This window comes from Pseudomonas sp. SDO52101_S400 (assembly GCF_054071635.1).
The window spans coordinates 1-55,634 of record NZ_JBSVWF010000025.1 but is presented as its reverse complement, the minus strand read 5'-3'; the positions used below and the strand labels follow the sequence as shown (position 1 = coordinate 55,634).

Sequence of the window (55,634 nt, the reverse complement as noted above, 5' to 3'; positions counted from 1 at the left end):
CTGATGGGCGGGGTGGCCGTGACCGCACCGACTTACGCAAGCGACGCCGGTACGTGCCATTTTCTGCCCATCGCCGGTGCCAGCAGCGGGCTGCAGCATTCGCAAACCGTGGGTGTGCTGTACAGCGAAAACACTCTGGAGAACCAGCAATACCTGGAGCGTTACCACGACGTGGCGGTGAATGGTGCCAAGGATGCGCTCGATGCGCGGATTCGCGAAGCCTTCGTTAACAGTTCCGATCCGGAACTGGCCATCGACTGGTTGATGAGCTCGCTGCAACAGCAGTTTCTCTCGGTGACCGTCTACGACAACCTGGATTCACTGGTACAAGCACATCCGGATGTGGTGGTGATGCTCGACACCCACAACCGTTTGCTGACGCAACGCAACAGCCAGGTCGAAGCACGGTTCGCCGCACGCTTCTACGACGCCAATCTGCAATACATCGGCAAGGCCGAGGGTGCGGTGCAAAAGCAGATGCCTTCGGTGTGGGTCCACAACAAGGCAGCGCCCGAGATTGCAGCGCAGATCGAACAGCAACGGGACCTGCAATTCAGCGCCCTGAAGCAGTTCGATGATTCGCTCAAAGCCTTGGTGACCGCCGGCTGAACACACTTATCAGAACCGCAACGGCAGCGCCCGTGACGCTGAACGTTGCTTGAGAACCGAACCTTTTATTTTCAGGATTTTATCCATGCGTGCCTTTTTTATCCCTGCCATGGCGTCTGCCACTTTGTTTCTGACTGGTTGCGCCTCCGCGCCGAACGACCCGACGCTGACCTTGCAGACCCACAAGACGCCCGCCCAGTACGCCGAATGCGTCGTGCCGAAGTTGCAGGGCAGCGCGATGAACCCGACGGTCTCCCAGACCCAGCGCAGCTACCGGATCGTGGTGCCAAGCAAGGTGTCGGCGGACAACGTGCTGGAAGCCTACAAGGCGCAGGACGGCGGCAAGGTGTTTTTGTATGAGCGCCATTTACTGGCTTCAAGTTTCACACCGTCGAGTTTTGAACGGGCTGCGCAGGATTGCCTGTAACGCCTGACAGTTAATGCTTTTATCGATGCTCCTTTGGTTGGCCGCAACCAACCAATTCCTTTGCCCCGCACTTTGCGGGGCTTTTTTTGCCCGGCGTTTGGCGCAGTCGGCACTATGCTGGATAGCGGAAAAGGTTTTTCGGGAGAAGAAGGATATGAAGAAGGACAGCAGTGGCGCGGCGACGGAAAATCCCTCTGCGCTCATCGACGCAAGAATCCAGGAACTGAACGACTGGCGTGGCCAGAAACTGGCCGAGATCCGCGCGATCATTCACGAGGCCGACCCGCAGGTCATCGAGGAGTGGAAGTGGCGGGGCGTTCCGGTCTGGTCCCACAACGGCATCATCTGCACCGGGGAAACCTACAAGGCCGTGGTGAAAATGACTTTTGCCAAAGGCGCGGCGCTGGAGGATCCGTCGGGACTGTTCAATGCCAGCCTGGAAGGCAATATCCGGCGGGCGATTGATGTTCACGAGGACGACAAAATAGATGCAAAGGCACTGAAAGCGCTGGTGCGTTCGGCGATTACGTTTAATGCAAGGAAATGATTTGCCGTTGAGGCAGAGGTGAAGCCGAGGAGGGTGAAACGAGGAAAAAATGGCAGGGGCGGCTGGATTCGAACCAACGCATGGCAGGATCAAAACCTGCTGCCTTACCGCTTGGCGACGCCCCTGTAGCTATTGGTTTCAGTCCCGAGAGGACCTCTGCAACAGTGGGCGGCACTTTACCAGCGCTCTTGCGTTCTGGGAACCCCCGAAGCAAATAAATTTCATGGAAAACAGCTACTTATTTCCCGGAGCGGCTGAAAGGGCCGGATTTTCAAGACGCCTTGGCGGTCCAGACGCCCGAATCCTGCGGGCGCCTGGACCCGATTTCACACCAAAGTACTCGGCGCCACCCCCAGCAACCCCGTCAATGTGTTCATGATCGCCTGCTGACGAGCCCGGTCCGTCTGGTGCCTGGCCTCGGCGGCCGCGACATCGGCGTGGCAGTGAGGGCAGATCGATTCGTGTGGGTGGATGTATTGCAGGCAGCTGCGGCACAGCGCCAGTTGCACGGGGATGCGTCCTTCCTCCGGGGATTTCTGGCCCTGATTGATCCAGGCGAGTTTGATCACCTGGCCGCTGTCGCTGACGCTGCTGACGTGCTCGCCGGTGTCGATGCGTTCGGTGATCAGGTCGAAGCGTCCGACGGCGAAGGAGCGTTGCGCCGCGTCTTCGATCTTGACGATGCGCTCGCGCAGTCCGCGTTTTTGCAATTCCAGGGTGCGGTAATGGCAGTACGGGTTGTTGCCGGGTTTGCCCAGCAATGAGTGAGAGGTCCAGGTGCAGCCGCCCCGACAGACATCGTTGTAATAGCAGCTGCGGCAGTAACCCCACAGGTCGTCGACCGAGCGCAGGCGGCCGAAGTGGATGCCTTCGCTGTAATGCCAGATATCGTGCAGGCTCATGTTGCGCACGTTGCCGCCGGAGAAACCGACGGTCGCCAGTGACGGGCAGCCTTTTACCGTGCCGTCGGCTTCGAGCGCCAGTACGGTCTGGCCGGCCGCGCAGCCACTCCAGTGCACGCGCTCGTCACCGAAACCGCGCCACAAATGTTCGTAAGGGCCGTAATAGCCGATGTTGTTGCCGACGTTCATCAGCAGGCCGCGATCCACGCCTTCGCGGTACAGGCGCGCGAGCAGCGGCATCACTTCCAGCAATTGATAGGGTTGCAGCAGCAGTTCCGGGTGATCCACGGCATTGCCCATGGCCACAGTGATCTGGATCTGCCAGTGGGTGGCGCCGAGTTCGATGATCGTGTCCATCAGTTCCGGCAAATCGGGCAGGGTCGCCGCGCCGATCTGGGTGTTGACGCTGACCGCGAGCCCGGACGCTTTGGCCCGGCGCAGAGTATCGACAGCCTTGTCGAACGAGCCGGGCACGTTGCGCACCTTGTCGTGCAACGGTGCGAGTCCATCCAGAGAAATCCCGACGCCGTTGAGGCCCGCATCGACTGCTGCCTGCATCTTCGCCGGTGTCAGGTTGCGTCCGCCGGTCTGGATCGCGCAGTACATGCCGTGGTCATGGATGGCCTGGATCAGTTGCGTCCAGTCCTTGCGCAAATAGGCTTCGCCACCAATCAAAGTGATCTCGCGGGTGCCGAGTGCGGCGAGGGAGTCGATCACATCAAGGCATTCACGGGTATTCAGTTCATCGGGGCGACGATGCCCCGCGCGTGAGCCGCAATGCAGGCATTTGAGGTCGCAGGCCAGGGTGATTTCCCAGACCACGTGCACTGGCACGTAGCGTTTGAGGTCGGTGTCACTGAGGTAGCGGGCAGGGCGGATGTCTGTCATGGGAGATCCTTGCGCACGGTCCTGTGCGCGGCACGATTGGACTGATCTCGGTTCGCCGCAAGACCGGGCGAGGCCAGCAGTGACCTCGCCCGGGGCGTGCGGTTTAGCGTGCTTCCAGACGCGCGATTTCAGCGTTCAGCTGCTCAAGGGCACTGCGCAATGCGCCCTGGTGAGCCAGTTGCTGCTCGCCCTGTTGCACCACGGTTTTCAGCTGCGCCAGATCACCGCTGGTCTGCGCTTGCTGCACGGCCACGGCATACAGAGGCTGGAAGTGACGCTCGTGCGGTTGCGGCTCGATGGTCGGCGCCTGATGCACAGCAACGTGCCTCACGTAATGCCACTGACCGCCTTCGTTGTAACGGTAATCGACAAAACCGCTGGTCCAGTCGTCGAGAATGCCCTTGAGGCTGAAGGTCTGCGCAATCTGGCTCAGCGGACCGCTCGGGCTGCCATCAAGGGTGAGAATGATGTAATTCTCGGTCGATGGGGTCAGTCTGGCTTCGGAATAATCGCCCCAGACCCGTGCATGGAAGTTGACCGGTGGCCAGGTGCTTTGAAAGACGCTGGCAGCGCCGCTGACTTTTTTACGGACGGTATCGACCACAAGATCGAGGGTCAGAACCGGTGCGCCGAGCAGTGAGTTACTGGCGATGAGGCGGGTATGAAACAGTCCAATCGACATGGTGCTTACTCCCTTAATTGAATGGCGGACTCAGTGGTCGAATCAGCGGGCCTGCAGCTTGCTGATTTCGCTCTTGGCGGCGTCCAGTGCCTTTTGCAGTTGGGGTTGCTGATCCAGTTGTTGCTGGGCGAGTTTCGCCAGGTTTTTCATCTGGGCCAGGTCGCCACTTGCGATGGCGCTCTGGATCGGCGCGGCGTACAGCGGCAGGATCGGCGGATGCGGAAGAATGACCGGGCCGGGATGGAAAGGCTGGAAGACATTCGAGGGCACCTCGACCAGATGCGCAGGCACGTTATTCAGCTCGTGCCAGCGCTGCCCGTCGAAATACTCGTAATTGGCCACGCCTTCACGCCAGTCGGTGCCGACCACCAGTTGAATCTTGAAGTTGACGATGGAGTTGGAGCCGGGGCCGCCTTCATTGCCCTCGGCGGTAATCAGAATTTTACTGACACCGGGCTTCATGACCGTCAGATAGGTGTATTCGCCCCAGACATCTGAATCGATGTCCAGTGGAGGGTTGGTTGCCTGAGTGATGGCGGAGGTGCCACTGACTTCATGCTGTGGCGTGGACACCAGCAGGTTCAACGCAAGACTTTGCGCCCCCGGCTGACCCGTACCGATCCGGTAGCTCACGGGGAACAAGCCGACATTTTGTTGCTGAACGGAACCAGACATGTGAATTGCCTCCATTGCAAAGTGAGTAATGGCCTTAGTGCTTTTCCAGACGGGAAACTTCTTTGGCCAGTTTTTCGTACGCGGTTTGCAGCTCCTTCGCTTCCGGCTTCGTTGAATCGCGCTGCTTCAACAAAGTCTTCATCTGTTGCAGATCGCCTCCCGTGATGGCGCTCTGAATGGCGACGCCGTAAGGCGGCATGTTGTGTTTTGAGCCAGTCATATCGAGACCTCCCTCGTGGGTATTTACCGCTCGACCCCTTGCGCAGAAGGGGCGCCTTACCTGACAGGCAGGCGAACGACATCCGCCAGAACAACCGGCAACCGGGATTCTCGGCGACGTGAAAGCCTGATCCGTCGGGATCTGATCAATCCGTAAATTCGGTTCGCGCAGGGGCGACGCCGCAGCGCCGGCTCACGCGCAAGCGTCGTCAGCCAAAACCGTTGGGTCTGGCCTCGTGAATCAATGAGGGTGATTGCCGAAAGGGCAAACGGGGGAATTTCGCCTGTACGTTGGTCATCTTTCTGTCCTTGATAGAAAGCAACGAAACACAGGGATAGGTTGTTCACTCTTCAAGAGTGCAAACCCGCGCAAGCACAAAAACCATCCCTGATTTTTCTTCCAGTGCCGCTGATGGCGTCCGTCGAGTGACGTTCGCCAAGTGGCCAGCATTTTGCCAGCCACGAAACCCTAGTCCTGTTTGTGCAGGGCTGCCAGAAAAAGCGCCGAACGGTCATTCTGGCCGTTGCGGCGTGCGCCACCGCAACGGCTATCACTTGGCATTCATCCAGTGTTCAGGCGAAGAAACCGAGCAACAGCGTGGCCAGAATCACCGTCGAGGCGCCGCCGATACGGGTGGAGATCTGCGCAAAGGGCATCAGTGACATGCGGTTCGAGGCCGACAGAATCGCGACATCGCCCGTGCCACCCAGACCACTGTGGCAGCAAGTCACGATGGCCGATTCGATGGGGTACATCTTCATCAGGTTGCCAATGAAAAAACCGGCGGCGGTCATCGATACCACCACGCTGATGCACACCAGCACATAGCCGATCGAAAACACCTTCACCACGCTGTCGAGCGGCACATACAGCATGCCCAGGCCAATCATCACCGGCCAGATGAAGGCGGTCGAAACGAGTTTGTAGAAAGACTGCGCGCCTTTCTCCAGTGATTGCGGCAACACACGCACGTATTTGAACAGCACCGCTGCGAGAATCATCATCACCGGCCCCGGAATGCCGACGACTTTTTCCAGCAGGCCGCCGAGGACAAAGAACGCACAGATGACCAGCACGCCAGCGCCCATGAGTCGCAGGTCGATGGCGATGGCGGACTCATCCTTGACCTTGAATTTATCGTTTTCGACTTTCGACCGGATCAGCGCGCCTTCACCGTTGATGGCCGGGCGTTTCAGCGCCAGCCGCGCGAGGTAACCGGCGCAGATGATCGCTGCAATGTTGCCGACCACGGCCGCCGGGACCAACTGCGCGACGTAGATGTCCGGCGTGCCGCCAAGGATCGCCGAATAGGCCAGGGACAGCGGCAGGATGCCTTCGCCGATCCCGCCGCCGATGATCGGCACGATGATGAAAAAGAACGTGTGGTAGACGCTGTAGCCGGCGAGCTTGCCGACGATCAGACCGCTGGCGACGGCAGCCAGGGTGCCGGCCAGCAAGGGGATGAACATGCGGATCATGCCCTGGACCAGAATGAACCGGCTCATGCCCAGAATGCTGCCGACCACCAGGCTGGCAATCACGAAGTACAGGAAGTTGGCTTCCTTCATCAGCATTTTGGTGGCGTCGATCGTCGGCGCGCCGAAGAAGCCGTAGAACACCAGCACCGACGGCAACATCAGGCACAGGATGGCGCCGCCACCGATGTCCCTGAGGATCGGCAGGCGCGAGCCCATCTGGCCGAAGAACACGCCCATGGTCATGATCACGGCCAGTCCACCGATCATGTTCTTCGGCAGAAAGCCGAGGTGGGCCGACAGAAACACGATCAAGGCGATGCCGAGGAAGATCGGCAGCGGGATCACGCCGATCTCGTAGGTGCGCAGGCGCTGGATGAACCCGCCGGCGCGTGGGCCGTCGACGTTCAGGGATTGCTCAAGTGAGTCGCTCATGACGCATGTCCTCATGTTTGTTTTTATCGAGGATTGACGGGAAACCACGGTGCACCGGGCTCGGGTGGCGAGGCGGTGATTCGATGGTATCCTTCGCAAAATGCGTGATAAACAGCGGAAGCATGCGGCCTATGAACACGAATCGTGACCAATTTCCCTTGCCCGAAGACCTCAAGGTGTTCCTCACCGTCATCCGCAAGAACAGCTTTGCCAGCGCGGCGGACGAGCTGGGCTATTCGCCGGCCTACGTCAGCAAACGCATCTCGGTGCTGGAGACCACGCTGGCAAGCAAGCTGCTGCACCGCACCACCCGGCGCATCGCGCTGACCGATGATGGCGAGCGGGTGCGGATCTGGGCGGAGAAACTGCTGGGGGATTTCGATCAGTTTCTCGGCGAGATTTCCCAGGCGCGACACCAGCCGGCGGGGTCGCTGCACATTTGCAGCAGCTTCGGTTTCGGCCGCAATCATGTGGCGCCGGCGATCAGCCAATTGTCCCGGGCTTGCCCGAAACTCGATATCCGGCTGGACGTGTTTGATCGCGTGGTCGATCTGGTGGGCGAGGGCTTCGACCTGGAGATCCTCGTCGGTGATGACCTGCCGGGCCAGCATCTGGCGCGCAAACTGGTGAGCAATCGGCGCGTACTGTGCGCCACGCCGGAATACCTCGAGCGCCGGGGCACGCCGCAATCTCTCGAAGACCTGAAAGACCACGATTGTCTGGTGCTCAAGGAACGTAACAACGCGTTCGGTATCTGGGCCCTGAGCAAGGACGGTCAGGAGGAAACGGTGCGAGTGAATGGCCCGTTGTCCTCCAACAGCGGCGAGATCGTGTTGGAGTGGGCCTTGAGCGGCGGCGGGATTCTGTTGCGCTCGATGTGGGACGTCAAACCGATGCTCGAGCAGGGCAGGCTGGTGCAGGTGCTGGACGGCTACACCCAGAGTGCCAACGTCTGGGCGGTCTATCCGACCCGGCTCAGCGAGTCGGCGAAATTGCGGGTGTGCGTGGAGTTTCTGGAAGAGTACTTCCGCGATTTGTCCGTGGAATGAAAACGGGCGGCTCAATGAACCGCCCGTTTTTTTTGCCCTCAACTTAGCCAGGGATTTTCCGCCAGATGCCGTGCTTCAAAGGCGCGGATCTGCTCGGTGCGTTGCAGCGTGGTGCCGATGGCATCCAGCCCCAGCAGCAGCGATTGTTTGCGCAACTGATCGATCTCGAAACCGATCAGCGTGCCGTCCGCCAGTTCTATGGTCTGCTGCGCCAGGTTCACGCTGATCCGCGCCATCGCCGGAACGCTGATCGCCTCGGCTACGCGCTTGATCTGCGCGTCGTCCAGTTGAATCGCCAGCACGCCATTACGCTGACAGTTGTCGTAGAAAATCCCGGCGAACGTGGTGCCGATCAGTGCGCGGATCCCCACTTGCTTCAGGCCCCACACCGCGTGTTCGCGGCTGGAACCGCAGCCGAAGTTGGGGCCGGTCACCAGAAATGCTGCGTCCTGCCAGGCCGGCTGGTTGAGCACGAATTCCGGGTTGGGCTCGCCGGAGGCGAGAAAGCGCAGATCGAAGAACAGACCCCGATCCAGCCCCTGACGATCGATGCCCTTGAGAAACTGCTTGGGCATGATCACGTCGGTGTCGATGTTGGACGCAAGAAACGGCGCGGCACTGCCGCTGACGGTGTCGAAAGGTTGCATGGTTCAAGCCTCCAGCGCGACGGTGCGCACGTCAGTCAAATGGCCGGTGATGGCGGCGGCAGCGACCATCGCCGGGCTCATCAGGTGGGTACGCGCACCGGCGCCCTGACGGCCTTCGAAGTTGCGATTAGTGCTGGATGCGCAGCGATCACCCGGCGCGAGCACGTCGTCGTTCATTGCCAGGCACATCGAGCAACCCGATTGCCGCCATTCGAAACCGGCGTCGAGAAAAATCTGCGCCAGGCCTTCGTCCTCGGCCTGATTGCGCACCAGGGTAGAACCGGGGACGATCATCGCCCGCACATGGGCGGCCACACGTTTGCCGCGCACCACGCGGGCAACGTCGCGCAGATCTTCGATCCGCGCATTGGTGCAGGAGCCGATGAAGGCATGGCTGATCGTCACTTCGCTCAGCGGCATGCCGGGTTTCAGGCCCATGTAATCGAGGGCGCGCTGCAGGCCCTGACGCAGGATCGGATCGGGCTGGGCGGCCGGGTCCGGCACGTGCCCTTTGATTGGCGCGGCCTGATCGGGGCTGGTGCCCCAGGTCACCATCGGCTCCAGCGCGGCGACGTCGAGGCTGACTTCACGATCAAACACCGCGCCCTCATCGCTGCGCAGGGTTTTCCAGCGCTCGACGGCCTGCTCCCAGATCTTGTCCTTTGGCGCGCGCGGTTTGCGTTGCAGGTAGGCGAACACTTTGTCGTCCGGCGCCATGAACGCACCCCGGGCGCCAGCCTCGACGGCCATGTTGCAAATGGTCATGCGCGCCTCGACGCTGAGGGCGCTGATGGCCGGGCCGGTGAATTCGATGGCGTAACCTGTGGCACCGGACGCACCGATCTTCTCGATCAGCGCCATGATGATGTCCTTGGACGTGACACCTGCGCCGAGTTCACCGTTGACCGTCACCCGCAGGGTTTTCAGGCGTTTGTAGACCAGGGTCTGCGTCGCCAGCAGGTGCTCGATTTCCGAGGTGCCGATGCCGAAACCGAACGCGCCCAGTGCGCCGTAGGTAGTGGTGTGGCTGTCACCGGCTGCGACCACCATGCCTGGCAGAATGAAACCCTGTTCCGGCGCCACGACGTGTTCGATGCCCTGGCGCTTGTCCAGTACATCGAACAGCTCGATGCCGAAGTCGCGGCAGTTTTCTTCGAAGTACGACACCTGACGCGCGCCCCCGGCGTCAGGCATGGTCGCGATGCGTTTCGGTGCGGTGGGGTTCACATGATCGACCACCGCCAGCGTCGCAGCGGGGCGCCAGACCTTGCGTCCGGCGTCGCGCAAACCGCTGAAAGCCTGCGGGCTGGTGTATTCGTTGGCGACCTGGCGGTCGATGTAAAGCAGCACGTGGCCTTGATCGTCGAGGGTGCAGACGGTGTGACTGTCGATGTGCTTCTGGTACAGCGTTCTCGGGCTGGGCATGGCTTGCGCTCTTTTCTGTCCGGGGCAAAAACAACATGACGCCAGCATATTGATCGCGGAAACGGCATCAAGAGCGCTTCAGTGAAGCCGTTGAACACGGATTGTGAGTAATTGCCTCAAGTTTTTGCTCGCATACCGCGTAGCGGGTCGTCGAGCAATTCGAACTGTTCGGCCATAAAGTCGATCAGCATGCGCAGGGACGGCAGCATGCCGTGGCGGGTGGCAAACACCGCGTAGATCATTTCCGTGCGCGGCGCCCAGTGCGGCAGTACCACGGCCAGTTGCCCGCGTTCGATGAAATCGTGCACGAGCGACATCGGCATCTGCGCCACACCGATGCTGTCGATGGCGGCACACCGGAGCATCGGCAACCCTTTGGTGATCAGTTGCGGGCGGTGTTGCAGGGTGAACTCGGCGCCATCCGGATGGAACAGCGTCCATTGGTAAGCCTGCTGCGGACTGCCGTGATGAACGCTGGGGAAGCGCGACAGGTCTTCCGGTTCACGGGGCTCGCCCAGCCGATTCAACAGCGCGGGGCTGGCGACCAGGCATTGCGGTCGCTGCGACAGCACCCGGCTGATCAGCTCCGAATCCTGAAGCAGCGGCGGTCGCACCCGCAGTGCCAGATCGACGCCTTCGGCCACCACATCGACCTGCCGGTCGCTGGCTTCCAGATGCACTTCGACGCGCGGGTGCATGGCCATGAAGCGCGTGATGATCCCGCCGATGCATTCTTCCAGCAGCGTGGTCGGACAGGTCACGCGCAATACACCGGCCGGTTCGGCGCGGGTCATGGCAATCGCCGCCTCGGCCGCTTCGGCCTGCTTGAGCATCGAGCGGCAGTGGGCGTAGTAGGTCTGGCCCAGTTCGGTCACCGAGAAGTTGCGAGTATTGCGAATGATCAACCGCACGCCCAGTCGCTCTTCGAGCAAGGCGATACGCCGGCTCAGGTTCGACTTGGGAATCCCCAGCGCCCGCGCCGTCGGCGCAAAGCCACCGTGGTCCACCACCATCACGAAATACTGCAGGTCATTGAGATCTAGCACGGGTGACTTTCACTCGGGAAAAGGACGCCAACTATACAAGCCCGATTGTCCATTGTGTGGGAAGCAGCGGACCGTTTTCGGGGACTGGTGGGCGGTGTGTCACTCGATGAGTCTGTGGGCGCGGCCGCACGGTGCGGCATGCCTTCACATCACGTGACAAGAATAGGGAAGTGACATGACGGTCCATTACAAGGTGTTCGACTTTGTGATTCTGGGTGGCGGTTCTGCGGGGGCCGTGCTGGCGGCGCGACTGTCCGAAGCGCGGCAGCTCGATGTGCTGCTGGTCGAGGCGGGGCGGGCCTTTGATCCGGACGAATACCCTGAAGAAAGCTACAACGCCAACATCATCGCCGCCAATGGCGATGCCCGTTATGAATGGGGCTATTTCGCCAACCCCGTCGAGCAACCACAAGCGGTCTACGCGCCACGGGGCAAGGTGCTGGGCGGCAGCTCCGCGATCAATGGTGCGGTGGCGTGTCGGGCCTTGCCGTTCGACTTTGCCAGGTTCAGCGCCAAAGGCTTGAAAGGCTGGAGCTTCGAAGACGTCCTGCCGTACTACAGGAAAATGGAGAGCGCTCCCCACGGCGACGAGCAGTGGCATGGCCGTAACGGGCCGCTGCCGATTCACCAGATGTCGCTCGATTACATCACTCCGGTGCAGCGAGCAATGCTCGAAGCCGCCTGGGCCTGCGGCGCCAACAAGGTCGATGATTTCAATAATCCCGAAGCCAACAACGGCGCCGGCCCGAACCCGATGAACGTGATCAACGGCGTGCGCGTGAATACCGCGATGGCCTATCTCACCCGCGAGGTGCGATCGCGGCCCAATCTGACGATTCTGGAGCAGAGTCTTGTCGATAAAGTGCTGATCGAGCAGGGCGGGGTTCAGTCGGTGTGTCTGGCGGACGGGCGAGCATTGCACGGCAAAGAAGTGATCCTCAGCGCCGGTGCCTATGGCTCGGCCGCGATCCTGCTGCGCTCGGGCATCGGCCCGAAAGCCGATCTGCAGGCCCTGGACATCCCGCTGGTCAAGGATGCACCGGTCGGCACCCGGTTGCTTGATCATGCGTTCTTCTGGATGAACTTCAGTGGCCAGGAAGTCCTGAAAGGCCAGGAGCATCCGGTAGTGGGCGCACAACTCTGGACCCACTCGTCCCATGCCGGCTCGGACAGGGAACTGGACATCGGCATTTCGCCCTCGCACCTGCTCGACCCGGCCATCAGTCCCACCGGCGTGGCGTTCTCGCTCGGCCTGGAGTTGATGCACTGTACATCCACCGGCCGAATCCGCCTGAGCAGCCGCGACCCCGCCGCTGCACCGGTCATCGAACTCAATCATTTGACCAGCGCGGACGACATGAACCGGATGGTCGAGTGCTTCCGCCTGGCACGCAAACTGGCCAACACCGAACCCTTGAAAAGCCTGATCGTGGAAGAGCTGTTTCCCGGCCCGTCCGTGGATGACAGCGACGAACAGATCCGCGCGGCATTGGCCCAAGGCGTGGGCACCTTGCAGCACCCGTGCTCGACTGCACCGATGGGGTTACCGAACGATCCTGTCGCCGTGGTGGATGAACAGGGCAGGGTGTATGGCGTACAAGGGCTGCGTGTGATTGATGCGTCGATTTTCCCCGAGATCCCGCTGATCAACCTGAACCCGACCGTCATCATGATGGCGGAAAAGTTGTCGGACGCCCTCAAGCAATCCTCTCTCTCAGAATAAAAACAATCACGGGCACACGGCCGCCAACGGCCGTGCGCCTGGCCCGTACTGGATGTAGAACTTGAACAAGCTTTGCGAGATGCAATCGTTCGTCATGGTGGTCGACACCGGCAGTATCACCGAGGCGGCCCGGCAATTGGGCACCGCCAAATCCATGGTCAGCCAGCGGATTGCGCAACTGGAAAAACGCCTGGGCAGCATTGTTCTCGAACGCGGACGACAGGCTCGACTGACCGAGGCGGGTGAAGTCTTTTATCGTTATTGCATACGTATTCTGGCGGAGGTCGAAGAGGCGGAAGACGCGGTCCTGGCCTTTCAGTCGAGCCTGCGCGGCAGTCTCCGGCTGGCGGCGCCGATGGCGTTCAGCATTCGTTACCTGACGCCGATCCTGTCGGCGTTCGCGGTGCGCTATCCCGAGTTACGCCTCGACGTCGAGTTCGACGACCGGCACGTCAATCTGCACGAAGAGCGCTACGACGCGGCGATCCGCATCGGCGAATTGCCAGACTCTTCGCTGGTGGCGAAAACCATCACTGCCAACCGCCACATCATCTGCGCGAGCCCGGACTATCTGGCCGCTCACGGTACACCACAAACCCCACAGGAGCTGTCCGGACACTTCGCCATGCTCTACGTCAATCGCGAGCCTCACGGGATGTGGACGCTGCCGGTGAATAATGCGCTGGAATCTTTTCGCGTGCGCTGCCGGATGCGCACCAACAACGGCCATCAACTGATGGAGGCGGCGAAGGCCGGCATGGGGCTGGCGATCCTGCCGACGTTTCTGGCCGCGCAAGCGATTGTCGATGGCACGCTTCAGGAAGTGCTGGCGCCTTATGCGCCCCGTGGCGGCAACATTTCCGCCGTGTACCGGCGCTCCCAACGGGCCTCGCCCAAGCTGCAGGCGTTGACCGATTTTCTTTGCGAGCAGATTGGCAACCCGCCGGTGTGGGAGCAATTGCTCGCGACCCATTCGGCGTGTTGAACCGTTCGGGAAAAGCGAAACCGCGATTCGTTTTTCCCCGGCTTATGAGCCCTCGAACCCTTCAATAAGCTCTCCCTCAACAGGCGCGTTTTGACGCCTGACAGGGAAGAAACGCATGAACGATACCCTTGATAATCCTGCTCGCCGCGCCGTACTGGCCGGCGGCGTTGTGGCGGCCGCGACGTTGGCGGCAGGCAGCGGCCTGGCCCAGGCCCTGGAGTCAGATGACAACCCCGAAAAGAACCTGCATCGCCGTGGCCCGGTCGACGTGATCATTGTCGGCGGTGGTTCGGCCGGCGCGGTGTTGGCCCGTCGCTTGAGTGAAAACAACCAGCGTCAGGTGCTGTTGCTTGAGGCCGGTCACAGTTATGCGCCAGACAAATACCCACGGACTGTCGCGGACAGCGACGTGGTCGGGGCCAATGGCAATCGCGAGTTCGAATGGGGTTACACCTCTCGGCCGGGCTACGTCGAACACCCGATCGGCGCGTTGCGCGGCAAAGTGTTGGGCGGTAGTTCGGCGATCAACGGCGCGGTGGCGATCCGCGCCCGTGCCACCGATTTCAAACGCTGGGATCTGCCGGGCTGGAGCTACGAAGAGCTGCTGCCCTGGTTCAAGAAACTCGAAAGCCACAGCGGTGGTGCAAGCGCGCTTCACGGCCACGAAGGGCCGCTGCCGGTGCGCCAACTCGGCAGCACTGATGTCACGCCGATGCAGAAGTCCTTCATTTACGCGACCGTCGCCAACGGCTACCGGATGATCGACGATTTCGACGGCGCGGATGCCAACGGTGTGGGCCCGTATCCGATGAACATCGTCGATGGCGTGCGGATCAACACCGGCATGGCCTACCTCACGGACGAGGTTCGGGCTCGCGACAACTTGCAGATCCGCGCCGACAGCCTGGTCGACAAAGTATTGTTTGACGGCCAGCGTGCGGTGGGCGTGCAACTGGCCAATGGTGAGCAATGGCGGGCCGCTGAAGTGATCCTGTCGGCCGGCAGCTATGGCAGCGCGGCGATTCTGCTGCGCTCCGGCATCGGCCCCGGCGAAGACCTGCGCGCGCTGGAAATCGCGCAGGTCGCCGAGTTGCCGGTCGGGCAGAACCTGATGGATCACCCGTTTTACTACAACGCCTACGCCGCTAAACCGGACTTGATCGGCCGCCAGTCACCGGCCATTGGTGCCAAACTCTGGACCCACAGCCGCAGCGCCGAGCAGGGTGATCTGGATATTCACATCACCGCGACCCACTTGTTCCCGCACGACCAGAGCCCGACCCAGGTCGGCTTCGTGCTCGCGGTGGCGCTGACCCGACCACTGTCCCGAGGCAAGGTCACGCTCGCCAGTCGCGACCCGTTCGTGGCCCCTGGCATCGACCTTAATTTTCTCGCCGAGCCCAAGGACCGTCAGCGCTTGCTGGACGGTATTCGCCTGGCGCGCAGGATCGGTGCGACGGCACCGCTCAAGGGATTGATCCATTCCGAGCTGAACCCGGGGCAGGGCAACGATTCCGACGAAGCCTTGCTGGCCAGCGTCAAAGCCACGCTTGACACCTATCACCATCCGACGTCGACCGCCCCGATGGGGCGGCCGGGCGATGCCAAAGCGGTGGTCGACCTCGCAGCCCGAGTGATCGGCGTGCAAGGCCTGCGGGTGGTCGACGCCTCGATCTTCCCCGACGTGCCCTCCGTTGCAACCAACCTCACCGTGATCGCCACTGCCGAAAAAATCGCCGGCCTCTACGCCTGAATCCAAGGAAGACTTCATCATGAACAACACGCCTGTTTTGAACTGGATCGACGGCCTGTGGCTGGATTCCGGTGTTCACCACGACTCCATTAACCCGGCGACGTATGAGTTGATCGGTCGATACGCCGAAGGTGGCGAGGCCGAGGCTCGCCAAGGCATCGAAGCTGCGCAACGGGCATTCACCCAGACGCCGTGGAAAGACGATCGCCAGTTGCGTGCCCAGGTTCTGCTGGAACTGGCGGACGCCTTCGAGTTGAATGCCGCCGAGCTGATCGACACCTTGGCGCTGGAGAACGGCAAGATCCGCCCTGAAGCTGCGTTCGAGGTTGGCATGGTGCCGTCCAAGTTGCGCTACTACGCCGCGCTGGCCCGCACCGAATATGGCCGGGCAGCGGAGCCCCGGCCCGGCAGGATTTCCCTGGTCATCCGTCAGGCCGTGGGCGTGGCCGGCATCATCGTGCCGTGGAATTCGCCGGTGGTGCTGATGATCCGTTCGCTGGCGCCGGCACTGGCCGCCGGTTGCACCACAGTGATCAAGATGCCCGGGCAAACGGCCCAGACCAACGCGCTGGTCGCACGGATCATGAGTGAGGCGCCGTCGTTGCCACGTGGCGTGATCAACCTGTTCAACGAGCAAGGCGCCGCTGGTTCGATCCATCTGGTGGAGTCGCCGAAGGTGCCGGTCATCAGCTTCACCGGCAGCACCGGCACCGGTCGGGCGATCTCGGCGGCGGGTGCCCAACATCTCAAGCGCTTCGGGCTGGAACTGGGCGGCAAGACGCCGATGCTGGTGTTCAACGACGCTGATCTCGATGCGGTGGTGCCGGCGCTGGTCAAGGCGCTGACAGTGTTTGCCGGGCAGTTCTGCATGACCGGTTCGCGGCTGCTGGTGCAGCGTGATATCGCCACGGCGCTGACCGAGCGCCTGGCCGTACGCCTCGAAGCTGTGCAGGTCGGGCCGGCTGCCGATCCGGCCAGTGACATGGGGCCGCTGATCGACAAGGCGAACGTGCAGCGGGTCAATCAAGTGGTGGAAGAGGCGATAGCCGCCGGCGCGCAAGTCATCGTGCGCGGTGGGCCGGTCACTGACGGGCCGTTGGCCAGAGGCGCGTTCTATCGGCCGACGCTGCTGCGGATCAGCGATCCTGAAATGGCCATTGTCCAGCGCGAAACCTTCGGCCCGGTGCTGACCCTGCAAATTTTCGACAGCGAAGCCGAGGCCATCGAACTGGCCAATAACAGTGAGTTCGGCCTGGCGGCCAGCGTCTGGACCCGCGACATCGGCTGCTCGCTGCGGGTTGCCCGTGAGCTGGAGGCCGGTACGGTCTGGGTCAACGACTGGGCGGTGGTCTACGACGAGTTTGAGGAGGGAGGCTTCAAACAGTCGGGGCAGGGACGTTTGAACGGCGTGGCGGCGATGGATGATTTTGTCGAGTACAAACACATCGCCCTCAATCCCGGCCTGCGTCAGGAGTGAGCCCGATGCGATTATCCAGACCGTGGATCGTCGCGCTGCTGGCAGGGACGCTGACCGCGTCCCCTGTCCATGCCGCTGGCGAACAACCTCTGACTTCCACAAGGACTGATTCCGTGTCTCAGGACAAACTCTACGACGCGCTGCTGGATGCGCTTTATGCCACGTTCGGCAAGCATCCGGGCTTTCGTGCAACCCATGCCAAAGGTGTGTTGGTTAACGGCACCTTCACCGCTTCACCCGAGGCCGCCACCCTCAGTCGTGCCGCCCATTTGCAGGGTCAACCGGTGCCGGTGGTGCTGCGATTCTCCAACTTCAGTGGCGTGCCGGCCACGGTGGACGGTGATCCAATGGCCAGTCCGCGCGGCCTGGCGGTGCGTTTCAAACTGCCGAACGGAGAGTCAACGGACATCGTCGGTCACTCGTTCGACGGCTTCCCGGTGGCCACACCCGAAGATTTTCTGAGCTTCCTGCAAGGCATCGCGGCGACCGTTGCGACGCCGCCGGATCCGCAGCCGTTGCAGGCTTTTCTGGCGGAGCATCCGAGGGCCAAAAACTTTCTGGAGGCGCCGAAACCCGCGCCGTCGAGCTACACCAGCATCGAATACTTCGGCGTCAACTCGCTGGTCTTCAGCAACCGGGAAAACCAGGAACAGGTCGTTCGCTACCGCATCGAACCGTTGACCGGACAGTCGCTGCTCAGCGACCAGCAAGCCGCCCGCAGGCCGGTCGATTACTTGCAGGATGAACTGAAAGCGCGACTGGCAAAGGGACCTGCGCAGATGCGTTTGATCGTGCAACTGGCGGCACCGGGCGATGCGGTTGAAAACGGCTCGATCCCGTGGCCGAGAAACCGTCGGGAAGTCGAGCTGGGCATCTTCACCCTTGATTCGCTGGTGTCCGCTGCCGATCAGCAAACAGTCCAGCAACGCCTCGACTTCAGCCCCGGCCGACTGCTCGACGGCATCGCTCTGAGCCAGGACCCGATGACCTTGGCCCGCGACCGCATCTACCAGCGCGCCGTGCTGCGGCGCCAGCAACCATGACTCCGGAGACCGGCGCCCGCTGGAAACAATGGCTGGTGTCATGGTTGGTCGTCTGGCCGCTGTCGGTGTCCATGCCCTGGGCACTGGCGGCGCTGCTGGAGCTGGCGGATCTGCGTCTGCCGGGGTGGTTGTTCAAAATGCTGGTCGCCGGGCTGATCTCGTTCAACATGGTGTATTGGCTGATGCCGCAGAGTTCGCGGTTAATGTCGCGTTGGTTGTTGCGGTGAGACCGGCGCTCGTCCTCTGCGGATTGGAGGGGCGAGCGCTGGCCAGCGATGCACTTCCAATGCAGGATTTGCTCGGTAAGCAGAAACGCTGCAATCAACACCATGATTGCGCCAGAAAGACGACTGAGGAATCGCGCCGCCACCGGTGATTCAGATCGATCGCTGCCGCTTTGAAGCACTCACCTGGGGGCTTACACCTCTGGGGTTCTGGCGATGACTTTGATCTCGAACTCAAAGCCATACAGCCAAGTGACACCCACCGCCGTAATGGTCGGATGCGGCGCCTCGCCCCAGAACTCGGGCACCACTTCCCAGATGGTTTCGAAGGTTGATTGCGGGTCGACCATGAAAACCGTCACGTCGACCACGTCATCGAAACTACCGCCGGCCGCCCCGAGTATGGCATTGAGGTTGGTGAAGGCCAGTCGCACCTGTTGCTTCAGATCCGGTTCCGGCGAGCCATCCTCACGGCTGCCGACTTGCCCGGAGACGAACAGAAAACCGTTGGAGCGCACCGCCGGCGAATAGCGATTGCGCTCGTAGAGGGCATGGCGTCCGGGCGGGAAAACCACGTCACGTTTTGGCTGGGTGTTGGTCATGGAGTGTCTCCTTCAATGGGTTGAAAACCTGCGATGGAGAAACTCTAGGGGCTTGCGTCGACACGATAAACGCGCAACCTTGGCGATCACTGTTTGGAATAGCCAAACAATCGACCCGCCATTAGAGGTTGGATATGGACCGTTTCGACGCGATGCAGGCGTTTGCCCGGGTGGTGGAGGCGGGCAGTTTCACCAAGGCCGCCGAAACCCTGCATATGAGCAAAACCACCGTGACCCATCTGGTGCAGCAACTGGAGGCGCGCCTGCGGGTCAAGTTGCTCAACCGCACCACGCGCAAGGTCAACGCCACGGCAGATGGCGCGGCCTATTACGAGCGGGTGATCAAGTTGCTGGCGGACATGGACGATGCCGAAACCAGTCTTCCCGGCGCGGCGGCGCAGCCCAAGGGACGCTTGCGGGTCGATGTGCCGAGCCCTTTGGCCAATCTGATTCTGGTGCCGGCGCTGCCCGAGTTTTGCGCGCGTTACCCGGAGATCCAGATCGACATGGGCGTCAGCGACCGGATCGTCGACATCATCGATGAGAACGTCGATTGCGTGGTGCGCGGGGGCGAGTTGCGGGATCAGTCACTGATGGCCCGGAAGGTGGCGGATCTTCAACTTGGCGTGTACGCCGCGCCGAGTTACCTGGCTCGGGCCGGCACCCCGACGCATCCCCGTGAACTTGAGGACAGTCATCACCGGGTGGTCGGTTTCCTCTGGGCTCGCACTGGCAAACCTGTGCCTTACGCCCTGCACAACGAGCACGAAGACTTACAGATCAAGGGCCGCCACGTGCTGGCCGTCGATGACGGCAATGCCTACCTGTCGGCGGGCCTCGCGGGGCTGGGCGTGTTGTGGTTGCCCAAGTACATGTCCAAAGCACACGAGGCGAGCGGTGATCTGGTGCCGCTGTTCGAAAACTGGCACCTCGATCCGATGCCGCTCTACGTGGCGTACCCGCCGAACCGTCACATCAGTCGCAAACTGCGGGTGTTCATCGACTGGGTCGCCGAGGTGATGGCCCGCCACGCACCGGTCATGGATCGCTCAGGTTCGCCAGCAACCACTCGGTAAAACTGCGGGCCATCGGATCGCTCTCGCTGTCGCGGTGGGTCAACAGCGCCCAGTTCGGCCCGCGGATGGTGTCGTCCACCAAGGGTTGCAACAGGCCGTCGGCCCGGGCCTTGCGACTGAGCAACTGGCTGACCAATGCGATGCCGAGCCCGCCGCACGCTGCGTCCAGCAACAGGCCCGGATCGGAGAAATTCAGGCCCTGATCCTGCTGGCCGACGTCGATTCCTGACTCCACTGCCCAATGACTCCAGTCCATTTCCCGCTCGCCGTGCAGCGTTGTCCGCTGCGCGTTCGGCACTGTCAGCAGGCTCGGATGACACGCCGGATAGAGTCGATCAGCGTGCAGCACTTTGAAACTGCATTCGGCCTGGGAACTGATGTCGTCGCGCACCGCCAGATCGATGGTCTGGGTCGCCATGTCCGGCACTTCATCGGTGCTGAAAATCCACAGATCCACCTTCGGGTGCTGACGGCGGAAATCCCCCAGTCGTGGCAGCAACCAGTGCCGGGCAAACGCCGGCGTGGTGTTGAGCACCAGTTGATTGGGTTTCTGGTATTGCCCCAGACGCCGGATGCCCACCGACAGTTGCTGCAACATCGCCTGAGTCGTGCTGAGCAGATCGTGGCCGGCGTCGGTCAGCGCCACGCTGCGCCCGCTGCGGAAAAACAGCGGCTGCTCCAGATAGGCCTCAAGGCTGCGAATCTGCTGGCTGATGGCCGACTGCGTGAGGCTCAGTTCCTCGGCGGCCTTGTGAAAACTGCCCAATCTTGCAGCGGCTTCGAAGCCGCGCAACGAGCTGAGGGGTGGCCAGTGTTTCAGCATGATCGATAAGCTCCTCTAATCAGTTTTCCGCTAAATCCATCGTTTGTTTGCCCTTCAGGCCGCCATTAGCATGCACGTCGACGCCGCCTAGGCTGTTTTCATTGAACACAATGGCTTAACTCAAAGGGCTTTTTACCATGCAGCAGAACAAAAACAACAACAGCGGTTGGATGATGCCGGCAGAGTGGGTGACGCACGCGGCGACCTGGATGGTCTGGCCACACAATCAGGCCCTGTGGGAGTCGGGCTGGCGTGTCACTTTGCCGTTGGTGCAGGAAGATTTCGCCCGCGTTGCCAATGCCATCGCCCGTTTCGAACCGGTGAAAATGGTCGTGGATCCGTCGGCAATCGCCAGCGCCAAAGCCCTGTGCGGGCCGAACATCGAACTGATTCCGCTGGCAGTCAACGACAGCTGGTGCCGCGACTCCGGCCCGAGCTTCGTCGTTCACCCGGAGCAAGGTCTGGCCGGGGTGAGCTGGCGCTTCAACGCTTGGGGCGGCAAGTCGGCCCACGATCTGGACGAAAGCCTGGCCCGTCGCGTGCTCAATCACCTGGGCGGCGAGTGCTTCGGCACCGCACTGAGCAACGAGGGCGGTGCGATCCACGTCGACGGTGAGGGCACGTTGATCACCACCGAGTCGGTGTTGCTCAACCCCAATCGCAACCCTGGCGTGAGCAAGGCCGAGATGGAAGAAATCTTCAGTCGTTTGCTCGGCGTGAAGAAAACCATCTGGTTGCCGGGTGATCCGGATTACGTCACCGGCGACATGACCGATGGCCACGTCGATGGCGTCTGCGCCTTCGCCCGTCCCGGCGTGTTGCTGGTGGATGCGACTCACGATCGCAGCTCGGTGTACGCCGAAGTGGTGCGGGAAAACCGCCGCGCACTGGAACTGGCCACCGACGCCCAGGGCCGCAAATTCGAGCTGATCGAACTGTATGAAGCCACCGATGCGGTGGACACCGAAGCCGAAGTGTTCTGTGCCTCGTACACCAACTTCTACATCGCCAACGCCGCGATCATCATGCCGGCCTACGGCATCGAGGCCGACCATGTCGCGGCCCAAACGCTGGCCAAGGCGTTCCCGGGTCGTGAAGTGGTGCCAGTGCAGATTAACCATCTGGCCCACGGTGGCGGCGGTGTGCACTGCATCACCCAGCAACAGCCAGCCTGGCCGGTGGAGGGTTGATCGATGACGCTGCTCAAAGTCGCCACCACCCAGATGCCGTGCACTTGGGACCTGAAAAGCAACCTCGACCGCGCCGAGCAGTTGGTGCGTGAAGCGGCCGCGCAGGGCGCGCAAGTGATCCTGTTGCAGGAGCTGTTTGCCACGCCGTATTTCTGCATCGAACAGAGCCATCAGCACATGGCGCTGGCCGAGGAGTACCGCGACAGTCAGGTGCTGTCGCGTTTCGCGGCGCTGGCCCGTGAACTCGGCGTGGTGCTGCCGCTGAGCTGGTACGAGAAGGCGGGCAATGCCTACTTCAATTCCCTTAGCGTGGCGGATGCCGACGGGCGCCTGTTGGGCGTGTACCGCAAGACTCACATCCCCAACGCCATCGGCTATCAGGAGAAGGAATACTTCTGCCCCGGCGACACCGGCTTCAAAGTCTGGGACACCGCGTTCGGCCGCCTCGGCGTGGGCATTTGCTGGGATCAGTGGTTCCCCGAAACCGCGCGCTGCCTGGCGTTGATGGGCGCCGAAGTGCTGCTGTTCCCGACCGCCATCGGCTCGGAACCGGGCTGCGCGGATCTGGATTCGCGGGACCACTGGCAGATGACCATGCGCGGCCACGCGGCTGCCAACCTGCTGCCGGTGATCGCGTCCAACCGCGTTGGCCGCGAAGTGGCGGGTACCGATGCGACGCTGCAAATGAATTTCTACGGCTCGTCATTCATCTGCAACCACAAGGGAAAAATGCTCGCCGAGGCCGACCGAGCCAGCACCGGCGTGCTGGTGCAGAGCCTCGATCTTTCGGCCATGCGCGAAGAGCGTTTGAGCTGGGGCATCTACCGCGACCGCCGTCCGGAAATGTACGGGGCGCTACTCAGCCAGGACGGCCGTCACCTTCACGCACGCTGGAATCCTCAAGGAGTCTGATATGCACACCTCACACAAGTGGTTGCTGGGTGCTCTGGGGCTGGCGCTGGCCGGTTTGATACCTTCCGTACACGCCGAAGACAAGACATTGCGCTTGTATAACTGGGCGGATTATTTCGCCGAAGACACGCTGACCAAATTCACCGCCGAGACCGGGATCAAGGTGATCTACGACGTCATGGACGGCAGCGAAACCCTGGAGGCCAAGATGCTCTCCGGCGGCAGCGGCTACGACCTGATCTTCCCCGGCGACACCGTGGCCGAACGGCTGATGCGTGCCGGCAGCCTGTTGCCGCTGGATCCTTCGAAGGTCACGGCGATGAGCGATATCGAGCCGGGCCTGCAGAAACTGCGCAGCCATTACGAGCATTCGAACAAGGCGACGGTGCCGTACACCTGGGGCACCATCGGCCTGACCTACAACGCCGAGCAAATCAAACAGCGCATGGCCGAAGCGCCGGTCAACAGCCTCGACATGCTGTTCAAACCGGAGCTGGCGGCGAAATTCGCCGATTGCGGGATTTCGATGATCGACTCGCCGGATGAAGTGCTGGCCGTGGTGCTCAATTATCTGGGGCGCGATCCGCGCAGCGCCAAACCTGCGGACCTGGCGGCGGCCAGTGATTTGCTGATGAAGTTGCGGCCGCACATTCGCAAGTTCCAGTCGCAACCGGTGACCGATCTGGTCAACGGCAACCTGTGCCTGTCTCTGGGCTACAGCGGTGACATGACCCAGGCCCAGCGCACCTCGGACAGCGCCGGCAAGCAGACCCGATTCCAGTACCGCGTTCCCCGCGAGGGCACCACGGTGTGGATGGACACCATGGCCATTCCGGTCGATGCCAAGCATCCGGAATACGCCTATGCCTTCATCAACTTCGTGATGCGTCCGGAGAACATGGCCGCGATCAGCAATTTCACCGGTTACCCGACCTCCAACGCCAAGGCCCGGCCAAACGTGGACGAGGCGATGCGCAACAACCCGGACATCTACCTCGACGAAGCGACCTATGCTCGTCTGATACCGGGCAAGGACATTCCCCAGGCTGACATGCGCGCCCGCATGCGCACCTGGACCAAGTTCAAGACCGCCACTGCAAAGTGATTTTTCCGGGCCGCTTCGGCGGCCCCTTACACATCAGGAACGTACACATGCCGACTCGTCGCGAGTTCATCAAACAGGTTTCAGTCGCCGCCGGCGTAGGCGCTGCCGTCATGGGCCTCGGCCTGTCCCCGGCGCGGGTGCTGGCGGCCAGTGAAGGTCGCTGGTTCATGCCCGACGAGGGCGACAAGCACGAACGCGCCTACATGGCCTTCGGCGCGCAGGATGCGATCTGGGAAGATTTCACTGAAGACGTCCAGGAAGCGCTGGGCCGAATCGCCCGCGCCATCGCCCGCTATGAACCGCTGACCATCTACTGCCGCAGCGGCGAGCGCAGTCTGGCCGAAGAGATTTGCGGCAGCTCCAACATCACCTACCAGATCGCCAACCTCGACGACATCTGGATGCGCGACATCAGCGCCAACTTCGTCATCGATGACAAAAGCGGCCTCGGTGCGGTGGACTTCAATTTCAGTGGCTGGGGCAACAAGCAGCAGCACTCCAAAGACGCGAAAATCGCCCAACGAGTGGCGCAAGACGCGCAAGCGACCTACATCCGCAGCGAATTGGTGGGCGAGGGCGGTGGCATCGAAGTCGATGGTCACGGCACCGGGATCATGACCGAAAGCTGCTGGGTCAACACCAATCGCAACCCTGGCTGGAGCAAGGCGGACGTCGAGGCGGAGCTGAAAGCGCGCCTGGGCCTGCGCAAAATCATCTGGCTGCCGGGCATCAAGGATAAGGACATCACCGATGCCCACGTCGATTTCTATGCTCGTTTCGTCAAGCCAGGCGTGGTGATCGCCAACCTCGACACCGACCCGCAATCCTACGATCACAAGGTCACGCTGGCGCACCTGGAAATCCTGAAAAAGGCTACCGATGCCGATGGTCGCCCGTTGCAGATCCACACCGTGTCACCACCGCTGAAGCCACGCAAAACCAAATTCAACAAGAACAACGACGACTTCGCGGCGGGCTACATCAACTACTTCGTCATCAACGGCGCGGTCATCGCCCCGGAGTTCGGCGACAAGGACGCCGACAAGAAGGCCTTCGACCTGCTCAAACAGCTCTACCCGAACCGCGACGTGGTGCAGATCAACATCGACGCCATCGCTGCCGGTGGTGGCGGGATTCACTGCGTGACCAGTCACCAGCCGGCGTGAGTTGTAACGTCATTCACGTTTGAAGAGAACAATTGCGCCAGAGTGAGGAAATCCGTCTAGCTTTACTTGTTCGGATCAATGGATAAGGCCGTTCAGCGATGAGTGCCAGGGCGAGTCAAACCGGCTATACCCACGCAAGGTGTGTTCGGTGCTGCCGCGTTTCGCGGGAGCACCGGCCATGATGATCATCCGCAACGCGCAGCTGGCGTGTTTCGCTGACGACAGGCGCCATCGTTTCGTGGTGAAAATGTGCGGCTTGCTGCGTGAATGCCATGCCAGTGAGCGAGTCACCGTCGATGACGAGGTGTTGTGCCAACACGTTGAAGCGACACTCGACAGGGCGTCGGCTTACGGTCTGAACTCCGAGCGCGATTGTTTGCGTTTCCTGAATCTGGCCGTCGTCTGTGGCTGGGATTTCGACCTTCAGCCGGAACATGGCTGGATGCGCGATCTGCTTGCAGACACGGCTGTCAGTACACCCGGTGACCGACTGGAACGGTTGTTGGAGGAGTACTGTCATCGCTGTGACATTGAGGAAAACAACCGCCGGCTGGAGGCGGAATTCGACTGGGAAGAATACGGGTGAAGAAACGGCGCCAATGCCTGCCTGCGGTGCCTGAGCATCCCGATAGACCGACATCTCAAGGAAGAGCACAGTGACCCCTTTGACGCCATCCGCGCTTTCGGTTGCCGAGATCCCCGTGTCCGACACGTCGGCCAGGCTCAGGGCGGCCGATCAGGTCGCGCAACAACACAGTGCAAGTGATGCCATCGATAGTCCCGTGAAGGGCTGCCCGCTCGCCTTGCGCCATGCCATCGAGGTCAGCGTGGTCGATGGGGCGGGCGCCCCGGTAGCGAATGTCGCCTTGGCATTGCGCAAGGGGCCGTCACAGGTTTTGCGTCACAAGACCGGGGCACTGGGGATGGCGCGTTTCGACCGACTGGAGGCGGGTTCGTATCAGTTGTCATTGTGCGAGCTGGACAGCCAGGTCTGGCAACTGAGTGAAACCCTTGCGCTCTCACCGCAGTCGGCCAGGAGTGAAGGGAATGCGCTATGGGAGACCATGCCGGTCGCCAGCCCCGGACAACCCATCGTCCACGACGTAGCGCAGGGCGAATGTGCGGTGATGCTCGCGCATCATTACGGGCACTTGCCTGAAACTGTCTGGAAAGCCAACAGTGCGCTGAGCGCCAAACCCGGAAGATCGATGACCGTACTGATGCCCGGCGATCAATTGGTCATTCCCCCCAGGCAGGACGCCAGCATCGACGTGTCCGTCAAGCAGCGTTACCTAATCCTGCACAAGTTGGCGCGCACTGCGTTTTCCGTGCGGTTGCTCGATTCAGAGGGTTCGCCCTTCAGGCAATGCCAATACCTGATCAGGTTTTTCGCGGTGGGGGCCGTACTCGCCAACCGCCTCGGCCAGACCGACAGCGGCGGTTTTCTGCATGAAAGAATCCAGCCCGACGTGACGCAGATAGAGGTTGACCTGAATACCGCCGAGGGCGATCACACGTATAGGTTCGATGTGGGTGGACTGGATCCGGTGGATGAAACCATCGGAGTCGTCGAGCGCTTGAACAACCTCGGTTATCCCTGCTCACCGGGCGATGAGCAATCAATTGCCTGTGCCGTGGGAACGTTTCAGTGGTTTGAGCAAATACCCATAACAGGCAAGGTGGACGACGACTTGAGGGGCCGACTCGGCATTGCACATTTGTCGTAGTGATGCCGATCGCACTTCAACTTCCGCAGGGAGGAGCAAGGATGTCCAGCATTCAAAAAAATGCGCGAAAGGCTCAGAGTCAGGATGTTGATGACGACGATGAAGCACCCGTCCGAACAGCAAAGAAGCCAAAAAAACAAAGGAAGTGGGCTGTCAGGAAGCAGGCTGTTGCCTCGCGAAAAACCAAAACAACCGCCGCGCAAAACAAAGTCGTTTATGTAGAGCAGTGCGATCAGTGCGAGAGCAACGCCAGTGGCCAGGGTTTTGCGGTGCCAATGGATAACGAAGGTTTTAAACAAATGCTGGAGGAACTGGTGCCCGGAATACTGACCGGCCCGAACCAGTTCAAGTACCCCGCGGCCACTCATAACGCGCTCATTGTCCGTTTTTATGGCGAAAGTGTTCGTACCAACAGAGACCGTACTGATTATCGGAAAACTCCACATATTCAATATTTGAGGTGGGTCAGCACAATGGCGTTTGCTTATCTGCTGTGTACTTCCAAAATTGCGGAGAATGAAAAAAAAGCGGCACTGGCTAGAGCGAAAAAAAGGCTCAATAGGGCGAGTAAACATCAAAAAGCAGCGGCTAACCATGCATTGACTCAAGTACAAAAGCGGAAAGTCCCCGCCGCACCGACGGAAATACAGGCGTTGTGGGATGGTAAAAAACTGTATATCTGCGAAAACAAGAATAAGTGCACTCAGCGACTGCAGTCAGCGGGCAGCAAGTGGTGGGAGCCCGACCCTCGTTTTTCAGACGTTTTGAGGAGCATTAACGCTGAGTTCGAGACCCGCTATGTTCGGCATGCAAAGCATCTCGATGCATTGGACAGAGAGTACGAAGAGGGTTGTTTGTTCCTGCAACTGTCGAAACACAAAACAATTGAATATGTGATTGAGGGCTCTCAGGAGGAGAAGCACGCCGAGATCCGGCTTGTCGAATACTGGAAAAATAAGCGCGTCAATAGCGATAAAGTTTATGTGGCAGGTGTCAAGCGGCCATGCCTTGCCTGTTATTGCAGGCTGAAGGTTTTGGCAAAGACACTGAAAGCGGAAAAAGTCAGTCTCAAGCATAAACAACGACCTGGACTTTTTTGGCCTTCTGCAAGTGCCTTGCGAGATTCAACACCCACTGATCGGGATTTGATGGCTCAACATATCGCGGATCTTGTGAAGTTGTATGTCAGTTTTAACGATATTTATGTGGATTCTGACAGTGAGCACGAACTGGACGAGGACGGTGAAGAGAGCGAAGACGACTGAGCCTCAACGGCACGCAACGGTTTTTCAAACACTCGCCACTGCGTGCCCTCGTGCATCTCGACAAACATGCGATCAACAGGCCCGAAAAAATCTGCCAGCTCTTCCTCTGTGCAGGTCGGCAGGTAGATGGACAACACCCGCGGATCATAGAATCGGAACATCAACAGTTTTCCTTCCTCGGTTTGCACGTGTAGACGCTTTTTAAGGTGCAACCGCAACTGCGACATCGTCAGTGAAGCCGGCACGTTCAGCAGAACTCCCCAGGCACGCCCCCATCCGCTGGCAAGCAACTCAAGGGTCTGCGGATGGCCCGGGACAAGTTGCACAAGGTAAGGCGCGGCAGCCCTCAGGCGTGGGGTGAGCTCGCCTGAATACAGACACCAGAACTTGAGCGAGCCATGACGGATCCGTTGCGAAATCGTCGGGTCCTGCGCACCATCGACCAGCCAGTAGATCGCGACGTCTGCATCCGACCACAGCGCATCCAGCAAGGATTCAAGGGGTCGGGTGCTCATACACGTTCCATGGCGGCGCGATGACAGACTTCGCAAAAAGGGATCGCCTGGGCTGCAGCCTCTTCCAGTCGTTGTGCTTGCGAGTCTTGGGCGGTCTTGGCGCTGGCGCTCATTGGCGGATCGGATTTCATCGGTTGAAAGGTTGGTGATCTGCTTTGAACGAGGTTCTTTTTCGCACCCACAGCAGAGGCGGGGGATGGCCCATCCTCTCGTCGAACCGGTGTGGATCCTGTGCTTGCGGATGTGCCGGTTCGGTTACGTCTGACCGTGCGTACAGACAGACTGCCATTGAGCAGCCTTTGAGATAACTGACGCAGAATCTCCTGGTCATCCAGGCGGTGAACCAGCGATTGCTGACCGGATAGCAGGGCACGCAAGCGGTGAATGTCTTGCGCCATGCGAAAGTGCCAGCGCACGAAGCGCTCGACTTGCCAGGACTCATGCAAGACCCAGGGGATGGCAGTCTCATCGGCGCCTGAGCGGTCTTGGCCAACGTCGATGCGATCGCCGATTTCGATCACTTCCGCTCCCTCGGAAAAACTCAGTCGCATGCTTGCTCGCCCTCCGTGATGAATCCATCGATAGCCTAGACGCTCCCCGGCCCGTCGACTCGAAAAAAAACTGGCCTCGCGTTTCCTTGAGTTCAGCGAAATCGATGGGGAAGCGCCTCGGCAAAGGGATAGAAGTCAAACCACGGTTTGGCTTCGTCGATCACCTGCCTGAAGGACGGACGCTGAACCAGCCGCTCGAAATAGGCGCTCAGGCGAGGGTGGTCGTCGCCAAACGGCACCAGTGTGCTGGCGTAGAACAAGGCCGGACTGGCAGAGCAATCGGCCATGCTGTAGTCCGGGCCGGCGATCCATGGGTGGGTCGTCAACTGAGCTTCGAGCATGTCGTAGGCTGTATTCAGCAGGGTGCGCTGGCTGCTCAGGTCAGCGTTCCTTTTGTGAATGCGGTCGGCGACGATCTGCGACATCGGTGTCATCACGTAGTTGTCGAAAAACCTGTCCCACAGGCGAACTTGCAGGGCGGTGTCCCAATCGTCGGGGATCAGCCGTCCGGCTCCGGCATGGTAGTGATCCAGATACTCGATAATCACGCTCGATTCCGGCACGCTGCGCTGGCGGGCGCGATCCTGCAGCACAGGGAACTTGACCAACGGCCACAGGGCTCGCAGTTCAGCCCGCTCGGCTTCGCTGGACAGGTCGATCAGGCGTTTATCGAATGCGACGCCGTGTTCGTACAGGGCAATCAGGGCTTTGTGGCAGTAGGACGACAGCGGATGGTAGTAGAGGGTCAAGTCCATGGTTCAACGCCTCGCGGTAGTGGTGAAAGGCACTACACAGGTATAGCCCGCCTGCGCACGGCCACGCATTTGATTTCCACCAGCAGGCCCGAACGGTGAATCGGGTCACTTCGCGCGAAAGTACCGGATCAGGTTGACCGACTTTGTGAACACCGCATAAACCACTGCTGTGATCATTAGTCCGGCGATGGCCGGGCCGACTGCATTGATGCCGGTGATGAGCAGCATGTAGAGCGACAACGCCAGTATCAACACGACATAACTGGCGAGTGTCTGTCTTAAGAACGCCAACAGCACCGGGATGGACGCCACCGCCACCGAGTGGATGGCCACCGTCTGCAAAATCTCGATGATCAGATACGAGAAAGCATCTTCGCCGCTTGCTTGCGTGGCGATCAGCCAGGATTCGTTCATCAGCCAATTCAGGCCGCCAACCACCACCACGCTGATGGCGATAATCACCGCCATGTTTATTGCCCGGGCACTCATTGGTCGTCTTTGCGGCCATGAGCGGCTGCCGCCAATTGCTCGGTATCCACCCGAACGAACACTGAGTCACCCACTGCCGTCAGCACATCCCCGGCGTACACCTCGCAGATCACCCGGCTCTTGCGCCCGACTTCACCCTCGACTTTCGCCTTCAACGTCAGCGGCACGCCCATCGGCGTCGGTTTGATGAATTTGATGCCGAGGTTGCCGGTGACGCAGTTGATGCGCGGCAAGCTCTCGGCTTCACGGTTCTCCGCCCGGTAGTGGTAAGCCATTGCGGTCCAGTTGGAATGGCAGTCCACCAGCATCGCGATCAGGCCGCCGTAGACCAGCTCCGGCCAGCCGCAGTATTTGGCCTCGGGCACATGCTCGGCCATGACGTGCACGCCGTCCTCGTGCCAGAAACTCTTGATGTGCAAGCCGTGCGGGTTGCTGCTGCCGCAGCCGAAGCAGACGCCGTCGGGGGCGGCGGTGTCTTGCAGGGAGGTGTCGTGGGTGGACATGCCGGGGTCATCCTTAAACTGTTAGCCGAACCGCGCGGATTCTAACCTTGATTCAAGGACAAAACGTTGCTTCGAGTGGGGCGCTCTGCAGTTTGCGTCGATCCCGGTGCAGGGCTAATTACGCTGCGCCAGATTGCGTTGAAACTCTTCGAAGCTGCACGGCAGGGTCGTGGCCTTGCGCTTTTTCGACTTTTCGCGCTCGTCCGGCAGTTGATCGCTCAATTCCCAGACCTCAAGCATCTTCGCGTATTCGAAGGCGTGGCGCGGGCTGCTCTGAATCCACTGCTGAAATGCCTGACGCTCGTCTGGGGTGCAGCTGTCGTCTTGCAGACGCAGGCACCAGTGCGCCGCTTGATTGAGGATTTCATCATCGGCGTCTTGAGGGCTTTGGAGGTTCATTGACTGCTTCCAGGATGGCCGGAGAGGGCACTTTACCCTGCCTCTTGCAAAAAAAACGTCAAATATCGGCAGGGATTTAGCCCGTTTGACGGACAGAACGCGCAGCCGAAGGACAGATCGCGCCGGGATTGGCTGTCTTCGACGTTTTGTCATATTCAGTCACATTACCTTGCAGATAGTGGGCAGCCCAACCGGTTTTCAATGAGGCTGCATCGTGTTTCCACGTTTTCTGTGTTCGCTGTCCGTGTTGAGTCTGTCCATCGCCGCCGTCCACGCGGCCGACCTTGATACCCCGCGCCTGCAGGGCATCGACAACTTCCGCGATATCGCCGGTATTACCACGGCTTACTCCACGACCCATGACGGCACGATGCGCGCCGGGGTGTTTTACCGCTCCAATGCGCTGACGCCGACGGCGTCGGATCTGGCGACCCTCAACGGTCTGGGCATCAAGGCCGTTTACGACTTGCGCACCCCCAGCGAAATTGCGGCCACGCCGGACACGATGATCAGCGGGGCGACCTACCAGAACATCGACATCATCGGCGCCACCACCTCGGGCGCGAACATCACCACGGTCTCGTTCAAAAGTGCCGCCGATGCGATTGCAATGATGCAGGAGACCAACCGCGCCTTTGTCAGCGACGCCGGCATGCGCGGGCAGTTGGGCGTGCTGTTCAACGAACTGGCCGGCGTCGACGGCGCCGCACTGTTCCATTGCACCGCCGGCAAAGACCGTACCGGCTGGACCGCCGCCGTGCTGCAAAGCATCGCCGGGGTCGACAACGCCACGATCATGAGCAATTACCTGGCGACCAACGACTACACCGCTGCACGGGTGGCCAAGACCCTGGCGATGATGCCGCCGAGCATGGCCGCCGTTTACGCGCCGCTGCTGGGTGTGGAGGCCAGTTACCTGCAAGCCGGTCTGGATCAGGTGACCGCGCAATACGGCAGCATGGACAACTACCTCAAGCAGGGGCTGGGTCTGTCCCAGGAAACGATCTACGTGCTGCGCGGCAAAATGGTCGAGTACAACAGCCTGCCCGGTCAGGCCGGCATGCTCGGCAACGCTGCCGCCGGTGCGCAGCTGTTGCAGGAATTGCAGAACAGCAAGCTCTCGGGCACCTACAGCGCCTACAACTACTACCTGCAATCGGCCATCGACGCCGGCAGCCTTGGCGGCGTGGAGTCCACCGTGGGCGGTCAGGTCCATGCGGATGCCGCCAGTTACTTGTTGCGTCAGAACGCAATGATCGAGCAAGCCGCAGCGCCATTCGCCAGCGGCACCGACCTCAAGGTCGGCCAGTACCGGTTGTGGAGCACCGCGCTCGCCGGTTACCTGGGCACCGACGGTTCGGCCCATGCGCAAAGCAGCAACGAACACAGTCAGGGCCTGATGGTCGGCGTCACCCAGCGCTTCTCCGAACAACTCAGCGCTCGCGGCGGGATCGGTTACAGCAAAGGCACTGTCGGCGGGGCGGGCGGCGAGGCCGATACGGATTTCACCTTCCTCAATCTGGGTGCCCGTTATGGCTTCACCAGCCTGGAACGCGGCCTGTTTGCCGATGCCAATATCAGCGCCGGTTACGTCGACTACGACAGCAAGCGCGACCTCGGCGGCGGCCTGGGTTCGGCGAAGGGTGACACTCACGGCAATCTCAGCGGCGCCACCCTGGCGCTGGGGTATCGCTTGCCGTTGAGCACTGTGATTCTGGAGCCGAGCCTCGGCGTACGGGTCAGTCGTCTGGACTTGTCGGGCTTCCAGGAGAAGGGCAGCGAACTGGCCCTCGACGTTGACGACATCCAGCAAACCCGCCGCAGCGCCGTGGCCAATCTCGACGTCTCGTTCGCCCCGATGCCCATGGGCGCATGGCAACTGGTGCCGGGCGTGCGGGTCGGCTACGAGCGTGTGCTGGGCGATCATCAGGTCGACAGCGAAGGTCATCTGCTCGGGCTGGATATCGAACAACGCGCGGCGTTCGACAACCGCGATCAGTTCAGTGGCGGCGTCAACCTGATGGCCAGCCTTGGCGCCCTGAGCCTGGGTGCTGAAGTCGGTGCCAGCGGCGGCGGTGATAGCCACGGCTTCAACGGCGGGCTCAAGGCCAGTTACCAGTTCTGACCAACCTGAAGATGAAGAAAAAGGACTGCCTCAGCGCAGTCCTTTTCGCATTTCTGCGGGGCTCACGCCGTAGGCGTCCTGAAAGTATTGGCAGAACCGGCCGACGTTGCTGAACCCGTACTGCAGAGCCACATCGGTCACCGATGACGACTCACCTCGTTTCAGCGCATCGCAAGCACGCTCCAGTCGCACCTGCCGCTGGTACGCGACAATCGAGGTGCCGACGAACCGCCGGAAGCCTTCCTGCAAGGCCCGCAGACTGACATTCACCAGCCCCGCCAGATCCGTCCCGCTGACCAGTTGCTCGGGATGCGCCTGAATGTATTCGATGGCCTGTTTCACATGTCGAGGTGCAATCGATGCTTCGGGGCGGCGCAACGCTTCGCTGAAATTGTGCGGCCAGGCTTCCAGCACTGCGTCCACCAACATCTCCCGCAGCCGCGATGGCATCAGCGAACCGGCGTTCAACAACAGGTCGAACTCGGTGCCGGTGGCCAGGTCGATCAGCGCGCGAATGCCCTGAAACGCCGGGCTGTTGAGGTCCACCCTCGGCTCGAAATGCAGCTTGTGCACGATCGGTCGGCCCAGCAGTGACGACAGTCTTTCGGTGAGTGCTGCGCGGCTGATCGACATGCCGTGCTGGGCATGATTGTCGACGAAGCGCATCGAATGCAGATCGGCCTTGTCGATGGCCAGGCCGATATGCGGCAGACCCAGCGACTCGGTCGAATCGTTGAAGATGATCCTGCCGGCGGTGGGAATGACGAAGGTGATTTCGTCGTAGGGCTCAGGGAACGCCACGGTGAAGTCGCCCCGGTAATGCATGCGTCGGAAACTGACCCCGTCGTGCCGGCCGTAGACGCCGCCAATGATGATGTCCCTGGGCGGTGGCGGTGTATCGCCATAACGATTGCCGAACATGCGAGAGAACAAAGCACCGAAGTCGTCGCAGGACATGTCGGCGGATCTGAGAATGATGGTCTGGCGCGTCGGGCTTGAGTACACCGGGAAGGTCACCTTGGCAGTCGGGGCGAAGAGGCGCGAGGACGTTAGCAGCCCCGAATGACAGCAACATGACACAAACGGATTACGCCTTGCCGCACCGCTGCCGGGGCGCTGGCAAACGCCCTGGCAGCGATACTTGGGATCAGGCCGAAAGGTGCTCGTAGAGAATCGTCGTGCCGACGATCATCAGCACCACGCCACCGACGATTTCCGCACGCTTGCCGACCACGGAGCCCAGCACCCGACCGAGCATCACGCCAATGGTGACCATGGTCATGGTCGCCAGGCCAATGGCAGCCGCGGCCACCCAGATATTCACATCGACGAACGCCAGGCCGACACCGACGGCCAGCGCATCGATGCTGGTGGCCACGGCAGTGACGGCGAGAATGAAGAACGAGTGCTGACCGGGTTTTTCTTCTTCGGCTTCCTCATGCTTGAGGCCGTTGTAGATCATGTGCAGGCCCAGCGCGACCAGCAGGGTGAAGGCGATCCAGTGATCCCACTGCGCCACCCAGCGAGTGGCGGCCTGGCCGATCAGCCAGCCGATGATCGGGGTGATCGCTTCGATGACACCAAAGATCAGGCCGGTGCGCAGGGCTTCGGTGAGGCGGGGTTTGTGCAGGCTTGAGCCCTTGCCGATGGCGGCCGCGAAGGCATCCGTGGACATGGCGAGTGCGAGGAAGATCAGGGAAACAGGATTCACGGGCAATACTTCCAGTCGGGCTATGAGTCAACGACACAACCACACGCCCGACTTGCGGCATGGATGTGTCGTCGGTCTCACCAACCAGAAGGTGTTCGCACCACGGCATGTTGCCGAATATGTTGATACGAACGCTTCCGAGGGGCTCGGAAGCAGGTTACTCCCCAACGAGGCCCGGGATCATAGGGAGGCAAACATGAAAATTTCGTTAAATGCCCGGCGCAGGTTCTGTTGATCCCGGAGGGATTCGCAACTCGGCGCACAGCCCGCCCTGAGGTCGGTTGTACAGCTGCAAGGTGCTGCCGATCTTGCTGACGATCATCTGCACGATGGCCAGCCCGAGACCTGCACCATTGGCGTGGCCCTCGCTGTAGAAGCGTTCGAACAACCGCGCATATTGCTGCTCATCGATGCCGGGGCCGGCATCTTCGACGCTGATCGACACCGCACCGCAGGCCTGTGGTTGCACCTGAATCCGCACCTCGCTGCCGGGCGGGGCGAAATTCAGCGCATTGGTTACCAGATTTTGCAGAGCGATCGCCAACGCCACCGGATCGGTGTCGACCGGGCAGTGATGATCGCTGTCGAGGATCAGTTCGACGTCTTTTTCCAGGGCCAGCGGCGTCAGTTCGGCCAGTTCCTCGCGCACCAGCGCGGTCAGTTCGACGCGGGTGTTTTGCGGCGATGCCAGACGCGGTTCGATACGCGCCATGGTCAGCAATTGGCTGGCAATGCGCGTGGCGCGGTCTACGGCGCTGACCAGAAACTCCAGTGCTTCTTCGCGTTGTTGCGGGGTGTTGGCCAATTGCGCGTTTTGCGCATGAATCCGCAGGATCGCCAGCGGTGTGCGCAGTTCGTGGGCGGCGTCAGCGATAAAGCGTCGCTCCCGCGCGAGCAGGTTATCGATCTGTTGCAGCAAGCGATTGAGCGCGGTCTGCATGGGCTCCAGATCCTGGGGCAGGGGGCTCAGGTGCAGCGGTTTCAGGGTCTCGGTGTCGCGGCCGCGAATCGACCGGGCCATGGCCCGCAACGGCTGCAAACCCCAGCCGATGGTCAGCCAGATCAGAGTGGCCAGCAGCGGTACGCCGATCAGGCTCGGCCACAGGGTATGGCCGACGATACGGGTGATCAGGTCCTGGCGAATGTCGTCGCGTTCGCCGACCCAGATCAGCAAGTCCTGTCGCGGGTCCTTGAGCAGGAAGGCGCACCAGTCGCGCCCGTTTTCCATCAAGTCATGGGCGCCGAGGGTCGCGGGCGGCGCATCAAGTATCGGGGCTTCGGCCGAGCGCATCAGCAACTGGCCGTCGTTGCGCCAAACCTGAAAGGTCAGCCGTGTCTCGTAGGGATGCGCCGCTTCGCCATCGCCGACCCGGCTCATCGCTTCGTCGAAGGCCTGATGCAGACGCTCCCAATCGTTGTCGCCGGGTGCACGCTGGGCCAGCACGCCTTGCAGCAGGCGGGCACTTTGCGCCAGTTGGGCGTCGTAGATTTCTTCGATTTCGTGGTGGCTGTAGCGCAGCACTGCCCAACTGATCAGCACATCGCCGAGCAGCACGATCATCAGCACTGGAAGCAGAATCCGTGCGCGAATCGAGTTCATGGCTTGAGCTCCACAACGTAACCCACACCGCGCACGGTGCGGATCAGTTCGGCGGACAGTTTCTTGCGCAGATTGTGGATCAGCACTTCCAGCGTGTTGCTTTCGACCCGCTCCTGCCAGCCGTACAAGGTGCGCGACAGGCGTTCGCGAGTGACAACCTTGCCGGGGCGGGCCATCAGTTGATGCAGCAATTGATATTCCATCGGCGTGACCACTACGTTGTTGCCCTGCCAGGTGACCTGTTGGCTGATCGGGTCGAGACAGACGCCGGCGTGCTCCAGCACCGGTTGCGCACGGCCCTGACTGCGTCGCAACAGAGCGCGGATGCGCGCCTTGAGTTCATCGACATCGAACGGTTTGACCAGGTAATCGTCGGCGCCGGCGTCCAGCCCGGCGATGCGTTCGGCGGTGCCGTCGCGGGCGGTAAGGATCAGCACCGGTAAATCGTGTTGCGTGGCGCGCAGTTGTTGCAGCAGCGTCAGCCCGTCGAGCCTTGGCAGGCCGAGGTCGAGCAGCAACAGATCGAAGCTTTCGCTGCGCAACGCGTGCAGCGCATTGACGCCGTCCTGCAGCCAGTCAAGGGTGTAGCCCTCGTTGCTCAGGGCGACGCGGATGCCCTGGCCGAGGGCGTGGTCATCTTCGACCAGAAGTAGGCGCATGGCATTTTCTCTGTGGGAAATCGGGCGCGTGATCGGCGGCATCATGCCGCTCGCTTTGCTGCCGTGGCAGCCCTTGTGGCGGCGAAGATGTAACGACTCGTTGCCAACTAAGCTTTCATTAAGCTTGGTTTTGCACAGTGAGGCCTTTCCCATCCAGCGAGAGTGCTTCCATGCGCAAACTTGTGCTGTTGTCCCTGATTGTCACCAGCCCCCTGGCCGTCGCCGGCCCGCAATGCACCACGGCCGAACGTTCGCAGTGGCAGGACCAGAAGGCGTTTCAGGAACAGCTGAAATCCCAGGGCTATGAAATCAGCAAGTTCAAAGTCACCGATGGCAACTGCTACGAGATCTACGGCTTCGACAAGGACAAGCGCAAGGTCGAGATCTACCACGATCCGGTCAGCGGCAAAGCGGTGAAAACCGAGATCAAGGGCTGATGCCACGCGAGTCCCTGCGCCTCTGGGATCCGCTGGTGCGGGTGTTTCACCTGTCCATCGCCGGGGTCTTTGCCGCCAACTACTTCTTCAATGAAGCCGGTGACGACTGGCATGTCTGGCTCGGTTATTACGCCATGGGCTGGCTGCTGGTGCGTCTGGTATGGGGATTCGTCGGGCCGCGCAGTGCGCGCTGGTCGGACTTCTGGCCGACGCCGTCACGGCTCGCGGCCCATGCCCGGTCGCTGATCGCCGGGCGGCCCGAGCATCGTCTCGGGCATTCACCGATCGGCGCACTGGTGATGATCGCGATGCTGCTGGCGATGCTGACCGTCGGCCTCAGCGGCTGGGCCATGGAAGAAATCGATGCCCTCTGGGGCGCCGACTGGCCGCTGCAAGTCCACGAAACCGCCGCTGACGCCTTGCTGGCGCTGGTCATCGTGCACATCGCGGCGGCGCTGTTTGAAAGTTTTCAAGTGCGCGACAACCTGCCGTTGTCGATGCTCACCGGGCGCCGGCGTCGCTTGCCGGACGATCCGGGCCCGTGACAGGGATGTCCTTTCGATGGTTTGCCGTCTCGTAACTGCCATGAGCTGCCTATGCGTGCCTTGTCCTTTCGCTTGAGATTCGTTGTCGCCGCGCTAGCCGTAAGCCTGATTTTTATCGCGGCGTGGCGCAGTCACCCGGAACATGTGCTGGCGCCGTTTGCGGTGGAAGCGCCTGCCAATAAGGCCTCGGCGAACGCTGCCGAGCCGTTGTACAGCAGCCGTTTTGTTTCCTCGGAACTCGATGATTTCGTGCATTCGTCGTCGGTCACCGCGTTGCCCGGCGGCGACCTGATGGCGGTGTGGTTTGCCGGCTCCCGCGAAGGCGCCGCCGATGTGCAGATCCGCACTGCGCGTTTCAACGCCAAAACCGCGGAGTGGGGCGCCGAACAGGTGCTGGCCACCCGCGAATCGACCGTCGCCGGCACCCAGCGCTACATCCGCAAACTCGGTAATCCGGTGATCGCCCTCGCGCCGGATCAGCGCTTGTGGATGTTCTACGTGTCGGTGTCCGTCGGCGGCTGGGCCACCAGTGCGATCAACGTGATGGTCTCCGATGACCTGGGGCGCAACTGGACGGCGCCGCGACAGCTGATCACCTCGCCGTTCTTCAACATCAGCACACTGGTGCGCGCCGCGCCGGTGTTCCATGCCGACGGCTCCATCGGGCTGCCGGTGTACCACGAGTTCATGGGCAAATTCGCCGAGTACCTGTACCTGAGCGCGGATGGCGACGTGATCGACAAATTCCGCATCAGCCGTGGCAAGCATTCGTTGCAACCGACCATCGTGCCGCAGGACGAACGCCGCGCCGTGGCGATGCTGCGTTATGCCGGAGAAACTCATCACAAGGTGCTGGCCAGCCGCACCGAGGACGCCGGGCAGACCTGGAGCGAACCGTATCCGCTGGAACCGGCCAACCCCAACTCTTCGCTGGCGGCGGTGGGCACGGCTGATGACGGTTTGCTGGTGGCACTCAATGACCTGCGCGACGGCCGTTTCAAGCTCAGCCTGTACGGCACCGATGCCGACCTCAACCATTGGCGCAACGTGATCGAACTCGACCAGTCCCCCGATCCCCTCGGCCAACCATTTTCGCCCGAGGCCTACAAGGCAATCATCGGTGCAGGCTTTCGCGCCTCAAGTGGCGCGCAGCGTCTGCCGCTGGAGCAACGTTTCCTGAGTAACCTCGACTACCGCGTGTGCAAGCCCGAAGGCTGTGAATTCGAGTACGAATACCCGTACTTCAGCCGTGGCAGCGATGGCCTCTATCACCTGGTTTATTCCTGGAACAACACCTTCATCAAACATGTCAGCTTCAACGATGCCTGGCTGGCGGAGCGCCTGTGATGCTGTTTCTCTGGCAAGCCCATTTGAGTTTCATCCTGCTCGGTTTTGTTCTGCTGGGTTCCTTTCAATTCACCCGACGCTGGCGCCCGTGGCTGTTGCCGGCGCTGGCGCTGGTCAGCTTCATTCCGCTGGGCGGCCTGCCGCTGGCGGCTTATGTGCGCAGCTTTACTGATGATCTGGCGATCACCACGCTGGTGTTTCTTGGCTGGGCCGCGTTGTTGCGCCTCGGTGTGGTTCAACCCTTGAAAGCGCTGACACGGGTGCAGGTTCTGGGGTTGTTCGTGGTGCTGACGGCGCTGCTGTACCCGGCGACGATGGGTCTGACCTATGTCGATCCTTACCGTTGGGGCTTCAATCCTCGGCCGATGATCGTGGTTGTCGGGCTGGCGACTTTGGCGCTGCTGTGGCTGCGTAACTCGTTGGCCGTGGCGATGCTGGCGCTGGCCACTCTGGCATTCGCGCTGCGCCTCAAACCTTCGGAAAACTATTGGGATTACCTGATCGATCCGCTGCTGGCGGGTTATTGCCTGATCGCCGGATTGGGACTTTGCATTAGGGCCGCGTGGCAATTCCTGCCATCTCAACGAACAACACAGAGGTAAACGATGGGGTGGTTGCAATCGCGCCGCCTGCGCTATGGCGTGGGCGCGACAGGTTTGGCGTTTCTGCTGTTTGCCCTGCTGCGGCTGGCGTTCTTGATCGGGTTTTCCGGGGTGGATGTCGCGCAGTTCTTTGCCGATCCGCAGTGGCTGCAAACCCTTGGCATCGGGTTTCGTTTCGACCTGAGGCTGGCGCTGTTGCTGGTGCTGCCATTGGCGGTGCTGGCGTGGCTGCCGCGCTGGAATCTGACCACGGTGCCATTACTGCGCAGCGTGGCCCGGGGTTATTTGTTGCTGGCGTTGGGACTGATCGGTCTGGTGTACATCATCGATTTCGGCCATTACGCCTACCTCGGCGTGCGGATCAACGCCACGGTGCTGCGTTATCTCGACGATGCGCAGATCTCGCAGCAGATGGTCTGGGAAACCTATCCGGTGCTGTGGATTGCGCTGGGTTGGCTCGCGGTTCTGGCGCTGTGGTTCTACGGTTTTGTGTGGCTGGAACGGCTGACGCTGGCCCGTGAACCTCAAGTGATTCGTTGCAGGTCAGTCGCCGTGGGCGCGGGGCTCGGGTTGGTGGCCGTCCTGCTGGCGCTGTTGGGCAGGGTCGACAAGCTGAATCTGGAAAACCCGGTGCCGCTGCGCTGGAGCGATGCGTTCTTTTCCGGCAATGGACAGATTGCTGCCGTGGGCCTGAATCCGGTGCTGTTCCTCTACGACACGCTCAAGGCCGGGCAGGCGCAGTTCGACGAGGCGCAGGTGCGGGCGCATTACCCGGTCATTTCCCGCTATCTGGGGGTGGATCGGCCGGATGCGCAAAGCCTAGCGTTCGAACGCCGGCAATCCGTGCAGCCCTACAACATCGCGGCCGAGCGGGCGCCGAACGTGATGTTCGTCATGCTCGAATCTCTCGGCACCAGTGCGGTGGGCGCATACGGAAATCCGTTAAATCCGACACCCAATCTTGATCGGCTGGCGAACGAGAGCTGGTTCTTCAAACACTTCTACGTCCCGGTCACCGGCACCGCGAAAACCGTGTGGGCGAGCATCACTGGCGTCCCCGACGTGACCCGGCAGGAGACCGCCACCCGCCATCCGCTGATCACTAACCAGCACACGCTGATCAATGCGTTCACCGATTACCAGAAGCTCTACATGATTGGCGGCAACGCCGGTTGGGCCAACATCAATGCGCTGATCCAGCAAAGCATCGACGGCGTGCGCTTGTACGAGGAGCGCGACTGGCGTTCGCCACGGGTCGATGTGTGGGGGATTTCCGATCTGGATCTGTTCAAGGAGGGCGATGAGATTCTGCGCGCACTGCCCAAGGACAAACCGTTCTTCGCCTACGTGCAAACCTCGGGCAATCACCGGCCGTTCACCATCCCGAAAGACAACGACGGATTCGAAGTCAGCAATCTCTCGCTGGAGCAGGTGCAAAACGCCGGCTCACGCAGCGTCGAGCAATACAACGCAGTGCGGCTGCTGGACTTCAACATCGGTCGCCTGATGGAGCTGGCCAAGGCCGGCGGCTACTACGACAACACGATTTTCGTGTTCTTCGGCGACCACAACACCCGCATCAGCCGCATCCCGCACATGCCGCCGGCGTTCGAACAACTGGGGCTGGAAAGCAACCATGTGCCGATGCTGATTCATGCGCCGGGGCTGCTGAAACCCAAGGTGATCGAAGAGGCGGTGGGGCTTGCCGATCTGTTGCCAACCGTGGCGGGAATGGCCGGCGTGGCTTTCGACAACCGAGCCATGGGCCGCGACCTGCAGCAACCGGCGCCCGAGGGCGAACGGGTGGTGCCGCTGGTGTTGCGCGAGGGGACGTTCCCGCTGATCGGCGGGGTGACCAAGGATCACTTGCTGCAAATGCAACACGACGGCAGTGGTCCGACGCTGCATGACCTTAAGTCGGCGACACCGCTGGAAAACGTCGCCGATGCGCATCCTGAGGAATTTCAACGGCTGGTCGAGTTGACCCGAGGGCTGCACGAAAGCGCACGGCTGATGCTGTATCGCAACGTGCGTTGAAACGAGCGGCGGCCCTCTCTCGAGGAAAAAGGGCCGCCACGGTTTCAGGTGTGGTTGATGTCGCGATCCTTGGTTTCCGGCATGAAGAAGATGCCGAGAATCGCCGTCATCACCGCAATCACGATCGGGTACCACAAGCCGTAATAGATGTCCCCGGTGGCCGCGACCATCGCGAACGCCACGGTCGGCAGGAACCCGCCGAACCAGCCGTTGCCGATGTGGTACGGCAGCGACATCGAGGTGTAGCGGATGCGCGCCGGGAACAGCTCGACCAGCCACGCCGCAATCGGGCCGTAAACCATGGTCACGTAGATCACCAGCACGGTCAGCAGGAGCAAAACCATCGGGTAATTGGTCTTGGCCGGATCAGCCTTTTCCGGGTAACCGGCTTCTTTCAATGCAGTGCCGAGGCTGGCGGTGAAGGCGTCGTTGCGGGTTTTGAAGTCGGCGGCTGGCATGGCAGTGCCTTCGAAACTTTCGATGACTTTATCGCCGATGCGCACCTGGGCCACAGTGCCCGGTTCCGCCACTACGTTTTCGTACGGAATCGCCCGTTTGGCCAGAATGGTTTTCGCCAGGTCGCAGGAACTGGTGAATTTGGCCTTGCCCACCGGATCGAACTGGAACGAGCACTGGTCAGGGTTGGCCACCACTTTGACCGGGTTCTTCTCCTGGGCGATGAACACGTCGGGGTTCCCGTACTGGGTCAGCGCGTGAAAGATCGGGAAGTAGGTCACCGCCGCCAGAATGCACCCGGCCATGATGATGCCCTTGCGTCCGATGCGGTCGGACAGGCTGCCGAAAATCACGAAGAACGGCGTGCCGATCAGCAGCGAACCGGCGATCAGCAGGTTGGCGGTCTGCGGGTCGATCTTCAGGGTTTGCAGCAGGAAAAACAGCGCGTAGAACTGTCCGGTGTACCAGACCACTGCTTGGCCGGCGGTGCCGCCGAGCAGGGCCATGATCACGATTTTCAGGTTGTCCCAACGGGCGAAGGATTCGGTCAGTGGCGCCTTCGAGGATTTACCCTCGGCCTTCATCTTCATGAACACCGGCGACTCGTTCAGTTGCAGCCGGATGTACACCGACACCGCCAGCAGCAGGATCGACAGCAGGAACGGAATCCGCCAGCCCCAGGCTTCGAACGCCTCGGTGCCCAGCGCCGTGCGGCAGGCCAGAATCACCAGCAGCGACAGAAACAGCCCCAGCGTCGCCGTGGTCTGAATCCACGAGGTGAAATATCCGCGTTTGCCCTTCGGCGCATGCTCGGCCACATAGGTCGCCGCGCCACCGTATTCACCGCCCAGTGCCAGACCTTGCAGCAGCCGCAGGGTAATCAGAATGATCGGCGCCGCAACCCCGATGGTCGCGTAACCCGGCAGGAATCCCACAATCGCCGTCGACACACCCATGATCACAATCGTGATCAGAAACGTGTGCTTGCGCCCGATCATGTCCCCCAACCGCCCGAACACCACCGCACCAAACGGCCGCACCGCAAAACCGGCGGCGAAGGCGAGCAGGGCGAAGATGAACGAGGTGGTCTCGTTGACCCCGGCGAAAAAGTGCTTGGCGATGATCGCGGCGAGGGAGCCGTAGAGGTAGAAGTCGTACCACTCGAACACCGTGCCGAGGGACGAGGCGAAGATGACCTTGCGTTCCTCCTTGCTGACGCTGTGGTGCGGGTGCGGCGCACTGCCGGTGGACATGCTGTCGAGTACTGCCATGGGTGTTCTCCGTCGTGCTTGTTGTTGTAGGCCGGAGCACTTCATCAACGTCGCGTACTCGGGGCCTTTGGCTGATGCTGGAGCAGGTGTTTCGTGGAGCGTGCACAGAATCACCGCCCCGCGCGGGAGGGCGGGGTTTCATTGAGCATAATTGGGATTGGGGGGATATCCAGTGGTGGCGGTGGATGGAGGCAGTGACGGAGATGGTCTGGCTGGTTCGGGGAGGGAATTAATTAAATGAGTTTGCGTCGGTGTCTTATAGTTATTCAGAATTTTTATTGTTCTAAATAAATATAAAAAACTGTTATTTCTATCAGGTGTGGTTGCGGCTATTTGTGTTGATACTTTGCTTGTGGGTGAGGCGCAGAAAATAAATCTGTCCCCTTTGATTCAGTCCCCTTTGATTCGCTTTGTTTTTTACTAGGAAGCAGGAGGTTTGGATATGCGCACGGAGTCGGCGAGTATACTTGTTAAAAACATACTTGGCTTGTTGCAGCAGGTTAAATTTGATGATCCAGCTAGGCGGAAAAAGCTTGCTATGCCTTTGCACGGGATAATGACAGGTTTTGATGAGGATTTTGCAGGTGGATTTATTGATTTTCAATTAGTTAACCAGCTGCAAGTTTTAGGTGCGGAGAGGCTGTGTTATGTAGCGTTGGATTTTGATGGGGAAATGGAGATTGGGCCGTCTTCCTCTTTACTTTAGAATGACGCTGAATAAAAAATGACAACAAAGACTCAAAAGGGGACGGATTTATTTAATGACTCAAAAGGGGACGGATTTATTTAATCGTCCCCTTTTGACATTGAGCACTTTTCTCGGGCCGTCCTCGATCTCTGAATTGAATGCGTCTTCCGATGATTTTTTCGATTTCGTCGACGAATTTCATGTTGCCAGTCAATTGGCCGCGCTGCAGCGCGCCCCTGATGAGTTGCAATTCATTGGCGGGTGTCGCCATTTCAACAAACGACTTATAGCGCTCACGCCGGGTGGCATCGTCAGGTCCTAACTCCACGAAGCAGGGATCTTTGTCCAGCCAGGTGCTTTCTGAAAAGTCGTTCAGGCGTAGCGCAAAACTCGACCAGCGATAGTCTTCTGCACACGCCACCATGTGGGCTCGCACCGGGTTTAACTCGATGTAGCGACTGCAAGCCAGCAAGTAGGTGTCGGATTGAACAACGCTGGATTTGTAGCGACTTTCCCATAGCGTGCCAGTCCGCCCCTCAACCTTGTTGCGATACCGCGTCATCCGCCCGGCGAGGGCTTTCATGAGCTGTCCAAGATTGGACGTCGCTTCTCCCGGGGCGAGAAGCAGGTGGACATGATTGGTCATCAAGCAGTAGGCATAAACTTTTATACCTAATGCTTCCTTGAGTTCTCGCAGGTCAGAGAGGTAGCGCTCAAAGTCCGCTGGCTCTGCAAAAACGACCTGTCTGTTGTGGCCGCGCTGCACGATATGGTGTGGGTAGTGTGACAGCACGATGCGTCCCGTTCTGGGCATGAGTATTCCTACGTCCTTGTTGTGACGGATGAAGTTTAGAGCGGGGCAACGCTGAAGCAGGCTGGATGTGTCAGAGAATGTATCCGGCTGAACTGAGGAGATGAACTAATGAGTCGGCGTCCAGTGTGTTTATAGCTGTTCAGAATTTAAGTTGTTCTAAATAAATATTAAAAACTGTCATTTCTATCAGGTGCGGTTGCGGATGTTTGTGTTGATGCTTTTGGTGGGTTGGGTCGAAAAATAAATCTGTCCCCTTTGAATTGTCGCGGACAGGTAAGTAAATTGACATTCAAAAGGGGGGTATTTGATCGTCCCCTTTTGAAGTTAATTGGTGGGCTTGAAAATAAATCTGTCCCCGTTGAGAATAGGGTAGATTGATTTAATCATTTTTTACGTTTGTTTTCTTTGTTTGTTATTTGTTGAGTGAGGATAAGTATGAATAAGCCTGAAATGGAAATTACAATAGAGTTGTTGCCTCTATATAAAAATCTAAACATTTTAAAAAACATGATTGTAGGTGCGTCGCAAGCGGACGTTTCGCCATTAGTCGTGTCTTCCGAGATGGGCGGTCTTGAAGGGTTTTTTTTCGAAAAATATGGCCATAAACAGAGCGGCATTAGAAAGTTGTCATCCAGCAATTAAAGCGCTATTGACAGAGGACCTTTCACCGAAAATCACGCCGCGTTGATACCAGCTTCTGCAATTTGCCATGGCGAGTGTTTGCACTCGCCATGGCTTCGGATTACTCCGTCGGAACGACTTTATCCAGAACTTGATTCACCGCCAGCTCCGCCAACATCACGACCTGCGCAATACCCTGCGCGGTCTTGCGATGAGGACCCTGGAGGAGGTCGGCGAAGTTGTTGAGCATGACGTTGGCCGAACCGAGGGTTTCGACGGCATCGACCAGCAGAGATTCGTTGTTGCTGGCCGGGTTGGCCTGGTAGAGACGGTTGGGGGAGTAGGGGGCGGCCATCATGTGGGCTGAGATCGGGCCGAGGTGGTAGTCCAGGGCGCGGTTGGCGGCTTCGTTGAATCTCTTCGAATCAGGGCATTCGTAAGGGGACGTTGGGTCGGTGATGCTGGCCGGTTCGGTGACCGGGGGATTTGGCGTTGCTTTGAACATATTCATTCTTTTCCTGTTTTGAAGCCGCCAGACCCGAGCTACTAAACAAGGGTGGAGGCAGCTGTGCGCAGGTTAGTAGACCGGGGAAAAGAAGAAAGCCGGCGTGCCCGGGGGCACCCTACGCACAGCCACCATCAAATCCAGGCATGGGAATACCTGGCTGACAGACACTTGTGCACTCTTCAAATACCAACGGGCTACTAAACCCGATCACTGCGAATCAGTGACCCGATCCAAGTTACCGGCCGACCCCAAGGCGCACAAGCCGGCGGATTCTGGCGTAGCCGTAGGCTCTGGCGCAAGGGTTTGTGGGCAATTGCGCGTAACTCCAAGTGTCTTTAAACGCTAGTTTCTAAACGTGTTTAGCGGCCACCAAAAATCTCTGAAACATCCGTCCGAAATCACCCTGAAAACCGCCATGGCTTCAAACCCGCCGCCGTGTCTGTAAACTGGCCGCCCGAAACGGCGCGCGATGGCGCCGTCCTCACTGCCAGCGAAGGACTTTCCCATGGCCAACCAAGACATCACCTACACCCCGGATCCGGATGCAGACTCGATCTCTTCGGACGTGACCGAATTCAACGGCATCCTGATGTCGACCCAGATCCCGACCCGCGCCGACGGCAGCCTGGAACTGGGCGACGTCACCGCGCAAAGCGAATGCACGTTGCAGGCGCTGAAAGTCGCACTGGAAAAGGCCGGCAGCTCGATGGACCGCGTGTTGCATCTGACCATTTACCTGACCGACATGGCTGATCGCGCTGCCTTCAACGAGGTATACAAGCGCTTCTTCGCCAAGCCATGGCCGGTGCGTGCGGCGGTGGGCGTGGCGGCGCTGGCGGTTGAAGGGATGAAAGTGGAAGTGACTGCGATGGCCGCGAAGGCCTGATTCAACCCCGTGACACTTCCCCCTGTGGGAGCGAGCCTGCTCGCGAATGCGCACTGTCATCCGATGAAAAAGGTGACTGATACGACGCCATCGCGAGCAGGCTCGCTCCCACAGGGTTACGGGGTGTTTGCGGAATTTATGTTCACTTCCCTACAAGGACAGGGCTGATCGAAAGCTGCCACCCGGCAGCACAGGCGTGCCGGCCACGCGTTTCGCGGCTACAATGCGCGCCTCGACCGTGACAGCCTGACTAAAAAAACATATGTCCTTGCCCAAACATCACCTGGAACTGCTCAGCCCCGCCCGTGACGTGGCCATCGCCCGCGAGGCCATCCTGCATGGCGCCGACGCGGTGTACATCGGCGGCCCGAGCTTCGGGGCGCGCCATAACGCGTGCAACGAGGTGAGCGAAATCGCCGAACTGGTGGAATTTGCCCGTCGCTATCACGCGCGCATCTTCACCACCATCAACACCATCCTGCACGACAACGAACTGGAGCCGGCACGCAAGCTGATCCATCAGTTGTACGACGCCGGCGTCGATGCGCTGATCGTCCAGGACCTGGGCGTGATGGAGCTGGACATTCCACCCATCGAGCTGCACGCCAGCACCCAGACCGACATCCGCACCCTTGAGCGGGCCAAGTTCCTCGATCAGGCCGGTTTCTCGCAACTGGTACTGGCCCGTGAACTGAACCTCAAGGAAATCCGCGCGATCGCCGATGAAACCGATGCCGCCATCGAGTTCTTCATCCACGGCGCGTTGTGCGTGGCGTTCTCCGGTCAGTGCAACATTTCCCACGCGCAGACCGGGCGCAGCGCCAACCGTGGCGACTGCTCCCAGGCCTGCCGTCTGCCGTACACCCTGAAAGACGAAAAGGGTGGCGTGATCGCCTATGAAAAACACCTGCTGTCGATGAAGGACAACAACCAGAGCGCCAATATCCGCGCGCTGGTCGAGGCCGGTGTGCGCTCGTTCAAGATCGAAGGTCGCTACAAGGACATGGGCTATGTGAAGAACATCACCGCCTATTACCGCCAGCGCCTCGACGACGTGCTCAACGACCGCCCGGACCTGGCCCGCGCCTCCAGCGGCCGCACCGCGCATTTCTTCATGCCGGACCCGGAAAAGACCTTCCACCGCGGCAGCACCGACTACTTCGTCAGCGAGCGCAAGATCGACATCGGCGCGTTCGATTCGCCGACCTTCACCGGTCTGGCGGTGGGCACGGTCGAGAAAGTCGGCAAGCGTGACATGCAAGTCATCACCCATGAGCCGCTGTCCAACGGCGACGGCCTCAACGTGCTGGTCAAGCGCGAAGTGGTGGGTTTCCGCGCCAACATCGCCGAAGCCAAGGGCGAGTTCGAGGAAGAAGGCGAGAAGCGCTACCGCTACCGCGTCGAGCCGAACGAAATGCCGGAAGGCCTGTACAAGCTGCGCCCGAACCATCCGCTGAACCGCAACCTCGACCACAACTGGCAGCAGGCCTTGCTCAAGACCTCCGCCGAGCGTCGTATCGGCGTGAGCTGGCTGGCGAAACTGCGTGAAGAGCGACTGGAACTGACCGTGACCAGCGAAGAGGGCATCAGCGCCAGCGTTGCGCTGGAAGGCCCGTTCGGCGTCGCCAACAAACCGGAACAGGCGCTGGAGACCTTGCACGATCTGCTCGGCCAGCTCGGCACCACCGAGTATCACGCGACCTCCATCAAGCTGGATGCACCGCAAGCGTTCTTCATCCCGAACTCGCAGCTCAAGTCGTTGCGCCGTGAAGTGATCGAAGCGCTGACCGCCGCCCGCGTTGCCGCCCACCCGCGCGGCTCGCGCAAGGCCGAGACCACGCCACCGCCGGTGTACCCGGAGGCGCATCTGTCGTTCCTGGCCAACGTCTACAACCAGAAGGCTCGCGACTTCTACCACCGTCACGGTGTGAAGCTGATCGACGCGGCATACGAGGCCCACGAAGAGGCGGGCGAAGTGCCGGTGATGATCACCAAGCACTGCCTGCGGTTCTCCTTCAACCTGTGCCCGAAACAGGCCAAAGGCGTGACCGGCGTGAAAACCAAAGTCGCGCCGATGCAGCTGATCCACGGCGATGAAGTGCTGACCCTGAAGTTCGACTGCAAACCGTGTGAGATGCACGTGATCGGCAAGATGAAGGGCCACATCCTGAATCTGCCGCAGCCGGGCAGTGTGGTGGGGCATATCAGCCCTGAAGACCTGATGAAGACCATTCCTCGGGCGCCGCACTGATTCAGAGGCTGCCGTGCGATAAATAAAAAAAACCGGTGATGAAAGTCACCGGTTTTTTATTGCCTGCCAGAAACTCAACTGGCTTCGTAGCGCGATCCCGTTGGCGGCGCCGCTTCGCCGCTCAACGCATCGACCATTGGCGGATGCTCCTGCGCTGCCTGACGCAGGTCCTCGGTCACCCGCAGTTCTGCACCGGTCGGCGAAAAGGTCGCCGCCGCCGCAAACGGCGCCGGGTTGGCCGGCACCGGGCGCTTGCCACGACGCCAGAAGAAGAACGTCACCATGGCCAGGTTGACCAGCGCGAAGGCCCAGAACAGGCCGGTTTCACCATGGGCGTTCATCGCCGGGGAGATCAGCAGCGGGCTCATCGCCGACCCCAGCGAGTTGATCAGCAACATGCCTTGAATCATCGGCACCAGGGTTTCGACCGGCGCACGGTCAGCCGCGTGGCTGACCGCAACCGGATACAGCGCGAACACGCCGCCGCCCAGCAGGAACAGCGCCGCTGCGAGCATCGCCGAGGACAGCGGCACCAGCACAATGACCAGCGACAGCACGGTGCACGCGGCACACAGCACAGTCAGCACTTGCAGGCGATCCTTGCGGTCGGACCAGCGCCCGACCGGGTATTGCAGCAGCATTGCGCCGAGGATCGTCCAGGCCATCATGCTGCCGACTTCGCCGACGTTCAGGCCGATGCGTTGCAGGTACAGCGGCAGCAGGGTGTAGATCGCCGCGATGGTGACGCCGGAGCCGAAGCAGCCGACCAGACCGGTGGGCGACACGCCGAGCAAGGCCCGTGGCTTGAGCGGTTCGACCTGTTCCAGCAACGGCGAAACGCGCGGCAGGATCACGATTGGCAGCACTGACAGGGTCGCGAGCATGCCGGCGACCATGAACGGCGCGGTATCGCCCAGCCCGGTGATTTTCCCCAAAAACGCCTGACCCAGCACGCCCGCACCGTAGAGGACGATCATGTACAGCGCGAGCAGACGGCCGCGAATCTTCGCGTCACCGGCCAGCAGCAGCCAGCTCTCGATCACCAGAAACACGCCGACCGTGGCCCAGCCGTTGATCAGGCGCAGGACGACCCAGCCCCAGGTGTCATAAAACAGCCCTTGCAGCAGGATGGTCGCGGCGATCAGCGAGGCGAAGCTGCTGTAGGCGCGGATGTGGCCGATGCGCAGGATCAGCCGGTCGTTGAAGATCGCACCCAGGGTCAGGCCGATGAAATAGGCCGAGGACACGATGCCGATCATCGTCGCCGATTCGTCGGCCGCGCCCAGGCGCAGGGTGGTCAAGGAAGACAGAAAGCCGTTGCCCAAGGCAACAATGAATAGCCCGAGCAGGGGCGCCAGCGCCATGGCCAGCAAACGCGGTGTCATAAAAACCTCAAGTGATCGAACAGCGGAACGTGCGCCTCTGCGCATGCGAGTGCCAAGCCGAAGTGTGTTGAAGACAAACGACCGCCGAACGGGCAGGACGATTGAGCCTGACGCACTTCGTGAAAGTGGCCGGCTGTTCAAACCTGAGGGTTGTCATGGCTGCGGGCAGGCGCCGTTCGGGCGACTGCAAGAGGAGGCGCGATTTTAAGCCTTGTGTGGCGTTTGCCAAGGTGCCCGGCGTGCGACGTTGGGACGCAGGCCGCAGGTACGTTCGTTCAGGTTGGGGGCAATTGCGCTCATTCCCGAGTATTTCACCGCGGCGGCGGTTAGCATGGCGCTACAACAACGAAACCGATGGACCGCACCTTGATCGAACGACGCCAATTCAGCGGTGGCATGAAGGGCAAGAACCTGCGCTACCTCAACGAGCCCACCAACGGCACCGGGCAGATGACCCGCACGGGTTTTGTGCTGCTGGAGCATTTTTCCCTGCCGGCCTTCACCCAGGCGCTGGACACGATTGTCACCGCCAATCTATTGCGCCCCGGGCTGTTTTCCTCCCGCACCTTTGGTCTGAACGATGCTGAAGTGATCAGCGATCTGGGCCTGGTCATTCGCCCGGATGCGCGGCTTGATGCAGAGGCGTTGCAGGAGCTGGATCTGCTGGTGATCTGCGGCGGCTATCGCACGGAATTGAAGGCGAGCGACGAGTTCATCAACCTGCTGAAAATGGCCGCCGAGGCTGGCGTGATCCTGGCCGGGTTGTGGAACGGCGCGTGGTTCCTGGGCCGGGCAGGGGTGCTGGAAGGTTATCGCTGTGCGATTCACCCGGAGCATCGGCCGGCACTGGCGGAAATCTCCAAGGCCACACAGGTCAGCAGCGAACCCTACGTGATCGACCGCGACCGGCTGACCGCGTCCAGTCCGTCCGGCGCCTTCCACATGGCGCTGGACTGGATTAAGAGCCTGCACGACAAGGCGCTGGTCGAAGGCATCGAAGACATTCTGGCGTTCGAGGAATCGCGTTACCGGCGGATCAAACCCACCGAGAACATCAGCGTCAGCGCGCCGTTGCGTGAAGTGGTGAAGCTGATGGATGCCAATCTGGAAGAACCGCTGGAGCTGGAACAACTGGCGGTGTATGCCGGTCGCTCCCGTCGTCAGCTGGAGCGGCTGTTCAAGGAGCAACTGGGCACCACGCCACAGCGTTATTACATGGAGTTGCGCATCACCGAAGCTCGGCGCCTGCTGCAGCACACCGAGCTGTCCCAGGTGGACGTGCTGGTGGCTTGCGGGTTCGTGTCGCCGAGCCATTTCAGCAAGTGCTACAGCGCCTATTTCGGTTATCGACCGTCCAAAGAAAAACGGCTCGTCAAATGACGAGCCGTTTTCAGGTACATCTTCAGAGGTGATCGGCGTCGATGATTGCTTTGGCGAAGGTCTGAGGACTTTCCTGCGGCAGGTTGTGGCCGATGCCGCCGTTGATCAGGCGGAACTCGTACTTGCCGGTGAAGCGTTTGGCGTAGTCCTCGGGCGCCGGGTGTGGCGCGCCGTTGGCATCGCCTTCGAGGGTGATGGTCGGCACGCTGATCGACGGTGCGGTGGCGAGTTTCTGTTCCAGCGCTTCGTACTGGCTTTCACCCTGCACCAGGCCCAGACGCCAGCGGTAGTTGAACACAGTGATAGCGACGTGATCCGGGTTTTCCAGGGCCTTGGCGCTGCGGTCGAACGTGGCGTCGTCGAGCGCCCATTTCGGTGACGCGGTCTGCCAGATCAACTTGGCGAAATCGTGGGTGTTCTTGGCGTAACCGGCAGCACCGCGGTCGGTAGCGAAGTAGAACTGATACCACCATTGCAACTCGGCCTTGGGCGGCAGCGGGTTCTTGCCGGCCGCTTGATTGCCGATCAAATAACCGCTGACCGATACCAGCGCCTTCACCCGCTCAGGCCACAGCGCCGAGACGATGTCCGCCGAGCGCGCGCCCCAGTCGTAGCCGCCGAGCACGGCTTGTTTGATTTTCAACGCGTCCATGAAATCGATCACGTCACTGGCCAGCGCCGCCGGCTGCCCGTTACGCACGGTCTTGTCGGAAAGGAAGTGCGTATCGCCATAACCCCGGGCGTACGGCATCAACACTCGATAACCCTTGGCCGCCAGAATGGGGGCGACTTCGTCGTAGCTGTGAATGTCATACGGCCAGCCGTGCAGCAGAATCACTACCGGGCCATTGGCCGGGCCGGTTTCGGCGTAGGCCACGTCCAGCACGCCGGCCTTCACATGCTTCAGCGCGCCGAAGGGCAGGTCGGCTTTCACACTGGCGGCTTCAACCTTGACTGGTTCCGGCGCCGCCGATTGTGCGTTGGCGAACGCGCCGAATTGCATCAGGGCGGTGGCAAGAATCGACAGGCCCAGCAGGCGGCGACGGGTGTTGCCGTTAGCGGTGGTGTGCAGTGCAGGTTTCATGGTCAGGCTCCTTTGCAATCGACGGGGATGGGGTTCTGGGTGAACCCTTCTGAACTGGAGTCCAGTAAAGCCTGTCGATGTATCCGCGCTGTTTCGGTATTGGTCCGAAGATGCCGGAGTGTGTATCCACAAGCGGTTCGTACACACTGCGATACAAACCCGTTGCAATCAGTAGCTGGCTGCACAAATCTTCTAAACGTGCTGGCGTGAAGCGCGGTAATTTAGCCGTTGAACCCATTTCTCTGGAGCCCTGCGTGGACAAACGCAACTGGATCGACCTGTCCCAGGATGCCGACACCGGTATCGAGTCGATTCGTGCCCACTTCCAGGGTCATGCCTACGATCCGCACTGGCATGACAGTTTTCTGGTGGGCGTCACGGAGCAAGGGGTTCAGCAGTTCGATTGCCGCCGCGTGCGGCATTTCAGTACGCCGGGCAAGATCTTCATGCTGGAACCGGGGGAGATCCACGACGGGCATGCGCCGACCGAGGAGGGCTTCACTTACTCGATGCTCTATCTCGATCCGCATTGGCTGGAGCGCGAGTTGCTTGCCCTGTTCGAGCAGGCGCCGGACAACAGCCAGCTCGGATTCGCCGACACTCTGAGCCAGGATCCGCGCCTGGCCACCTCCATCAATCAGGCCTTTCAGGCCCTGCATCACGGCGACCTGCGCATCGTCCGGCAGAGCGCTGTCGACAACTTGCTGGGTTCTTTGACGTCCCACCTCGACTGGCGCAAGCGTCAGGCGTTCGATCCACGCTTGCCGCGCGTGGCGCAGGTGGCGCGGGACTATTTGCATGCCCATGCCTTCGAAGACATCGGGCTCGATGATCTGGCCCGGGCCTGCGGGGTTGATCGTTTTCGCCTGACCCGGGCCTTCAAGTCGGCCTTCGGGCTGGCGCCCCATGGCTACTTGATCCAGTTGCGGCTGGCTCGGGCCCGGCAGTTGCTGGCGCGAGGCGAAACGCCTGCCGACGTCGCCAGCGCGCTGGGGTTTGCCGATCAAAGCCATCTCGGCCGCTGGTTTCGCCGTGCCTATCACTTGACCCCAGCCGACTACCGCAAGCGCTGCTCGAGCCTTCCTGACTGACCCAGCGCAACCGTTATCGAGTGTCAGTTTTTCGTTACAAACCCGACAGACGGTCGATGCGAACGTTTGACGTCAAAATGATGGCCACTTAATATCGCGCCACTAATTTGATATCACTTTCGTCTCGAGGGATCGAACATGTCCTCACCCGCCCTCGGGGCGAGGTTGTGCCTGGCTTTGCTGTGCCTTTCTCCACTTAATGTTGTATCCGCTGCACCGACCCCTGGTGAAACCGACCTGATCCGCGAACGCCAGGATCGCCTGCTCGATGAGCAGCGCCGTCGCCTCGAAGAGCTCAAGGACCTGCCGGGCAAGGAAGCCAAGCCAGTTCTACCGGCGGCGCCGATCGACACCCGTTGCTTTCCGATCAAGGACATCGAACTCAAAGGCGCCGACAGCCTGTCGGACAGTGACAAGGCTCGCCTGCTCAAGCCTTACATCGGCCAGTGCCTGGGCGTGCCACAGCTCAATGAACTGCTCAAAGTCATCACCGACCACTACATCGAGAAGGGGCTGGTGACCAGCCGCGCCTACCTGCCGCAGCAGGATCTGTCTGCCGGGCACCTGAAAGTGCTGGTGGTCGAGGGCAAGCTCGAAAGCCTCAAAGGCGCCGACAACAGCAAGCTGTCGGAGCGTGAGCTGGCGATGGCGTTTCCCGGCAAGGCCGGCGAACTGGTCAATCTGCGCGAGATCGAGCAGATGGTCGATCAGCTCAATCGTTTGCCGTCGAATCAGGCCAAGATGGAGCTCTCGCCGGGCAAGAACGTCGGTGGCAGCGAGGTGCTGGTCAACAACACTGCGCAAAAGCCCTGGCGTGTCGGGTTGT

Annotated in this window: 56 protein-coding genes, 1 tRNA gene and 1 riboswitch (1 of these 58 running past the window's edge); of the genes, 31 read left to right on the top strand and 26 right to left on the bottom strand. The window is 60.6% G+C overall.

Annotation, left to right across the window (positions count from 1 at the left end):
* The 3 genes from ACW9HX_RS14580 to ACW9HX_RS14570 all read left to right on the top strand — a co-directional run.
* On the top strand, positions 1-609 hold the 3' portion of the coding sequence (locus ACW9HX_RS14580; RefSeq protein WP_457381155.1) for an ATPase. Its footprint begins 36 nt before the window's first position; the window shows 609 of its 645 coding nt (coding positions 37-645); the start codon falls outside the window, past its left edge; the stop codon is at positions 607-609.
* 85 nt (positions 610-694) lie between these two features.
* Positions 695-1,036, top strand: a complete 342-nt coding sequence (locus ACW9HX_RS14575) for a hypothetical protein (RefSeq protein WP_457381154.1) — start codon at positions 695-697, stop codon at positions 1,034-1,036.
* A 154-nt stretch (positions 1,037-1,190) separates the two neighbouring features.
* Entirely contained in the window at positions 1,191-1,583 is a 393-nt protein-coding gene (locus ACW9HX_RS14570; protein WP_457381153.1) for a DUF1801 domain-containing protein, read from the top strand.
* Positions 1,584-1,633: 50 nt separating this feature from the next.
* Here ACW9HX_RS14570 and ACW9HX_RS14565 read toward each other — a convergent pair.
* The 6 genes from ACW9HX_RS14565 to ACW9HX_RS14540 all read right to left on the bottom strand — a co-directional run bounded on the left by ACW9HX_RS14565 (position 1,634) and on the right by ACW9HX_RS14540 (position 6,860).
* Positions 1,634-1,708, bottom strand: a tRNA-Gln gene (locus ACW9HX_RS14565).
* Positions 1,709-1,909: 201 nt separating this feature from the next.
* The gene (locus ACW9HX_RS14560; protein WP_457381152.1) at positions 1,910-3,373 is read right to left on the bottom strand and encodes a GDL motif peptide-associated radical SAM/SPASM maturase; all 1,464 of its coding nucleotides are present in this window, start codon (positions 3,371-3,373) and stop codon (positions 1,910-1,912) included.
* 103 nt (positions 3,374-3,476) lie between these two features.
* Positions 3,477-4,055, bottom strand: a complete 579-nt coding sequence (locus ACW9HX_RS14555; RefSeq protein ID WP_085734020.1) for a DUF1842 domain-containing protein — start codon at positions 4,053-4,055, stop codon at positions 3,477-3,479.
* Positions 4,056-4,097: 42 nt separating this feature from the next.
* Positions 4,098-4,730, bottom strand: coding sequence for a DUF1842 domain-containing protein (locus ACW9HX_RS14550; RefSeq protein ID WP_085708430.1), 633 nt, complete (start codon positions 4,728-4,730; stop codon positions 4,098-4,100).
* A gap of 34 nt (positions 4,731-4,764) precedes the next feature.
* Complete coding sequence (locus ACW9HX_RS14545; protein WP_085708738.1) at positions 4,765-4,950, bottom strand: DUF1843 domain-containing protein; 186 nt, start codon at positions 4,948-4,950, stop codon at positions 4,765-4,767.
* A gap of 572 nt (positions 4,951-5,522) precedes the next feature.
* Positions 5,523-6,860, bottom strand: coding sequence for a 2-hydroxycarboxylate transporter family protein (locus tag ACW9HX_RS14540; RefSeq protein WP_457381151.1), 1,338 nt, complete (start codon positions 6,858-6,860; stop codon positions 5,523-5,525).
* A gap of 131 nt (positions 6,861-6,991) precedes the next feature.
* On the opposite strand from ACW9HX_RS14540, the gene ACW9HX_RS14535 reads away from it, so the two are divergent.
* Complete coding sequence (locus ACW9HX_RS14535) at positions 6,992-7,909, top strand: LysR substrate-binding domain-containing protein (protein WP_457381150.1); 918 nt, start codon at positions 6,992-6,994, stop codon at positions 7,907-7,909.
* A gap of 38 nt (positions 7,910-7,947) precedes the next feature.
* Here the strand turns inward: ACW9HX_RS14535 and leuD are convergent, their stop codons facing one another.
* The 3 genes from leuD to ACW9HX_RS14520 form a co-directional block, all read right to left on the bottom strand.
* Positions 7,948-8,556, bottom strand: a complete 609-nt coding sequence (leuD, locus tag ACW9HX_RS14530) for a 3-isopropylmalate dehydratase small subunit (protein ID WP_457381149.1) — start codon at positions 8,554-8,556, stop codon at positions 7,948-7,950.
* A gap of 3 nt (positions 8,557-8,559) precedes the next feature.
* On the bottom strand, positions 8,560-9,981 hold the full coding sequence (gene leuC, locus ACW9HX_RS14525) for a 3-isopropylmalate dehydratase large subunit (RefSeq protein WP_457381148.1): 1,422 nt from the start codon (positions 9,979-9,981) through the stop codon (positions 8,560-8,562).
* A gap of 116 nt (positions 9,982-10,097) precedes the next feature.
* Positions 10,098-11,027, bottom strand: coding sequence for a LysR substrate-binding domain-containing protein (locus ACW9HX_RS14520; RefSeq protein WP_457381147.1), 930 nt, complete (start codon positions 11,025-11,027; stop codon positions 10,098-10,100).
* A gap of 175 nt (positions 11,028-11,202) precedes the next feature.
* Here ACW9HX_RS14520 and ACW9HX_RS14515 point away from each other — a divergent pair, with 175 nt between their 5' ends.
* From ACW9HX_RS14515 to ACW9HX_RS14490, 6 genes are all read left to right on the top strand, one after another.
* On the top strand, positions 11,203-12,750 hold the full coding sequence (locus ACW9HX_RS14515; RefSeq protein WP_457381146.1) for a GMC family oxidoreductase: 1,548 nt from the start codon (positions 11,203-11,205) through the stop codon (positions 12,748-12,750).
* A 61-nt stretch (positions 12,751-12,811) separates the two neighbouring features.
* Positions 12,812-13,735, top strand: coding sequence for a LysR substrate-binding domain-containing protein (locus ACW9HX_RS14510; protein ID WP_457381145.1), 924 nt, complete (start codon positions 12,812-12,814; stop codon positions 13,733-13,735).
* Between the two features lie 115 nt (positions 13,736-13,850).
* Positions 13,851-15,488 carry a GMC family oxidoreductase gene (locus ACW9HX_RS14505; protein ID WP_457381144.1) on the top strand — a complete coding sequence of 546 codons (1,638 nt, stop codon included), beginning with the start codon at positions 13,851-13,853 and terminating at the stop codon, positions 15,486-15,488.
* A gap of 19 nt (positions 15,489-15,507) precedes the next feature.
* Complete coding sequence (locus tag ACW9HX_RS14500; RefSeq protein ID WP_457381143.1) at positions 15,508-16,965, top strand: aldehyde dehydrogenase family protein; 1,458 nt, start codon at positions 15,508-15,510, stop codon at positions 16,963-16,965.
* Between the two features lie 5 nt (positions 16,966-16,970).
* Positions 16,971-18,008 carry a catalase family peroxidase gene (locus ACW9HX_RS14495; protein WP_457381142.1) on the top strand — a complete coding sequence of 346 codons (1,038 nt, stop codon included), beginning with the start codon at positions 16,971-16,973 and terminating at the stop codon, positions 18,006-18,008.
* Positions 18,005-18,235 (top strand): hypothetical protein, encoded by a 231-nt coding sequence (locus tag ACW9HX_RS14490; RefSeq protein WP_457381141.1) that lies wholly within the window; start codon positions 18,005-18,007, stop codon positions 18,233-18,235. Before ACW9HX_RS14495 ends, ACW9HX_RS14490 begins: the two co-directional genes overlap by 4 nt.
* A 191-nt stretch (positions 18,236-18,426) precedes the next feature.
* On the opposite strand, the gene ACW9HX_RS14485 is transcribed toward ACW9HX_RS14490, so the two are convergent.
* Positions 18,427-18,834, bottom strand: coding sequence for a RidA family protein (locus ACW9HX_RS14485; RefSeq protein ID WP_457381140.1), 408 nt, complete (start codon positions 18,832-18,834; stop codon positions 18,427-18,429).
* A 134-nt stretch (positions 18,835-18,968) separates the two neighbouring features.
* Here ACW9HX_RS14485 and ACW9HX_RS14480 point away from each other — a divergent pair, with 134 nt between their 5' ends.
* Positions 18,969-19,910, top strand: coding sequence for a LysR family transcriptional regulator (locus ACW9HX_RS14480; RefSeq protein ID WP_457381139.1), 942 nt, complete (start codon positions 18,969-18,971; stop codon positions 19,908-19,910).
* On the opposite strand, the gene ACW9HX_RS14475 is transcribed toward ACW9HX_RS14480, so the two are convergent.
* Positions 19,873-20,733, bottom strand: coding sequence for a LysR substrate-binding domain-containing protein (locus tag ACW9HX_RS14475; RefSeq protein WP_457381138.1), 861 nt, complete (start codon positions 20,731-20,733; stop codon positions 19,873-19,875). The two genes, ACW9HX_RS14480 and ACW9HX_RS14475, sit on opposite strands and share 38 nt — an antisense overlap.
* Positions 20,734-20,870: 137 nt before the next feature.
* On the opposite strand from ACW9HX_RS14475, the gene ACW9HX_RS14470 reads away from it, so the two are divergent.
* The 7 genes from ACW9HX_RS14470 to ACW9HX_RS14440 all read left to right on the top strand — a co-directional run bounded on the left by ACW9HX_RS14470 (position 20,871) and on the right by ACW9HX_RS14440 (position 28,098).
* Complete coding sequence (locus ACW9HX_RS14470; protein ID WP_457381137.1) at positions 20,871-21,923, top strand: agmatine deiminase family protein; 1,053 nt, start codon at positions 20,871-20,873, stop codon at positions 21,921-21,923.
* Between the two features lie 3 nt (positions 21,924-21,926).
* Entirely contained in the window at positions 21,927-22,835 is a 909-nt protein-coding gene (aguB, locus tag ACW9HX_RS14465) for an N-carbamoylputrescine amidase (protein WP_457381136.1), read from the top strand.
* A 1-nt stretch (position 22,836) separates the two neighbouring features.
* Positions 22,837-23,940, top strand: coding sequence for an extracellular solute-binding protein (locus tag ACW9HX_RS14460; protein ID WP_457381135.1), 1,104 nt, complete (start codon positions 22,837-22,839; stop codon positions 23,938-23,940).
* 47 nt (positions 23,941-23,987) lie between these two features.
* Positions 23,988-25,106, top strand: coding sequence for an agmatine deiminase family protein (locus ACW9HX_RS14455; RefSeq protein ID WP_457381134.1), 1,119 nt, complete (start codon positions 23,988-23,990; stop codon positions 25,104-25,106).
* Between the two features lie 178 nt (positions 25,107-25,284).
* A complete protein-coding gene (locus ACW9HX_RS14450) occupies positions 25,285-25,692 on the top strand; it encodes a hypothetical protein (protein ID WP_457381133.1) in 408 nt (135 codons plus the stop codon).
* 70 nt (positions 25,693-25,762) lie between these two features.
* Positions 25,763-26,833, top strand: coding sequence for a carboxypeptidase-like regulatory domain-containing protein (locus tag ACW9HX_RS14445; protein WP_457381132.1), 1,071 nt, complete (start codon positions 25,763-25,765; stop codon positions 26,831-26,833).
* A gap of 41 nt (positions 26,834-26,874) precedes the next feature.
* Positions 26,875-28,098, top strand: coding sequence for a hypothetical protein (locus ACW9HX_RS14440; protein WP_457381131.1), 1,224 nt, complete (start codon positions 26,875-26,877; stop codon positions 28,096-28,098).
* Here the strand turns inward: ACW9HX_RS14440 and ACW9HX_RS14435 are convergent.
* The 6 genes from ACW9HX_RS14435 to ACW9HX_RS14410 form a co-directional block, all read right to left on the bottom strand.
* Positions 28,035-28,613 (bottom strand): DUF4123 domain-containing protein, encoded by a 579-nt coding sequence (locus tag ACW9HX_RS14435; RefSeq protein WP_457381130.1) that lies wholly within the window; start codon positions 28,611-28,613, stop codon positions 28,035-28,037. The genes ACW9HX_RS14440 and ACW9HX_RS14435 overlap by 64 nt on opposite strands.
* Positions 28,610-29,164, bottom strand: a complete 555-nt coding sequence (locus tag ACW9HX_RS14430) for a hypothetical protein (protein WP_457381129.1) — start codon at positions 29,162-29,164, stop codon at positions 28,610-28,612. Before ACW9HX_RS14430 ends, ACW9HX_RS14435 begins: the two co-directional genes overlap by 4 nt.
* A gap of 92 nt (positions 29,165-29,256) precedes the next feature.
* On the bottom strand, positions 29,257-29,919 hold the full coding sequence (locus tag ACW9HX_RS14425) for a glutathione S-transferase family protein (RefSeq protein ID WP_457381128.1): 663 nt from the start codon (positions 29,917-29,919) through the stop codon (positions 29,257-29,259).
* A gap of 105 nt (positions 29,920-30,024) precedes the next feature.
* A complete protein-coding gene (locus tag ACW9HX_RS14420) occupies positions 30,025-30,387 on the bottom strand; it encodes a hypothetical protein (RefSeq protein ID WP_457381127.1) in 363 nt (120 codons plus the stop codon).
* 17 nt (positions 30,388-30,404) lie between these two features.
* Positions 30,405-30,911, bottom strand: coding sequence for a PaaI family thioesterase (locus tag ACW9HX_RS14415; protein ID WP_457381126.1), 507 nt, complete (start codon positions 30,909-30,911; stop codon positions 30,405-30,407).
* Between the two features lie 114 nt (positions 30,912-31,025).
* Positions 31,026-31,310: a FecR/PupR family sigma factor regulator gene (locus ACW9HX_RS14410; RefSeq protein WP_457381125.1), complete on the bottom strand. Its 285-nt coding sequence runs from the start codon at positions 31,308-31,310 to the stop codon at positions 31,026-31,028.
* A gap of 214 nt (positions 31,311-31,524) precedes the next feature.
* Between ACW9HX_RS14410 and ACW9HX_RS14405 the strand changes: the two genes are divergently transcribed.
* Positions 31,525-33,435 (top strand): tyrosine-protein phosphatase, encoded by a 1,911-nt coding sequence (locus ACW9HX_RS14405; protein WP_457381124.1) that lies wholly within the window; start codon positions 31,525-31,527, stop codon positions 33,433-33,435.
* Between the two features lie 30 nt (positions 33,436-33,465).
* On the opposite strand, the gene ACW9HX_RS14400 is transcribed toward ACW9HX_RS14405, so the two are convergent.
* The 4 genes from ACW9HX_RS14400 to ACW9HX_RS14385 form a co-directional block, all read right to left on the bottom strand.
* Positions 33,466-34,440 (bottom strand): AraC family transcriptional regulator, encoded by a 975-nt coding sequence (locus ACW9HX_RS14400; RefSeq protein WP_457381123.1) that lies wholly within the window; start codon positions 34,438-34,440, stop codon positions 33,466-33,468.
* A 142-nt stretch (positions 34,441-34,582) separates the two neighbouring features.
* A complete protein-coding gene (gene mntP, locus ACW9HX_RS14395; RefSeq protein ID WP_457381122.1) occupies positions 34,583-35,146 on the bottom strand; it encodes a manganese efflux pump MntP in 564 nt (187 codons plus the stop codon).
* Positions 35,147-35,153: 7 nt separating this feature from the next.
* A riboswitch (yybP-ykoY riboswitch) is annotated at positions 35,154-35,324 on the bottom strand.
* Positions 35,325-35,354: 30 nt separating this feature from the next.
* Positions 35,355-36,746 carry an ATP-binding protein gene (locus tag ACW9HX_RS14390; protein ID WP_457381121.1) on the bottom strand — a complete coding sequence of 464 codons (1,392 nt, stop codon included), beginning with the start codon at positions 36,744-36,746 and terminating at the stop codon, positions 35,355-35,357.
* Positions 36,743-37,405 (bottom strand): response regulator, encoded by a 663-nt coding sequence (locus tag ACW9HX_RS14385; protein ID WP_457381120.1) that lies wholly within the window; start codon positions 37,403-37,405, stop codon positions 36,743-36,745. Before ACW9HX_RS14385 ends, ACW9HX_RS14390 begins: the two co-directional genes overlap by 4 nt.
* A 170-nt stretch (positions 37,406-37,575) precedes the next feature.
* Here ACW9HX_RS14385 and ACW9HX_RS14380 point away from each other — a divergent pair, with 170 nt between their 5' ends.
* The 5 genes from ACW9HX_RS14380 to ACW9HX_RS14360 are packed head-to-tail and all read left to right on the top strand — an operon-like array spanning position 37,576 to position 42,373.
* Entirely contained in the window at positions 37,576-37,842 is a 267-nt protein-coding gene (locus ACW9HX_RS14380; protein ID WP_457381119.1) for a PepSY domain-containing protein, read from the top strand.
* Positions 37,842-38,387 carry a cytochrome b/b6 domain-containing protein gene (locus ACW9HX_RS14375; protein WP_457381118.1) on the top strand — a complete coding sequence of 182 codons (546 nt, stop codon included), beginning with the start codon at positions 37,842-37,844 and terminating at the stop codon, positions 38,385-38,387. The genes ACW9HX_RS14380 and ACW9HX_RS14375 overlap by 1 nt, the downstream gene beginning before the upstream one ends.
* Positions 38,388-38,438: 51 nt before the next feature.
* Positions 38,439-39,734 carry a sialidase family protein gene (locus ACW9HX_RS14370; protein WP_457381117.1) on the top strand — a complete coding sequence of 432 codons (1,296 nt, stop codon included), beginning with the start codon at positions 38,439-38,441 and terminating at the stop codon, positions 39,732-39,734.
* The gene (locus ACW9HX_RS14365) at positions 39,734-40,336 is read left to right on the top strand and encodes a hypothetical protein (protein ID WP_457381116.1); all 603 of its coding nucleotides are present in this window, start codon (positions 39,734-39,736) and stop codon (positions 40,334-40,336) included. The genes ACW9HX_RS14370 and ACW9HX_RS14365 overlap by 1 nt, the downstream gene beginning before the upstream one ends.
* A gap of 3 nt (positions 40,337-40,339) precedes the next feature.
* On the top strand, positions 40,340-42,373 hold the full coding sequence (locus ACW9HX_RS14360; protein WP_457381115.1) for an LTA synthase family protein: 2,034 nt from the start codon (positions 40,340-40,342) through the stop codon (positions 42,371-42,373).
* Between the two features lie 44 nt (positions 42,374-42,417).
* Here the strand turns inward: ACW9HX_RS14360 and ACW9HX_RS14355 are convergent, their stop codons facing one another.
* Positions 42,418-44,100 (bottom strand): MFS transporter, encoded by a 1,683-nt coding sequence (locus ACW9HX_RS14355; RefSeq protein WP_457381114.1) that lies wholly within the window; start codon positions 44,098-44,100, stop codon positions 42,418-42,420.
* Between the two features lie 442 nt (positions 44,101-44,542).
* On the opposite strand from ACW9HX_RS14355, the gene ACW9HX_RS14350 reads away from it, so the two are divergent.
* On the top strand, positions 44,543-44,806 hold the full coding sequence (locus tag ACW9HX_RS14350) for a hypothetical protein (protein WP_457381113.1): 264 nt from the start codon (positions 44,543-44,545) through the stop codon (positions 44,804-44,806).
* Between the two features lie 76 nt (positions 44,807-44,882).
* Here ACW9HX_RS14350 and ACW9HX_RS14345 read toward each other — a convergent pair whose 3' ends face one another.
* Positions 44,883-45,602, bottom strand: a complete 720-nt coding sequence (locus tag ACW9HX_RS14345) for a transposase (RefSeq protein WP_457381112.1) — start codon at positions 45,600-45,602, stop codon at positions 44,883-44,885.
* A gap of 435 nt (positions 45,603-46,037) precedes the next feature.
* Between ACW9HX_RS14345 and ACW9HX_RS14340 the strand changes: the two genes are divergently transcribed.
* Positions 46,038-46,244: a hypothetical protein gene (locus ACW9HX_RS14340; RefSeq protein ID WP_457381111.1), complete on the top strand. Its 207-nt coding sequence runs from the start codon at positions 46,038-46,040 to the stop codon at positions 46,242-46,244.
* Positions 46,245-46,344: 100 nt separating this feature from the next.
* Here ACW9HX_RS14340 and ACW9HX_RS14335 read toward each other — a convergent pair whose 3' ends face one another.
* Positions 46,345-46,728, bottom strand: coding sequence for a DUF6124 family protein (locus tag ACW9HX_RS14335; RefSeq protein WP_273536471.1), 384 nt, complete (start codon positions 46,726-46,728; stop codon positions 46,345-46,347).
* A 508-nt stretch (positions 46,729-47,236) separates the two neighbouring features.
* On the opposite strand from ACW9HX_RS14335, the gene ACW9HX_RS14330 reads away from it, so the two are divergent.
* Entirely contained in the window at positions 47,237-47,617 is a 381-nt protein-coding gene (locus ACW9HX_RS14330; RefSeq protein WP_065261325.1) for a RidA family protein, read from the top strand.
* Positions 47,618-47,879: 262 nt separating this feature from the next.
* The gene (locus ACW9HX_RS14325) at positions 47,880-49,868 is read left to right on the top strand and encodes a peptidase U32 family protein (RefSeq protein WP_085747454.1); all 1,989 of its coding nucleotides are present in this window, start codon (positions 47,880-47,882) and stop codon (positions 49,866-49,868) included.
* Positions 49,869-49,942: 74 nt separating this feature from the next.
* Here ACW9HX_RS14325 and ACW9HX_RS14320 read toward each other — a convergent pair whose 3' ends face one another.
* The gene (locus tag ACW9HX_RS14320; RefSeq protein ID WP_457381110.1) at positions 49,943-51,253 is read right to left on the bottom strand and encodes an MFS transporter; all 1,311 of its coding nucleotides are present in this window, start codon (positions 51,251-51,253) and stop codon (positions 49,943-49,945) included.
* 354 nt (positions 51,254-51,607) lie between these two features.
* Here ACW9HX_RS14320 and ACW9HX_RS14315 point away from each other — a divergent pair, with 354 nt between their 5' ends.
* Complete coding sequence (locus tag ACW9HX_RS14315; RefSeq protein ID WP_457381109.1) at positions 51,608-52,633, top strand: GlxA family transcriptional regulator; 1,026 nt, start codon at positions 51,608-51,610, stop codon at positions 52,631-52,633.
* 22 nt (positions 52,634-52,655) lie between these two features.
* On the opposite strand, the gene ACW9HX_RS14310 is transcribed toward ACW9HX_RS14315, so the two are convergent.
* On the bottom strand, positions 52,656-53,717 hold the full coding sequence (locus ACW9HX_RS14310; RefSeq protein ID WP_457381108.1) for an alpha/beta fold hydrolase: 1,062 nt from the start codon (positions 53,715-53,717) through the stop codon (positions 52,656-52,658).
* 254 nt (positions 53,718-53,971) lie between these two features.
* Here ACW9HX_RS14310 and ACW9HX_RS14305 point away from each other — a divergent pair, with 254 nt between their 5' ends.
* Positions 53,972-54,808 (top strand): AraC family ligand binding domain-containing protein, encoded by an 837-nt coding sequence (locus ACW9HX_RS14305; protein ID WP_457381107.1) that lies wholly within the window; start codon positions 53,972-53,974, stop codon positions 54,806-54,808.
* Positions 54,809-54,946: 138 nt separating this feature from the next.
* The coding region (locus ACW9HX_RS14300; RefSeq protein ID WP_457381106.1) for a POTRA domain-containing protein at positions 54,947-55,634 on the top strand (688 nt) is incomplete at its 3' end.

Excerpts from the sequence above, each read along its gene's own strand:
- ACW9HX_RS14575 (WP_457381154.1), top strand. The coding sequence starts at position 695 with ATGCGTGCCTTTTTTATCCCTGCCATGGCGTCTGCCACTTTGTTTCTG.
- ACW9HX_RS14570 (WP_457381153.1), top strand. The coding sequence starts at position 1,191 with ATGAAGAAGGACAGCAGTGGCGCGGCGACGGAAAATCCCTCTGCGCTC.
- ACW9HX_RS14560 (WP_457381152.1), bottom strand. The coding sequence starts at position 3,373 with ATGACAGACATCCGCCCTGCCCGCTACCTCAGTGACACCGACCTCAAA.
- ACW9HX_RS14555 (WP_085734020.1), bottom strand. The coding sequence starts at position 4,055 with ATGTCGATTGGACTGTTTCATACCCGCCTCATCGCCAGTAACTCACTG.
- ACW9HX_RS14550 (WP_085708430.1), bottom strand. The coding sequence starts at position 4,730 with ATGTCTGGTTCCGTTCAGCAACAAAATGTCGGCTTGTTCCCCGTGAGC.
- ACW9HX_RS14545 (WP_085708738.1), bottom strand. The coding sequence starts at position 4,950 with ATGACTGGCTCAAAACACAACATGCCGCCTTACGGCGTCGCCATTCAG.
- ACW9HX_RS14540 (WP_457381151.1), bottom strand. The coding sequence starts at position 6,860 with ATGAGCGACTCACTTGAGCAATCCCTGAACGTCGACGGCCCACGCGCC.
- ACW9HX_RS14535 (WP_457381150.1), top strand. The coding sequence starts at position 6,992 with ATGAACACGAATCGTGACCAATTTCCCTTGCCCGAAGACCTCAAGGTG.
- leuD (WP_457381149.1), bottom strand. The coding sequence starts at position 8,556 with ATGCAACCTTTCGACACCGTCAGCGGCAGTGCCGCGCCGTTTCTTGCG.
- leuC (WP_457381148.1), bottom strand. The coding sequence starts at position 9,981 with ATGCCCAGCCCGAGAACGCTGTACCAGAAGCACATCGACAGTCACACC.
- ACW9HX_RS14515 (WP_457381146.1), top strand. The coding sequence starts at position 11,203 with ATGACGGTCCATTACAAGGTGTTCGACTTTGTGATTCTGGGTGGCGGT.
- ACW9HX_RS14505 (WP_457381144.1), top strand. The coding sequence starts at position 13,851 with ATGAACGATACCCTTGATAATCCTGCTCGCCGCGCCGTACTGGCCGGC.
- ACW9HX_RS14500 (WP_457381143.1), top strand. The coding sequence starts at position 15,508 with ATGAACAACACGCCTGTTTTGAACTGGATCGACGGCCTGTGGCTGGAT.
- ACW9HX_RS14495 (WP_457381142.1), top strand. The coding sequence starts at position 16,971 with ATGCGATTATCCAGACCGTGGATCGTCGCGCTGCTGGCAGGGACGCTG.
- ACW9HX_RS14490 (WP_457381141.1), top strand. The coding sequence starts at position 18,005 with ATGACTCCGGAGACCGGCGCCCGCTGGAAACAATGGCTGGTGTCATGG.
- ACW9HX_RS14485 (WP_457381140.1), bottom strand. The coding sequence starts at position 18,834 with ATGACCAACACCCAGCCAAAACGTGACGTGGTTTTCCCGCCCGGACGC.
- ACW9HX_RS14480 (WP_457381139.1), top strand. The coding sequence starts at position 18,969 with ATGGACCGTTTCGACGCGATGCAGGCGTTTGCCCGGGTGGTGGAGGCG.
- ACW9HX_RS14475 (WP_457381138.1), bottom strand. The coding sequence starts at position 20,733 with ATGCTGAAACACTGGCCACCCCTCAGCTCGTTGCGCGGCTTCGAAGCC.
- ACW9HX_RS14470 (WP_457381137.1), top strand. The coding sequence starts at position 20,871 with ATGCAGCAGAACAAAAACAACAACAGCGGTTGGATGATGCCGGCAGAG.
- aguB (WP_457381136.1), top strand. The coding sequence starts at position 21,927 with ATGACGCTGCTCAAAGTCGCCACCACCCAGATGCCGTGCACTTGGGAC.
- ACW9HX_RS14460 (WP_457381135.1), top strand. The coding sequence starts at position 22,837 with ATGCACACCTCACACAAGTGGTTGCTGGGTGCTCTGGGGCTGGCGCTG.
- ACW9HX_RS14455 (WP_457381134.1), top strand. The coding sequence starts at position 23,988 with ATGCCGACTCGTCGCGAGTTCATCAAACAGGTTTCAGTCGCCGCCGGC.
- ACW9HX_RS14450 (WP_457381133.1), top strand. The coding sequence starts at position 25,285 with ATGATGATCATCCGCAACGCGCAGCTGGCGTGTTTCGCTGACGACAGG.
- ACW9HX_RS14440 (WP_457381131.1), top strand. The coding sequence starts at position 26,875 with ATGTCCAGCATTCAAAAAAATGCGCGAAAGGCTCAGAGTCAGGATGTT.
- ACW9HX_RS14435 (WP_457381130.1), bottom strand. The coding sequence starts at position 28,613 with ATGAGCACCCGACCCCTTGAATCCTTGCTGGATGCGCTGTGGTCGGAT.
- ACW9HX_RS14430 (WP_457381129.1), bottom strand. The coding sequence starts at position 29,164 with ATGCGACTGAGTTTTTCCGAGGGAGCGGAAGTGATCGAAATCGGCGAT.
- ACW9HX_RS14425 (WP_457381128.1), bottom strand. The coding sequence starts at position 29,919 with ATGGACTTGACCCTCTACTACCATCCGCTGTCGTCCTACTGCCACAAA.
- ACW9HX_RS14420 (WP_457381127.1), bottom strand. The coding sequence starts at position 30,387 with ATGGCGGTGATTATCGCCATCAGCGTGGTGGTGGTTGGCGGCCTGAAT.
- ACW9HX_RS14415 (WP_457381126.1), bottom strand. The coding sequence starts at position 30,911 with ATGTCCACCCACGACACCTCCCTGCAAGACACCGCCGCCCCCGACGGC.
- ACW9HX_RS14410 (WP_457381125.1), bottom strand. The coding sequence starts at position 31,310 with ATGAACCTCCAAAGCCCTCAAGACGCCGATGATGAAATCCTCAATCAA.
- ACW9HX_RS14390 (WP_457381121.1), bottom strand. The coding sequence starts at position 36,746 with ATGAACTCGATTCGCGCACGGATTCTGCTTCCAGTGCTGATGATCGTG.
- ACW9HX_RS14385 (WP_457381120.1), bottom strand. The coding sequence starts at position 37,405 with ATGCGCCTACTTCTGGTCGAAGATGACCACGCCCTCGGCCAGGGCATC.
- ACW9HX_RS14380 (WP_457381119.1), top strand. The coding sequence starts at position 37,576 with ATGCGCAAACTTGTGCTGTTGTCCCTGATTGTCACCAGCCCCCTGGCC.
- ACW9HX_RS14375 (WP_457381118.1), top strand. The coding sequence starts at position 37,842 with ATGCCACGCGAGTCCCTGCGCCTCTGGGATCCGCTGGTGCGGGTGTTT.
- ACW9HX_RS14370 (WP_457381117.1), top strand. The coding sequence starts at position 38,439 with ATGCGTGCCTTGTCCTTTCGCTTGAGATTCGTTGTCGCCGCGCTAGCC.
- ACW9HX_RS14365 (WP_457381116.1), top strand. The coding sequence starts at position 39,734 with ATGCTGTTTCTCTGGCAAGCCCATTTGAGTTTCATCCTGCTCGGTTTT.
- ACW9HX_RS14360 (WP_457381115.1), top strand. The coding sequence starts at position 40,340 with ATGGGGTGGTTGCAATCGCGCCGCCTGCGCTATGGCGTGGGCGCGACA.
- ACW9HX_RS14355 (WP_457381114.1), bottom strand. The coding sequence starts at position 44,100 with ATGGCAGTACTCGACAGCATGTCCACCGGCAGTGCGCCGCACCCGCAC.
- ACW9HX_RS14350 (WP_457381113.1), top strand. The coding sequence starts at position 44,543 with ATGCGCACGGAGTCGGCGAGTATACTTGTTAAAAACATACTTGGCTTG.
- ACW9HX_RS14345 (WP_457381112.1), bottom strand. The coding sequence starts at position 45,602 with ATGCCCAGAACGGGACGCATCGTGCTGTCACACTACCCACACCATATC.
- ACW9HX_RS14340 (WP_457381111.1), top strand. The coding sequence starts at position 46,038 with ATGAATAAGCCTGAAATGGAAATTACAATAGAGTTGTTGCCTCTATAT.
- ACW9HX_RS14335 (WP_273536471.1), bottom strand. The coding sequence starts at position 46,728 with ATGTTCAAAGCAACGCCAAATCCCCCGGTCACCGAACCGGCCAGCATC.
- ACW9HX_RS14330 (WP_065261325.1), top strand. The coding sequence starts at position 47,237 with ATGGCCAACCAAGACATCACCTACACCCCGGATCCGGATGCAGACTCG.
- ACW9HX_RS14325 (WP_085747454.1), top strand. The coding sequence starts at position 47,880 with ATGTCCTTGCCCAAACATCACCTGGAACTGCTCAGCCCCGCCCGTGAC.
- ACW9HX_RS14320 (WP_457381110.1), bottom strand. The coding sequence starts at position 51,253 with ATGACACCGCGTTTGCTGGCCATGGCGCTGGCGCCCCTGCTCGGGCTA.
- ACW9HX_RS14315 (WP_457381109.1), top strand. The coding sequence starts at position 51,608 with ATGGACCGCACCTTGATCGAACGACGCCAATTCAGCGGTGGCATGAAG.
- ACW9HX_RS14310 (WP_457381108.1), bottom strand. The coding sequence starts at position 53,717 with ATGAAACCTGCACTGCACACCACCGCTAACGGCAACACCCGTCGCCGC.